The organism is Marivita sp. (genome assembly GCF_020055635.1).
Classification (GTDB): domain Bacteria; phylum Pseudomonadota; class Alphaproteobacteria; order Rhodobacterales; family Rhodobacteraceae; genus Marivita.
This window is the reverse complement of sequence record NZ_JAIPUT010000019.1, coordinates 1-54,145: the sequence shown is the minus strand read 5'-3', so window position 1 is coordinate 54,145 and position 54,145 is coordinate 1. Positions and strand designations below refer to the sequence as shown.

Annotated in this window: 60 protein-coding genes and 1 other RNA gene; 43 read left to right on the top strand and 18 right to left on the bottom strand. The window is 63.2% G+C overall.

Translation table 11 applies throughout. The features are described 5' to 3' along the window. The first annotated feature begins 298 nt into the window (after positions 1-298). On the top strand, positions 299-739 hold the full coding sequence (locus tag LCF60_RS11190; protein ID WP_292291836.1) for a PACE efflux transporter: 441 nt from the start codon (positions 299-301) through the stop codon (positions 737-739). Between the two features lie 209 nt (positions 740-948). Here the strand turns inward: LCF60_RS11190 and ffs are convergent. After that, positions 949-1,047: signal recognition particle sRNA small type (gene ffs, locus LCF60_RS11185), an RNA gene on the bottom strand. A 124-nt stretch (positions 1,048-1,171) separates the two neighbouring features. Here ffs and nudC point away from each other — a divergent pair. The 3 genes from nudC to LCF60_RS11170 are packed head-to-tail and all read left to right on the top strand — an operon-like array spanning position 1,172 to position 3,452. Next, on the top strand, positions 1,172-2,140 hold the full coding sequence (nudC, locus tag LCF60_RS11180) for an NAD(+) diphosphatase (protein WP_292291835.1): 969 nt from the start codon (positions 1,172-1,174) through the stop codon (positions 2,138-2,140). Positions 2,141-2,181: 41 nt separating this feature from the next. Then, positions 2,182-2,649 (top strand): SRPBCC family protein, encoded by a 468-nt coding sequence (locus LCF60_RS11175; RefSeq protein ID WP_292291833.1) that lies wholly within the window; start codon positions 2,182-2,184, stop codon positions 2,647-2,649. Further along, entirely contained in the window at positions 2,646-3,452 is an 807-nt protein-coding gene (locus tag LCF60_RS11170; RefSeq protein WP_292291832.1) for a DUF4198 domain-containing protein, read from the top strand. The genes LCF60_RS11175 and LCF60_RS11170 overlap by 4 nt, the downstream gene beginning before the upstream one ends. 34 nt (positions 3,453-3,486) lie before the next feature. Here LCF60_RS11170 and hemC read toward each other — a convergent pair whose 3' ends face one another. Next, a complete protein-coding gene (gene hemC, locus LCF60_RS11165; protein WP_292291830.1) occupies positions 3,487-4,437 on the bottom strand; it encodes a hydroxymethylbilane synthase in 951 nt (316 codons plus the stop codon). 100 nt (positions 4,438-4,537) lie between these two features. On the opposite strand from hemC, the gene hemE reads away from it, so the two are divergent. Further along, on the top strand, positions 4,538-5,572 hold the full coding sequence (hemE, locus tag LCF60_RS11160) for a uroporphyrinogen decarboxylase (protein ID WP_292291828.1): 1,035 nt from the start codon (positions 4,538-4,540) through the stop codon (positions 5,570-5,572). A gap of 23 nt (positions 5,573-5,595) precedes the next feature. Here the strand turns inward: hemE and LCF60_RS11155 are convergent, their stop codons facing one another. Further along, positions 5,596-6,576 (bottom strand): DMT family transporter, encoded by a 981-nt coding sequence (locus tag LCF60_RS11155; RefSeq protein ID WP_292291827.1) that lies wholly within the window; start codon positions 6,574-6,576, stop codon positions 5,596-5,598. Positions 6,577-6,720: 144 nt separating this feature from the next. On the opposite strand from LCF60_RS11155, the gene LCF60_RS11150 reads away from it, so the two are divergent. Beyond that, positions 6,721-7,656, top strand: a complete 936-nt coding sequence (locus tag LCF60_RS11150; protein WP_292291826.1) for an ABC transporter ATP-binding protein — start codon at positions 6,721-6,723, stop codon at positions 7,654-7,656. After that, complete coding sequence (locus LCF60_RS11145) at positions 7,653-8,414, top strand: ABC transporter permease (RefSeq protein ID WP_292291824.1); 762 nt, start codon at positions 7,653-7,655, stop codon at positions 8,412-8,414. The genes LCF60_RS11150 and LCF60_RS11145 overlap by 4 nt, the downstream gene beginning before the upstream one ends. 256 nt (positions 8,415-8,670) lie before the next feature. On the opposite strand, the gene LCF60_RS11140 is transcribed toward LCF60_RS11145, so the two are convergent. Further along, the gene (locus tag LCF60_RS11140; RefSeq protein WP_292291823.1) at positions 8,671-9,732 is read right to left on the bottom strand and encodes a YeeE/YedE family protein; all 1,062 of its coding nucleotides are present in this window, start codon (positions 9,730-9,732) and stop codon (positions 8,671-8,673) included. A gap of 238 nt (positions 9,733-9,970) precedes the next feature. Here LCF60_RS11140 and LCF60_RS11135 point away from each other — a divergent pair, with 238 nt between their 5' ends. The 3 genes from LCF60_RS11135 to LCF60_RS11125 all read left to right on the top strand — a co-directional run bounded on the left by LCF60_RS11135 (position 9,971) and on the right by LCF60_RS11125 (position 12,626). Continuing rightward, positions 9,971-11,203: an MFS transporter gene (locus tag LCF60_RS11135; protein ID WP_292291822.1), complete on the top strand. Its 1,233-nt coding sequence runs from the start codon at positions 9,971-9,973 to the stop codon at positions 11,201-11,203. 66 nt (positions 11,204-11,269) lie between these two features. After that, positions 11,270-12,145 carry a 50S ribosomal protein L11 methyltransferase gene (locus LCF60_RS11130; protein ID WP_292291821.1) on the top strand — a complete coding sequence of 292 codons (876 nt, stop codon included), beginning with the start codon at positions 11,270-11,272 and terminating at the stop codon, positions 12,143-12,145. A 133-nt stretch (positions 12,146-12,278) separates the two neighbouring features. Continuing rightward, positions 12,279-12,626, top strand: a complete 348-nt coding sequence (locus tag LCF60_RS11125) for a hypothetical protein (RefSeq protein ID WP_292291820.1) — start codon at positions 12,279-12,281, stop codon at positions 12,624-12,626. Positions 12,627-12,708: 82 nt separating this feature from the next. Here LCF60_RS11125 and LCF60_RS11120 read toward each other — a convergent pair whose 3' ends face one another. After that, on the bottom strand, positions 12,709-12,900 hold the full coding sequence (locus LCF60_RS11120) for a DUF1127 domain-containing protein (protein WP_292291819.1): 192 nt from the start codon (positions 12,898-12,900) through the stop codon (positions 12,709-12,711). A 315-nt stretch (positions 12,901-13,215) separates the two neighbouring features. Here LCF60_RS11120 and ruvC point away from each other — a divergent pair, with 315 nt between their 5' ends. The 16 genes from ruvC (at position 13,216) to folD (ending at position 28,747) form a co-directional block, all read left to right on the top strand. After that, positions 13,216-13,704 (top strand): crossover junction endodeoxyribonuclease RuvC, encoded by a 489-nt coding sequence (ruvC, locus tag LCF60_RS11115; RefSeq protein ID WP_292291849.1) that lies wholly within the window; start codon positions 13,216-13,218, stop codon positions 13,702-13,704. Continuing rightward, complete coding sequence (ruvA, locus tag LCF60_RS11110; protein WP_292291817.1) at positions 13,701-14,369, top strand: Holliday junction branch migration protein RuvA; 669 nt, start codon at positions 13,701-13,703, stop codon at positions 14,367-14,369. Before ruvC ends, ruvA begins: the two co-directional genes overlap by 4 nt. Positions 14,370-14,434: 65 nt before the next feature. Beyond that, entirely contained in the window at positions 14,435-15,463 is a 1,029-nt protein-coding gene (gene ruvB, locus LCF60_RS11105; RefSeq protein WP_292291816.1) for a Holliday junction branch migration DNA helicase RuvB, read from the top strand. 93 nt (positions 15,464-15,556) lie between these two features. Further along, complete coding sequence (locus LCF60_RS11100) at positions 15,557-16,195, top strand: hypothetical protein (protein WP_292291848.1); 639 nt, start codon at positions 15,557-15,559, stop codon at positions 16,193-16,195. Continuing rightward, a complete protein-coding gene (gene ybgC / locus LCF60_RS11095) occupies positions 16,195-16,584 on the top strand; it encodes a tol-pal system-associated acyl-CoA thioesterase (RefSeq protein WP_292291814.1) in 390 nt (129 codons plus the stop codon). The genes LCF60_RS11100 and ybgC overlap by 1 nt, the downstream gene beginning before the upstream one ends. A gap of 116 nt (positions 16,585-16,700) precedes the next feature. Next, positions 16,701-17,396, top strand: a complete 696-nt coding sequence (tolQ, locus tag LCF60_RS11090; protein WP_292291813.1) for a protein TolQ — start codon at positions 16,701-16,703, stop codon at positions 17,394-17,396. A 2-nt stretch (positions 17,397-17,398) separates the two neighbouring features. After that, complete coding sequence (tolR, locus tag LCF60_RS11085; RefSeq protein ID WP_292291812.1) at positions 17,399-17,866, top strand: protein TolR; 468 nt, start codon at positions 17,399-17,401, stop codon at positions 17,864-17,866. Between the two features lie 8 nt (positions 17,867-17,874). After that, on the top strand, positions 17,875-19,005 hold the full coding sequence (locus tag LCF60_RS11080; protein WP_292291811.1) for a cell envelope biogenesis protein TolA: 1,131 nt from the start codon (positions 17,875-17,877) through the stop codon (positions 19,003-19,005). Next, a complete protein-coding gene (tolB, locus tag LCF60_RS11075; protein ID WP_292291810.1) occupies positions 19,002-20,327 on the top strand; it encodes a Tol-Pal system beta propeller repeat protein TolB in 1,326 nt (441 codons plus the stop codon). Before LCF60_RS11080 ends, tolB begins: the two co-directional genes overlap by 4 nt. 136 nt (positions 20,328-20,463) lie before the next feature. Continuing rightward, the gene (gene pal / locus LCF60_RS11070; RefSeq protein WP_292291809.1) at positions 20,464-20,982 is read left to right on the top strand and encodes a peptidoglycan-associated lipoprotein Pal; all 519 of its coding nucleotides are present in this window, start codon (positions 20,464-20,466) and stop codon (positions 20,980-20,982) included. Between the two features lie 44 nt (positions 20,983-21,026). Continuing rightward, positions 21,027-21,812, top strand: a complete 786-nt coding sequence (locus LCF60_RS11065; RefSeq protein WP_363318405.1) for a tetratricopeptide repeat protein — start codon at positions 21,027-21,029, stop codon at positions 21,810-21,812. Then, complete coding sequence (tilS, locus tag LCF60_RS11060; RefSeq protein WP_292291806.1) at positions 21,809-23,158, top strand: tRNA lysidine(34) synthetase TilS; 1,350 nt, start codon at positions 21,809-21,811, stop codon at positions 23,156-23,158. Before LCF60_RS11065 ends, tilS begins: the two co-directional genes overlap by 4 nt. Positions 23,159-23,236: 78 nt before the next feature. Then, positions 23,237-25,156, top strand: coding sequence for an ATP-dependent zinc metalloprotease FtsH (gene ftsH, locus LCF60_RS11055; protein WP_292291805.1), 1,920 nt, complete (start codon positions 23,237-23,239; stop codon positions 25,154-25,156). A gap of 134 nt (positions 25,157-25,290) precedes the next feature. Next, complete coding sequence (locus LCF60_RS11050; RefSeq protein WP_292291803.1) at positions 25,291-25,887, top strand: MOSC domain-containing protein; 597 nt, start codon at positions 25,291-25,293, stop codon at positions 25,885-25,887. A 149-nt stretch (positions 25,888-26,036) separates the two neighbouring features. Then, positions 26,037-27,713 (top strand): formate--tetrahydrofolate ligase, encoded by a 1,677-nt coding sequence (locus LCF60_RS11045; protein WP_292291801.1) that lies wholly within the window; start codon positions 26,037-26,039, stop codon positions 27,711-27,713. 131 nt (positions 27,714-27,844) lie between these two features. Next, positions 27,845-28,747 (top strand): bifunctional methylenetetrahydrofolate dehydrogenase/methenyltetrahydrofolate cyclohydrolase FolD, encoded by a 903-nt coding sequence (gene folD / locus LCF60_RS11040; RefSeq protein WP_292291800.1) that lies wholly within the window; start codon positions 27,845-27,847, stop codon positions 28,745-28,747. A 27-nt stretch (positions 28,748-28,774) separates the two neighbouring features. Here the strand turns inward: folD and speB are convergent, their stop codons facing one another. The 4 genes from speB to LCF60_RS11020 are packed head-to-tail and all read right to left on the bottom strand — an operon-like array spanning position 28,775 to position 31,888. Continuing rightward, positions 28,775-29,719: an agmatinase gene (gene speB / locus LCF60_RS11035; protein WP_292291798.1), complete on the bottom strand. Its 945-nt coding sequence runs from the start codon at positions 29,717-29,719 to the stop codon at positions 28,775-28,777. Positions 29,720-29,730: 11 nt separating this feature from the next. Further along, the gene (locus LCF60_RS11030; RefSeq protein ID WP_292291797.1) at positions 29,731-30,144 is read right to left on the bottom strand and encodes a PaaI family thioesterase; all 414 of its coding nucleotides are present in this window, start codon (positions 30,142-30,144) and stop codon (positions 29,731-29,733) included. A gap of 26 nt (positions 30,145-30,170) precedes the next feature. Next, entirely contained in the window at positions 30,171-30,851 is a 681-nt protein-coding gene (pdeM, locus tag LCF60_RS11025; RefSeq protein WP_292291795.1) for a ligase-associated DNA damage response endonuclease PdeM, read from the bottom strand. A gap of 50 nt (positions 30,852-30,901) precedes the next feature. Beyond that, positions 30,902-31,888, bottom strand: coding sequence for a D-glycerate dehydrogenase (locus LCF60_RS11020; protein WP_292291794.1), 987 nt, complete (start codon positions 31,886-31,888; stop codon positions 30,902-30,904). 118 nt (positions 31,889-32,006) lie between these two features. Between LCF60_RS11020 and LCF60_RS11015 the strand changes: the two genes are divergently transcribed. Then, the gene (locus LCF60_RS11015; RefSeq protein ID WP_292291793.1) at positions 32,007-32,528 is read left to right on the top strand and encodes an SH3 domain-containing protein; all 522 of its coding nucleotides are present in this window, start codon (positions 32,007-32,009) and stop codon (positions 32,526-32,528) included. A gap of 40 nt (positions 32,529-32,568) precedes the next feature. Here the strand turns inward: LCF60_RS11015 and LCF60_RS11010 are convergent, their stop codons facing one another. From LCF60_RS11010 to LCF60_RS10995, 4 genes are all read right to left on the bottom strand, one after another. Beyond that, positions 32,569-33,633, bottom strand: a complete 1,065-nt coding sequence (locus tag LCF60_RS11010; protein ID WP_292291791.1) for a Hint domain-containing protein — start codon at positions 33,631-33,633, stop codon at positions 32,569-32,571. Between the two features lie 145 nt (positions 33,634-33,778). Beyond that, on the bottom strand, positions 33,779-34,840 hold the full coding sequence (locus LCF60_RS11005) for a YeeE/YedE family protein (protein WP_292291789.1): 1,062 nt from the start codon (positions 34,838-34,840) through the stop codon (positions 33,779-33,781). Between the two features lie 81 nt (positions 34,841-34,921). After that, on the bottom strand, positions 34,922-35,257 hold the full coding sequence (locus LCF60_RS11000; RefSeq protein WP_292268987.1) for a metalloregulator ArsR/SmtB family transcription factor: 336 nt from the start codon (positions 35,255-35,257) through the stop codon (positions 34,922-34,924). A 9-nt stretch (positions 35,258-35,266) separates the two neighbouring features. Beyond that, positions 35,267-35,626 (bottom strand): thioredoxin fold domain-containing protein, encoded by a 360-nt coding sequence (locus LCF60_RS10995; protein ID WP_292291788.1) that lies wholly within the window; start codon positions 35,624-35,626, stop codon positions 35,267-35,269. A gap of 108 nt (positions 35,627-35,734) precedes the next feature. Between LCF60_RS10995 and LCF60_RS10990 the strand changes: the two genes are divergently transcribed. The 11 genes from LCF60_RS10990 (at position 35,735) to LCF60_RS10940 (ending at position 46,067) form a co-directional block, all read left to right on the top strand. Further along, positions 35,735-36,472 (top strand): cytochrome c biogenesis CcdA family protein, encoded by a 738-nt coding sequence (locus tag LCF60_RS10990; RefSeq protein ID WP_292291787.1) that lies wholly within the window; start codon positions 35,735-35,737, stop codon positions 36,470-36,472. 43 nt (positions 36,473-36,515) lie between these two features. Next, entirely contained in the window at positions 36,516-37,094 is a 579-nt protein-coding gene (locus tag LCF60_RS10985) for a thioredoxin family protein (RefSeq protein ID WP_292291785.1), read from the top strand. Positions 37,095-37,222: 128 nt separating this feature from the next. Next, positions 37,223-37,702 (top strand): sulfur oxidation c-type cytochrome SoxX, encoded by a 480-nt coding sequence (gene soxX, locus LCF60_RS10980; RefSeq protein WP_292291784.1) that lies wholly within the window; start codon positions 37,223-37,225, stop codon positions 37,700-37,702. A gap of 31 nt (positions 37,703-37,733) precedes the next feature. Continuing rightward, entirely contained in the window at positions 37,734-38,150 is a 417-nt protein-coding gene (gene soxY / locus LCF60_RS10975; protein WP_292291783.1) for a thiosulfate oxidation carrier protein SoxY, read from the top strand. A 31-nt stretch (positions 38,151-38,181) separates the two neighbouring features. After that, on the top strand, positions 38,182-38,508 hold the full coding sequence (gene soxZ / locus LCF60_RS10970; protein WP_292291781.1) for a thiosulfate oxidation carrier complex protein SoxZ: 327 nt from the start codon (positions 38,182-38,184) through the stop codon (positions 38,506-38,508). Positions 38,509-38,567: 59 nt separating this feature from the next. Continuing rightward, positions 38,568-39,419: a sulfur oxidation c-type cytochrome SoxA gene (soxA, locus tag LCF60_RS10965; RefSeq protein ID WP_292291780.1), complete on the top strand. Its 852-nt coding sequence runs from the start codon at positions 38,568-38,570 to the stop codon at positions 39,417-39,419. A gap of 97 nt (positions 39,420-39,516) precedes the next feature. Further along, positions 39,517-41,214, top strand: a complete 1,698-nt coding sequence (gene soxB, locus LCF60_RS10960; protein WP_292291779.1) for a thiosulfohydrolase SoxB — start codon at positions 39,517-39,519, stop codon at positions 41,212-41,214. Between the two features lie 20 nt (positions 41,215-41,234). Continuing rightward, a complete protein-coding gene (gene soxC, locus LCF60_RS10955; RefSeq protein ID WP_292291778.1) occupies positions 41,235-42,509 on the top strand; it encodes a sulfite dehydrogenase in 1,275 nt (424 codons plus the stop codon). Next, complete coding sequence (locus LCF60_RS10950; RefSeq protein WP_292291777.1) at positions 42,493-43,674, top strand: c-type cytochrome; 1,182 nt, start codon at positions 42,493-42,495, stop codon at positions 43,672-43,674. Before soxC ends, LCF60_RS10950 begins: the two co-directional genes overlap by 17 nt. 378 nt (positions 43,675-44,052) lie before the next feature. Beyond that, complete coding sequence (locus tag LCF60_RS10945) at positions 44,053-44,736, top strand: c-type cytochrome (protein ID WP_292291847.1); 684 nt, start codon at positions 44,053-44,055, stop codon at positions 44,734-44,736. Between the two features lie 62 nt (positions 44,737-44,798). Beyond that, the gene (locus LCF60_RS10940; RefSeq protein WP_292291776.1) at positions 44,799-46,067 is read left to right on the top strand and encodes an NAD(P)/FAD-dependent oxidoreductase; all 1,269 of its coding nucleotides are present in this window, start codon (positions 44,799-44,801) and stop codon (positions 46,065-46,067) included. Positions 46,068-46,208: 141 nt separating this feature from the next. Here the strand turns inward: LCF60_RS10940 and LCF60_RS10935 are convergent, their stop codons facing one another. Beyond that, positions 46,209-47,414: an FAD-binding domain-containing protein gene (locus LCF60_RS10935; RefSeq protein ID WP_292291775.1), complete on the bottom strand. Its 1,206-nt coding sequence runs from the start codon at positions 47,412-47,414 to the stop codon at positions 46,209-46,211. A 146-nt stretch (positions 47,415-47,560) separates the two neighbouring features. Here LCF60_RS10935 and LCF60_RS10930 point away from each other — a divergent pair, with 146 nt between their 5' ends. The 5 genes from LCF60_RS10930 (at position 47,561) to LCF60_RS10910 (ending at position 50,889) form a co-directional block, all read left to right on the top strand. Beyond that, positions 47,561-48,190: an ATP-dependent Clp protease proteolytic subunit gene (locus LCF60_RS10930; protein WP_292291774.1), complete on the top strand. Its 630-nt coding sequence runs from the start codon at positions 47,561-47,563 to the stop codon at positions 48,188-48,190. Between the two features lie 151 nt (positions 48,191-48,341). Next, a complete protein-coding gene (clpX, locus tag LCF60_RS10925; protein ID WP_292291773.1) occupies positions 48,342-49,607 on the top strand; it encodes an ATP-dependent Clp protease ATP-binding subunit ClpX in 1,266 nt (421 codons plus the stop codon). A gap of 67 nt (positions 49,608-49,674) precedes the next feature. Beyond that, a complete protein-coding gene (locus LCF60_RS10920) occupies positions 49,675-50,043 on the top strand; it encodes a RidA family protein (protein WP_292291772.1) in 369 nt (122 codons plus the stop codon). Positions 50,044-50,108: 65 nt separating this feature from the next. Further along, on the top strand, positions 50,109-50,492 hold the full coding sequence (locus LCF60_RS10915; protein ID WP_292291770.1) for an NADH:ubiquinone oxidoreductase subunit NDUFA12: 384 nt from the start codon (positions 50,109-50,111) through the stop codon (positions 50,490-50,492). Between the two features lie 16 nt (positions 50,493-50,508). Then, positions 50,509-50,889 carry a DUF2155 domain-containing protein gene (locus LCF60_RS10910; protein WP_292291769.1) on the top strand — a complete coding sequence of 127 codons (381 nt, stop codon included), beginning with the start codon at positions 50,509-50,511 and terminating at the stop codon, positions 50,887-50,889. Here LCF60_RS10910 and aat read toward each other — a convergent pair. From aat to LCF60_RS10890, 4 genes are all read right to left on the bottom strand, one after another. Next, on the bottom strand, positions 50,853-51,488 hold the full coding sequence (aat, locus tag LCF60_RS10905; protein WP_292291768.1) for a leucyl/phenylalanyl-tRNA--protein transferase: 636 nt from the start codon (positions 51,486-51,488) through the stop codon (positions 50,853-50,855). The two genes, LCF60_RS10910 and aat, sit on opposite strands and share 37 nt — an antisense overlap. A gap of 40 nt (positions 51,489-51,528) precedes the next feature. Then, positions 51,529-52,887 (bottom strand): acetyl-CoA carboxylase biotin carboxylase subunit, encoded by a 1,359-nt coding sequence (gene accC / locus LCF60_RS10900; protein ID WP_292291766.1) that lies wholly within the window; start codon positions 52,885-52,887, stop codon positions 51,529-51,531. 13 nt (positions 52,888-52,900) lie between these two features. Next, positions 52,901-53,380: an acetyl-CoA carboxylase biotin carboxyl carrier protein gene (gene accB / locus LCF60_RS10895; RefSeq protein WP_292291764.1), complete on the bottom strand. Its 480-nt coding sequence runs from the start codon at positions 53,378-53,380 to the stop codon at positions 52,901-52,903. Positions 53,381-53,584: 204 nt separating this feature from the next. Further along, entirely contained in the window at positions 53,585-53,845 is a 261-nt protein-coding gene (locus LCF60_RS10890) for a hypothetical protein (RefSeq protein WP_292291763.1), read from the bottom strand. Positions 53,846-54,145 lie beyond the last annotated feature (300 nt).

Here is a 54,145-nt window from a genome sequence, read left to right as displayed (position 1 = left end):
CTGTGGCAGGTTTAGCAGAGTTTGGGCTGCAAACCCATGGCGGTGTCGGAAAAGCCGTGCAAGAGAGCGCCCCTATCCATCTTTGCGGATCGACCGCCTTTGGAACGCATGCCGCGACGTCCGGGGGGCCCTCTGTCATGCGTTTCCCGGGTTGTCCGGGTCCGATAAGGTGCGCGCGGATCCATGCGACCCTTGAAATCCCGTCGCCAAGGTCACATCGTCTGCCCAGGCGAGGACGACCTTGCCCGGCCACATGGTCAGCACGCGGGACGGCCCGAAAGACATTCGGAGTCCTTGCATGCGCACCACCGCAGATCGTATTCGACAGGCCGTCAGCTTCGAGCTCATCGGTGTTCTGATCGTCACACCGCTTTTTGCCTGGGCGTTCGATCATCCCATGGGGGACATGGGAGTGCTTGTCCTGCTCGGGGCCACCGTCGCGACAACCTGGAACTATGTCTTCAACCTGATCTTCGATCATGCCCTGCGGCGGTGGCGGGGCGATGTCCGAAAGACGATGTCCCTGCGGGTCGTCCACGCGGTGCTCTTCGAGGCCAGCCTGTTGCTGCTTCTCCTGCCGATCTTCGCGTGGTGGCTGGATGTGTCTGTGAAAGAAGCCCTGCTGATGGAACTGTCCTTCGCGCTCTTCTACATGGTCTACGCGTTTGTCTTCACCTGGGCCTACGACAGCCTTTTCCCACCGCAGCAAGATCACCAGGGGGCTCATGACGCGGGATGAGGCCGATGGAGGCTCGTTTGCATGTTTCAGCTCTCTGCTTGTGAGCGGGAATCCTGTCCTAGGATCGAACCAGGGCGTTTCTCATTGAGGGGGGCGAGCTTTCCAGCCAGTCCCCAATGTCCCTTTGCAACCGGGTTTGCAGCCTTGAAACGGACATAAGCCCCTGAATGCCAGAGGTTTCTTACAGGTCAGTTTCGTAGGGGAGGGTAAGGTGAGAGGCTGGACAACGACCCAAGCGGGGCTCGTTACGGCTGCTTCCTTCCGGACCTGACCGGGTTGGCGAGGCGCTCGCCCGCGCCAACCTCTCAAGCCCGAGATAGGCAAAACGAAACGGGATTGCAAGGCGCTGGAGCCGGCAAAATCCGCGTGCCGCATTGTTCTTTGCCGCGTGGCATGGCATCGCCGAAGCGAACAGCAGAAGGCCGGGACAGCATGCGCAACGCGGAAACAGTGACCTTTGGCGGCTCGGGCCTGGACCGGGCGGCAGAAATGCGGGGCGATGTCCCGGCGCTGGCCGCCGCGCTCGAGGACCCGGCGACACGCACGATCGTGTTGTGGCGCGGCAAGCCGCTGCTGTCTGGACATGGCGCGGAGAGAGTGCTGGCACGGCTGCCGCTTGACCATCCGGTGCTCCGGGATGCGCGAACCGCGCCGGTGCTTCTGGGCCGCGAAGACGGGGCAGTCCGGTTTGCACATGACATTTCCGGCTGGGAACCCGACGCGGACCTGAGCGACATCGGCGCCTTCATCGACCGCAGCGAACAGCGGCACCCGACGCTGTCCGGCGATCACGCATTTGCCGAGCTGCGCACCGTGATGACGGTTCTGGAGCCGCGCGACGCGGCCCTGGCAGCAACCGCGAAAGCGATCATCGGCTGGCACGAAACACATGGCTTCTGCGCACGCTGCGGTGCGGTGTCGGACGTGACGCAGGCGGGGTGGCAACGGGTCTGCCAGGCGTGCGGCGGCAGCCATTTCCCGCGCACGGACCCGGTGGTGATCATGCTGGTCACGCATGGCAACAAAGTGCTTCTCGGGCGGTCGCCCGGATGGCCCGAGGGCATGTATTCCTGCCTGGCGGGTTTCGTGGAGCCGGGAGAGACCATCGAGGCCGCGGTGCGTCGTGAGGTATGGGAAGAGGCGGGGGTCCGCGTGGGCGAGGTGCGCTATCTCTCCAGCCAGCCCTGGCCGTTCCCCGCGTCCCTGATGTTCGGCTGCCAGGGTATTGCGCTGACCGATGAGATCACGATCGACCCGACCGAGATCGAGGATGCCCTGTGGGTCAGCCGGGAAGAGGTGATGGACGCCTTGGCGGGACTTCGCGACGGGCTGCTTCCGGCCCGAAAGGGCGCGATTGCACATTTTTTGCTGCGCAATTGGCTTGCCGACACGCTTGATTGACGCAACTCTTGAGAAGCCGGAGCAGATGAAGGGTAAACAGGATGCAAGTGACAGCGACCGAAGATGTTGCAGCGCCAGTCGATCACGTTTTCGCCGAATTGACCGATTTCGAAGCGTTCGAGCGTCGGGCGTTGCGGCGGGGCATCGATGTGCGCCGGACCTTTCGTACGGAAATGCCGCAAATCGGTGAAGGCTGGGACGCCAAGTTCACCTTTCGTGGCAAGGAACGCACGGCGAAGATCAAGCTCGAGCTGTTCGAGGCGCCGCAGGACCTGCACTTCACCGGCGCTTCCGGCGGATTGGAGACCGTGACCCAGATCGAGCTGGTGCCGCTGTCGCCCAACCGCACGCGGGTGAACCTCGTGTTCAAGATGCAGCCGACAACCCTGTCTGCCCGTCTGCTGGTCCAGTCGTTCAAGTTGGCGCGGTCCGGCATCAACAAGAAGTTCAAGGCGCGCGTCTCCGAATATGCCCGTGACATCGAAAGCAAGGTGCCCAAATCCGCATGAAACGTTTCAAGACCCTGTCGATTCTCGTTCTCGCCTCGCTGCCCGCATCCCTTGTGGCGCACGAGTTCTGGATCGAGCCCGAGTCCTACCAGGTACAACCCGGCGACCCGCTGATCGCGCGCCTTCGCGTGGGCGAGACGTTTGCCGGTGCGGAGCAATCCTATCTTCCGCGCAATTTCGAACGCTTCGACCTGCGCTGCGATGACACTCTGTCCGAGGTGCCGGGGCGGGCCGGGGATCGCCCTGCGCTGTCTCTCGAGGCACCGGAGTCGGGGCTGTGCGTGGTGATCCACCAGACCCGCGACTATACGCTGACCTATCGCGAGTGGCAGAAATTCGTGAATTTCGTCGAGCACAAGGATTTCGCCGGTGTTCTGGAGGACCATCGATCCCGAGGACTGCCCGAGGACGATTTCCAGGAACGCTACAGCCGTTATGCCAAGAGCCTGATCGCCGTTGGGGATGGGGCCGGATCGGATACCGAAGTCGGGTTGCTGACCGAGATCGTGGCGGAGGCCAATCCCTATACCGACGCATTGCAGGACGGATTGCCGATCCGGGTCCTCTACCAGGGAGAGCCGCGCGCCGATGCGCAGGTCGAACTGTTTGCCAAATCCCCCGGCGGCGACGTGGAGGTGACCCTGCACCGCACGGATGCAGACGGTCGGGTGACGCTTCCCGTGCGCCCCGGATACGCGTATCTGGCGGATGCCGTTGTCTTGCGGCCGCTGGTTCCCGACACCGACAAGGGACCGGTCTGGGAAAGCCTGTGGGCGTCGCTGTCCTTCGCGGTGGCCGAGTAGCGCGGCCTGGCCCGGTGTCGGGTCACGTCGCAGGTTACTGCGAATGCCAGTCGAAAAATCCGGGGCCGGCGCGGTCCAGCAGCGTGGCGGCCAATGATGTCCCCATCTCTGCCCCATCCTCGATCGGTCCGCTGATTTCGTCGGCATGAGCGGTCGATCCGTCGGGGCGAAGCACTTCGCCACGCAGGTGCAATGTGCCCCCGTCAAGCTCTGCCAGACCGGCAATCGGTGTTTCGCAGGACCCGTCCAGCTTGGCCAGGAAGGCGCGTTCGGCGGCAAGTCGTTCGCCGGTTTGCCTGTCATGGATCGCAGCCAGCATGTCCGCGGCGCGGGTGTCGTCGGCGCGGCGTTCGATCCCGATGGCGCCTTGCGCAACCGCGGGCAGCATGTCGATCGTGTCGATGGCGGTTTTCGGCACCTCGGCCATTTGCAGGCGGTTGAGACCCGCCATCGCGAGGAAGGTGCAGGAGGCGACGCCGTCTTCCAGCTTTTTCAGACGCGTCTGGAGATTGCCGCGGAATTCAACCACGTTCAGATCCGGCCGCCGGTTCAGAAGTTGCGCCCGGCGACGCAAGGATGACGTCCCGACGATGGCCGCTTCGGGCAGTTGCGCGATGCTGGTGAATTCCGGCGAGATGAACGCGTCGCGCACATCTTCGCGCGGCAGGTACGTGTCCAGAAGCAGCCCGCCCGGTTGCAGCACCGGCATGTCCTTCATCGAATGGACTGCGATGTCGATGGCACCGGACAGCATGTCCTCCTCGATTTCGCGGGTGAACAGCCCCTTGCCACCGATCTCTTTCAGCGGGCGGTCGATGATCCTGTCGCCGGTCGTCTTGATGACGACGATGGTGAACGCCTCGAAAGGCAGGTCGAACGCCTCTGCCAGCCGCGCGCGGGTTTCGTTTGCCTGGGCAAGCGCCAGCGGAGACCCGCGGGTGCCGATCTTCAGGGGTTTGTCGGGTGTGGGCAATTCAAGCGTCATAAGCCCTTCTTTAGGCGCGTAAACTTGTCCTGACAACCATGCTTGTCTTGACATATTGCCGCCAAGAGTCGATCCGAAGGCAACAGAGAAGGAAAGACAAATGGCCGAGACGAAAACCATCCTGCGCGCGCTTGCGGGCGAAACCCTTCCCACTCCGCCGATCTGGATGATGCGTCAGGCAGGCCGGTATCTGCCGGAATACAAGGCGACGCGGGCGCAGGCCGGGGATTTCCTGTCCTTGTGCTACAATTCCGAACTGGCCGCCGAGGTGACGTTGCAGCCAATCCGCCGCTATGGCTTCGATGCGGCGATCCTGTTCGCCGACATCCTGCTGTTGCCGCAGGCTCTGGGCGCGGATCTGTGGTTCGTCACCGGTGAAGGCCCGCGCCTGTCGACGATCACCAAGCAGGCCGAGTTCGACAAGCTGGGTCGCGGCGAGATGATCCACGACACGCTCAACCCGATCTACGACACCATTCGCATCCTGCGGCGTGAATTGCCCGAAGAGACCACGCTGATCGGTTTCGCGGGCGCGCCCTGGACCGTGGCCACCTACATGATCGCGGGGCGGGGCACGCCCGACCAGGGCCCGGCGCATGCGCTGAAATACGAGAACCGCGCGCTGTTCGAGGCGATCATCGAGCGGCTGACGGAAAGCACCATAGACTACCTGTCGGCGCAGATCGACGCCGGGGCCGAGGTGGTCAAGATCTTCGACAGCTGGGCCGGGTCGCTTCAGGGCGAGGATTTCCATCGCTACGCGCTTTACCCCGCCCGCGTTATCACCGAGGAATTGAAGCGCCGCCATCCCGGTATTCCGGTCATCGCCTTTCCGCGCCAGGCGGGCGACAAGTATATCGGCTTTCACGCCGCCACCGGAGCCGATTGCGTGGCGGTGGATGACAGCGTCAGCCCGGAATGGGTGGCCGAGCATGTGCAGCCCGGCGGCTGTGTGCAGGGCAACCTCGCGTCAAAGCACATGGTGACGGGTGGGCAGGCGCTTGTCGACGAGACCCGCAAGGTGGTCGAAGCGCTCAGGAACGGCCCGCATATCTTCAACCTCGGCCACGGGATCACGCCGGATGCGGATCCCGAGAACGTGCAGTTGATGATCGACACGGTGCGCAGCGCCTGAGCTGTCGTGCAACGCGCCCCGGCCTAGCGTCGGGTCGCGAAATACTTGCGGGCGGGGTTCGGGCGGTTCTTCTGGCGTTCGCGCAGAAAGACGAACAGGCCAGCCCCGAGGATCATCGCACAGCCGATCCATGTCGTCAGGGCCGGCCATTCGGCAAAGAACAGCCAGCCCCAGAAGATCGCCAGCGGCAGGCCGATATATTCGAACGGCGCGATGCTGGCCGAGGGGGCCATGCGATAGGCGGCGGTGATGCAATAGGCGACGATCCCGTTGCAGATGCCCGTCAGGATGAAGAGCGGCCAGTCCTCGGCCGTGGGCCATGTCCATGCCCGCAGCAGGAAATGCAGGCTGGGCGAGTCCGGCCCCGGGTCGGCCTGCCCCTCGCCGACGATCAGGTAGAACAGGCTCGAGACCACAAGGAACATCAGCTGGTTGTAGATCGTCAGGGCCGACGCGGTGCTCTTGACCCCCAGCGCGCGCGTCATCACCGCCATCGAGGCATAGAGTGCGGCGGCGATCACCGGTAACGCATAAAGCCATGCCGGGCCGTATTCCGACCCGCTGCGCCATGGCTCCTGCATGACCAGAACGCCCATGAAGCCAAAGACAATCGCGCCAAGCCGCAAGGGTCCGACCTTTTCGCGAAGGAACAGGAAGCTGAAAAGCGTGATGAACAGCGGACCGACGTAAAACAGCGCCGTGGTCAGCCCGAGTGGCAGAACCGCCAGGGAGGCGAAAAAGGTCATGTTCGCCGCCACGAGGGTCAGCCCGCGCAGAACGTGCAGCCCCGGCTGCGAGGTGCGCAAGAGCGACAGGCCGCCTTCGAGATGCAGCATCAGGAAGGACAGGAATATCCCGATCGCCGTTCGGGTGAACACGATCTGGTGCAGCGGATAGCCGCCGGACAGGGCCTTGATCAGCAGGTCATTGACCGAAATGGCGAATACGCCGATGCAGACAAGCGTGATGCCGCGCGCGACGCTGGAGTCGGTAAGGGAAATCATGCCCTTGTCATATGCTGGCCGTCCGGAAAGATCAGGTCCAAAAACGACCCGCACAGGCGTTGCGTTCCTGTGCACGGCTTTCGGCATTGCGTCTCGACAGCCGAGGGTTAGGTAGATGCCATGTGCACTGAAGAAGGCAACCGCATGCAACCGATGGTCCAGATCAGCAATGTCCGCAAAAGCTATGCTGACGGGTTCGAGGCGCTCAAGGGCGTGTCGCTGGAAATCCGCGATGGCGAGATCCTCGCGCTTCTGGGGCCGAACGGCGCAGGCAAGACAACGCTGATTTCCGCGATTTGCGGGATCACGCAGCCGACCTCCGGTACGGTCACCGTTGGCGGGCATGACGTGGTCACGGCGTATCGCGGGGCGCGGTCGCTGGTCGGGCTGGTGCCGCAGGAGATCAACCTCGAACCGTTCGAGCGGGTGATGAACACGGTGCGCTTTTCGCGCGGGCTGTTCGGCAAACCCAAGGACGATGCGCTGCTGGAACGGATCTTGCGTCAGCTGTCCCTGTGGGACAAGCGCGACAGCCGGATCATGGAATTGTCCGGCGGCATGAAAAGGCGGGTCCTGATCGCCAAGGCGCTGGCGCATGAACCGCGCGTGCTGTTCCTCGACGAGCCGACCGCCGGTGTCGACGTGGAACTGCGCCGCGACATGTGGGATATCGTGGCCCAGCTCAAGAAGGACGGTGTGACCATCATCCTGACCACGCATTACATCGAAGAGGCCGAGGCGATCGCCGACCGGATCGGGGTGATCAACAAGGGCGAGATCCTGCTGGTCGAGGAAAAGACCGCGCTGATGACCCGGCTGGGACAGAAGGAGCTGCGGATCGAATTGCAGGACGCGATCACCGATCTTCCCGCGTCCCTGGCGGCGCGTGGCTTGCGGCTCGAGGAAAGCGGGCATGTGCTTGTCTACACCTATGACACGGCGCAGGACCGGACCGGGATCGCGACCCTGATCCGCGAGGTGAGTGATGCGGGCCTGGTGCTCCGCGATTTGCAGACCCGGCAGAATTCGCTCGAGGACATCTTTGTCGGCCTGGTCAGCGAACAGGAGGGCGCGGCATGAACTGGCAGGCCATCTGGGCGATCTACACATTCGAGATGTCGCGCTTTTTCCGGACATTGCTGCAAAGCTTCGTGTCGCCGGTGATTTCGACATCGCTTTATTTCGTGGTCTTCGGCGCAGCCATCGGCAGCCGCATCGACGAGGTCGAGGGCGTGAGCTATGGCGCGTTCATCGTGCCGGGGCTGATCATGCTGTCGGTGATGACGCAGGCGATCTCGAACGCGTCTTTCGGCATCTATTTCCCGAAATTCATCGGCACGATCTACGAATTGCTGTCGGCCCCGATCAATTTCCTCGAGATCGTCATGGGTTACGTCGGGGCGGCGGCCACCAAGGCGCTGTTCATCGGGACGGTGATCCTCGCGACCTCGGCATTGTTCGTGGACCTGACGATCCAGCATCCGCTGGCAATGGTAATCTTCATGCTGCTGACATGCCTGAGTTTCGCGTTGTTCGGGTTCATCATCGGGATCTGGGCGCAGAATTTCGAGCAGCTTCAGCTGATCCCGCTGCTCATCGTGACCCCCCTGGTGTTCCTGGGCGGGTCGTTCTACTCGATCTCGATGTTGCCGGCCGCTTGGCAGACGATCTCGTTCTTCAACCCGGTGGTCTACCTGGTGTCGGGATTCCGCTGGGCGTTCTTCGGCATCGCGGACGTGCCCATCGGGCTGAGCCTGCTGGCCATTGCCGGGTTTACGCTGCTGTGCCTCGGGATCATCTGGTGGATCTTCAAGACAGGCTGGCGAATCCGGTCCTGAGGGCCGGGGCCGCAGAGGCAGGCTGGGTCAGGATGATCAGAAGCTGACCATCGCGACGCCGGCGACCACGAAAAGACCCCCGGCCAACCGGCCGCCAACGCCAAAACGGTTTTGTTCGAAAAGACATCGAGAACAAGCATGGAAAATGCCAGTGTGAAATGTGGGGTCGAGGAAAAGTCCTGAAGGATACCATGGTTGCGGGTTCCGAAAAGACAGTACTTCCGAACCTTTGCCGAATTCACACTTTTTGCACGCCTCAGATGGCCGCCGGTTGGCCGCGTCCGCCCATCACAAGGTCCATGGTCATCCCGCCGATCCACATGCAGAAGAGCGCAAGCCAGGCGGTGCCTGCAAAGATCGACCCGCCGGTCACGCCCGCTCCGATGGCACAGCCCCCGGCGAGCATGCCGCCAAAGCCCATCAGCGCCGCACCGATCATCGCGTTGCGCATCGGCGTGGGCCCTTCGAAGCCCTGGAACTTCAGCTCCTTGGCAAAGAACGCGGCGCCGAAAGAGCCGATGACCACGCCCGGTACGAGACCGATGTCGAATTCCAGGATCGAGGAGCGGTCGAGAAAGAACATCAGCGTGTTTGCCGACGGGCCGGTGAAGGTGGCGCTTTCGATCTGGACCGGATCGAAAGCCACGAGGCTGAGCGCATAGGTGAGGGCCCAGCCCATCGCCACGGCAAACCCGACGCCCGAGGCAAACAGCAGGCGTCCCCAGCCGATCTGGTTGCGGCGCGACAGTTCGAGCGCCAGGAGCGCGGTGGCAAGGCCGAAGACCAGACCGGAGCCCTCAGGCAGGCGCAACGTGGTCAGGAGATCCATGTTGCGACCGCCAGAGGTGATCCACATGGCTGCAAGCTGGTCTCGGATCGGGGCAAGCCAGCCGGTCAGGCTCATCTGGGCCACGACGGCAAAGATCAGGCCGGAGACGACCGATCTCAGGTTGCCGGTGGCGGCCAGCACCAGCAGTCGGCCAGAGCAGCCACGTGCCAGCACCATGCCCGCGCCGAACAACAATCCGCCGATGATCGCCCCCGACCAGCTTCCTGGCACCGCCATCATGCGGGCCTCGGTGGTGTCGATCAGGCCGAACATCTGCGCCGCCTGCACCCAGACTACGGCGGTCGAGAAGGTCAGCAGCCAGACCGCCACCTTGTCCTGCATCATGCCACGGGCGAATTCGACGGTGGCCGCGCGCAGGCAGAAGCGCGAACGCTGGGCCGCGACGCCGAAGGTGATTCCGGTCAGAAGACCGAAAAGGGCCGCTGTTGGCGCTTCGCCGATCTGGTCCACGAGGGTCACGATATCCATGGCGGTCTCCGTCTGGGTTGGTCATGCATGCGCGCGGATGAATGTGTTTGCCTTGATTTGGATCAGATTTGCGGCGGCGCTTAACGGAATCGCAGGGAATAGCGGCAAGATTGGGTGGCAAGGCCCGAGGCGATGCACATTGAAAGGAGGTCACAGCAAGATCTGAAAACCTGAAAACTGTCAGGGCTTTGCAAGCCAGCCTCTCGCCAAGTGTGAAAAGCGGGCGTAAAGGAAGGCGATGAAGCGGATCGTTCCCCTGGCCGACGCCCGTGACCTGCCGATCTACCAGCGGCCTGTCACGCTCTTGTTCCTCATGGCGATTGCCATGCCCCTGTCCTTCGCGACATGGTCGGCGCTGCTCAACAATTTCGTGATCGAAGCGGCGCAGTTCGATGGGGCCGATATCGGCTGGCTGCACACGGTGCGGGAAATCCCCGGTTTCCTTGCCATAGGTGTGATCGTGGTGATCCTGTTCGTGCGGGAACAGACGCTCGCGATGATCTCGCTTGTCATGCTGGGGGTCGCAACGGCGCTGACGGCGTGGTTCCCGTCCATGGGCGGGCTGCTGTTCATCACGCTGCTCAGTTCGATCGGGTTTCACTATTACGAGACGGTGAACCAGTCGTTGCAGCTGCAATGGTTGCCCAAGGACCGCGCGCCGCAGATGTTGGGTCTTCTCGTGTCGGCCGCGTCGGCGGCGACACTGGTGGCTTATGGCGTGATCGTCGTGACATGGCGCGCCTATGACCTGAGCTACAATTCCGTCTACATGGTGTCCGGTGCGCTGACGCTGACCATCGTGGCCTATTGCCTGCTGATGATGCCGCATTTCGAAGCACCGAACCCGCAGGTCAAGAAATTCATCCTGCGCAAGCGGTACTGGCTGTATTACGCGCTGCAGTTCATGTCGGGCGCGCGCCGCCAGATATTTGTCGTTTTCGCCGCCTTCATGATGGTCGAACGGTTCGGGCTGGATGTCGACCAGATCACCAAGCTGATGTTGGTCACGCTTGTGGCGAACATGGTCCTGGCTCCGGTCCTGGGGCAGGTGGTGCACAGGTTCGGCGAACGCAACGCGATGGTGTTCGAATATGTCGGTCTGGTGATCGTCTTTGCGCTTTACGGGGGCATCTACTGGTTCGGGTGGGGCGTGATGCTGGCGACGGTGCTTTATATCGCCAACAACATCTTTTTCGCGCTGGCGCTGGCGTTGAAGACCTATTTCCAGAAGATCGCCGATCCGGGCGATATTGCGCCGACGGCGGCGGTTGCCTTCACCATCAACCACATCGCGGCGGTCTTCCTGCCTGCGGTGCTGGGCTATCTGTGGCTGATCTCGCCCGGCGCGGTGTTTGCGCTGGCGGCCTGTATGGCGCTGGTGTCGATGATGCTGGCGATGATGATCCCGCGCCACCCCGAACCGGGCAACGAGACCGTGTTCTCGGTCCTGGTGGCGACCCCGGCCGAGTGAGCTTGCGGCACGAGGGCCTTCGTGGCAGAGGTGCTGCGTTTCCCTGATCCAGAAAGCCCTGTGTCCATGACCACTTTCACCGCCTTCACAACATTGTCGGACAAGACCTCGGCCGAGGCGCTGGGCGAGGCGCTCGAGGATCTTGAACCAGAACCCTACGGCGTGGGTGTCTTCGAGATCGAAGATGGCAGCGGCATGTGGGAGGTCGGGGGCTATTTCATGGAGGCACCGGACGATGTGGGCCTGGCGCTTCTGGCGGCGGCCCACAAGGCCAAGCCCTTCGTGGTGTCCGAATTGCCCGAAACCGACTGGGTCGCCAAGGTGCGGCGCGAACTGGTGCCGGTCGCGGCAGGGCGGTTCTATGTCCATGGCAGCCACGATTCCGAGACGGTGCCCGATGGGGTGGAGCCGCTTCTGATCGAGGCGGCGATGGCCTTTGGAACCGGGCATCACGGCACGACACAGGGCTGCCTGCGGGCATTGGACCGGCTGATCGAGGCGGGTGTGGTTTGTCACAACGTGGCCGATATCGGCTGCGGCACAGCCGTTCTCGCAATGGCGGCGGCGCGGACCTGGCCCGAAACGGTGCTGGCCAGCGACATGGATCAGGTGGCGGTGGACGTGGCCGAGGCAAATGTTGCCGCGAACGATCTGGCAGGCCGGGTGGTCTGCGTCGAGGCGATGGGCTTCGATCATCCGCAACTGCGCGCGGCTGCGCCGTTCGATCTTGTCTTCGCCAATATCCTCAAACAGCCGCTAATCGACCTGGCCCCCGACATGGCCGCGCACCTTGTTCCGGGTGGATTCGCGGTCCTGTCGGGCCTGCTGAACGATCAAGGCGACGAGGTGGCAGGGGTTTATGCGCAAAATGGCATCAATACCTGGCATCGAGAGGAGATTGGTGACTGGACGACGCTGACGTTGCAAAAAAGCGCTTCTTGAAGCTGCCGCATTTACCAATTTCCGCGAATTTTCGCCTCAATTGGATAAAAAATGCCACGATTGCCCCATTCTTGCCACATTCCGCCCCTACCTCGGTCACATCCGGTGGGGGCCGGAACAAAGGCTGCTTCACATGACCCACCAACAGGACATGTTTGACCAACGGTACCGCAAGGTGCTGAAGCGCCACCGCCAGTTGTCGCGTGGCTATGTCACCAAAATTCAGAAAAACGGCGTGATCGCCCATCGCCCGATCCGGCACATGCGCGAGATGGTATCATTCTCGTCGCTGTTGCTGCCCTTCGGTATCCTGTTCGTTCTCAAGGGCTGCATCGTGACGGTGCTGGGCCGCGAAGGCTATGCCTCTCAGTTGGAGGTGCTGCGCAGCGGCGGTTTCGTCGAACAGGTCGGTGCAGTTCTCATGCAGGTGGACCCGATCACTTCGGTCATGGCCCGTCTTCTGGGCTTTGTCATCGGCTGATCCCGGGCCGTCTTGGTTCTGGACAAGAAAAAGCCGTGTCAGGGTTCCCTGGCACGGCTTTTGGCTTCAAAACCGGGTTGGTTCAGAGCGAATTGATGTCGCCCCGTGTCAGACCGATATCGTCAAGCTCGTGATCGCTCAGACGGCTCAGAGCGTTGCGGGTCTGACGGGCATCATTCCATGCGGTGAACGCAGAGATGAGCGAGGTTGCGAATGCGCCGAAGCCCTTGGGGCTTGCGGAGTAGGTCGTGCGGGTTGTGTCGAAAGCGGCCATTGCCATGTTCCTTGGAAAATAGGGGAGTGTTGATGTCTGAGGGGCATGTAGTTGCCCTATTTCGCATCCGCAATTGACCTTTATGCATAGTTTTTATGCTGTTTATGCATGGCTGACGGGCGGCCGCGCCCAGTCGGCGCAAACCGCGCGAAACCCGGGGCCCAAGGGCGCTTTTCCGACGCTCGAGGCGCGCTTGCGACAGTCCTTCGGCTGTTTCCGACACCGTGGCCCATTTGGCGCGGTTGTTTTGAATGCTTGGTGTTTGTTCGCGTTTCGTGCTAGCCGTGCTTCAAAAGCAACAAGGGCATGAGCAGCATGCGTGTTTTGGGGATTGATCCTGGCCTGCGGTTCCTTGGATGGGGCGTGATCGAGGTCGATGGCAGCCGATTGCGCCATGTCGGGAACGGCGTCTGCCTGTCCGGCACCGGAGAGCTTGCAACGCGGCTCCTGGCGCTGCATCGCGGATTGACCGAGATTTGCGAACGGTTCCGGCCGGATACCGTGGCGATCGAGAAAACCTTCGTGAACAAGGACGCGGTCGGCACCTTGAAGCTTGGCCAGGCGCGGGGGGTGGCGTTGCTGGTCCCGGCGCAGTTCGGGCTCGATATCGGGGAATATGCCCCGAACTCGGTCAAGAAGACCGTTGTTGGGGTTGGGCATGCCGACAAGCGGCAGGTCGAGCACATGGTCAAGATGCAGTTGCCCGGCGCGCAGATCAACGGGTCGGATGCGGCGGATGCGTTGGCAATCGCGATCTGCCACGCGCATCACATGACCGGGCCGGGAATGAGGATGCGGGCATGATCGGACGGGTTGCGGGACGGGTGGAATACAAGGGCGACGATCACGTGCTCGTCGATGTGCGCGGCGTCGGCTATGTGGTCTATTGCTCGGACCGCGTTCTGTCGCAGATCGGCGCACCGGGCGAGGCGGTTGCGCTGTATACCGACCTGCTCGTGCGCGAGGATATCCTTCAGCTTTTCGGCTTTCCGACGCTGGTCGAGAAGGAGTGGCATCGCCTGCTCATGTCGGTCCAGGGCGTGGGCGCGAAAGCGTCCCTGGCGATCCTTGGCGCGCTTGGTCCGGACGGGGTCAGCCGCGCCATCGCGCTGGGCGACTGGAATTCGGTCAAGGCGGCGCGGGGGATCGGCCCCAAGACGGCGCAGCGGGTCGTCAATGAGCTCAAGGACAAGGCCCCCACCGTCATGGCGATGGGTGGGGCCGCGTCGGTGGCTGCGGTCGCATCGGAGGCGGATGCGGTTCTGGAAACGGTGGTTGCCGGGCCGGGTGCCCGCGCGCCTGCGCCCTCCGCGTCGGCGCAGGCCGAGGCGATGTCGGCGCTGGGAAATCTGGGCTATGCCCCAGGAGAGGCGGCCGGCGCCGTCGCGCAGGCTGCGGGTGACGCGCCGGAGGCGGGGACGTCCGAGTTGATCCGGGCAGCGCTGAAGCTGCTGGCGCCGAAGGGGTGACGCGATGACGATGCTCATTGGCCCTTGCGGGCCGCTTCGCTTGACGGCATCCGCGGGGAACGCCCATGTCGTCTGATCCGATTGTCCGACCCGATCCGCTGCCCGAGGACCGCGACCGCGCCCTGCGACCGCAGATGCTTGACGATTTCGTCGGGCAGGCCGAGGCGCGGGCAAATCTGCGGGTTTTCATCCAGTCGGCCCGGCAGCGCGGCGAGGCGATGGACCACACGTTGTTCCACGGTCCTCCGGGGCTGGGCAAGACGACGCTGGCGCAGATCATGGCGCGGGAACTGGGGGTCGGCTTTCGCATGACCTCGGGGCCGGTTCTGGCCAAGGCCGGCGACCTGGCGGCGATCCTGACCAATCTCGAAGCGCGGGACGTGCTGTTCATTGACGAGATTCACCGGCTGAACCCGGCGGTGGAAGAGGTGCTCTATCCGGCGCTCGAGGATTACGAGCTTGACCTCGTGATCGGCGAGGGGCCGGCGGCGCGGACCGTGCGGATCGAATTGCAGCCCTTCACGCTGGTGGGGGCGACGACGCGGCTGGGCCTGTTGACCACGCCCCTGCGGGATCGGTTCGGCATTCCGACGCGGTTGAATTTCTACACCGAGGACGAATTGCACACGATCGTGTCGCGCAACGCGGTCAAGCTGGGGGTTCAGGCGGCGTCGGAAGGCGCACGCGAGATCGCGCGGCGGTCGCGTGGCACACCGCGGATCGCCGGGCGGCTGTTGCGCCGGGTGGTGGATTTCGCCGTGGTCGAGGGCGACGGGATCGTCAGCAAGGCGCTTGCCGACGGCGCGCTGACGCGGCTCGGGGTCGATGGCCTTGGGCTGGATGGCGCCGACCGGCGCTACCTGCTGCTGATCGCCGAGAACTACCAGGGCGGGCCGGTCGGGATCGAGACCCTGTCGGCGGCGCTGTCGGAGAGCCGGGATGCGCTGGAAGAGGTGATCGAGCCGTATCTGTTGCAACAGGGGCTGATCCAGCGCACGCCGCGTGGCCGGATGCTGGCCCAGAAAGGCTGGAGCCATCTCGGGCTTGCCGCGCCGAGACCGCCGGGTCAGACGGATCTGTTCGGCCCTGTCTGACCTGCCGGCCCGAGTTGCCTGGCGGAGCGCGCTGTGCCACAGGTCGTACTTGCATATTTGGAAAGAGAAGAAGCAGGGGGGCCGGGCCTCATGATGGACGTGGACGAGGTTGCAGGGTTTTTCACCCGCTCTGACGGATCCTACCTCTTTGCGCGCTGGGGGCGGCCGATCGCGCCGATCGTGTTCGGCGTCGAGGATGCCACGCTGTCGGTGGTCAAGGGCGCGTTCGAGGCGGTCTGCATGATGGCGGGTCACCAGATGACCGAGACCGACCCGGAACTGGGCACCAATGTCATGGTGTTCTTTTTTCGGGAGTGGGCCGAGTTGCTGGAGGTGCGCGACCTCGACCGCCTGGTCGACGGGTTGGGGCCGCTGGTGGAAAAGCTGTCGGCAGCAGAGGCCAACCAGTACCGGGTGTTCCGGTTCGATGCCGCGGGGGCGATCAAGGCCTGTTTCATTTTCCTGCGCATGGATGACGTTTTGTCGAAGGTTCCGGCAGAGAGCCTTGCGTTGAGCCAGGTGGTGCAGTCGATCCTTCTGTGGTCCGATCTGGCCTTCACGGAGCAGTCGCCGCTGGGCCAGCTCGAGGATGGGCGTGTCGTGTTGCGGCCCGAGATCGGGGCGCTTGTGCGCGCGGCCTATGACCCTGTCCTGCCCGAGATGGCCGACGATCCGTCTCATGCGATGCGGCTTGCGGCGCGGATGAGTATCGCCCGGGGAGGGATGACCTGATGGTTCACGAGTTTCCCGTGCGGGTCTATTATGAAGACACCGATATGGGCGGGATCGTCTATTACGCCAATTACCTGCGCTACATCGAACGGGCGCGATCCGATTGGGTGCGGTCGCTTGGCGTGGATCAGAACGCGATGCGCGAAGAGGACGGGGTCGTCTTTGTCGTGCGCCGGGTGGAGGCGGACTACGTCAAACCCGCGAAATTCGACGATGACCTGCTGGTCCGCACGGTTGTCAAGGCGGTCACCGGGGTGCGTCTGATCATGACCCAGGAGGTCAGGCGCGGCGAGGACCTTCTGTTTCAGGCCGAGGTCACCGTGGTGTGCCTGGGCGAGGCGGGCGCGCCTGCGCGCCTGCCGGCGAATATCCGCCACCGGATTCACTGACATGACGGAATACATGCGTTCTGACGCCATTGTGTTGGTGTTTCCCCTGCAATTGCGATATTGACGTTGGTAACGAGCGCCCGAGAAATGGGGCCAATTGGCTGAAGAGCAGGCAGATGGAAGCAGAGACACTTGCGCTGGCGCAGGAGATTGACTTCTCCATGTGGGGATTGTTCGCGCGCGCCACGTTGACGGTAAAGATCGTGATGTTGTTGCTCATCATCGCGTCCTTCTGGGCGTGGGCGATCATTTTCGAGAAGCTGATGGCCTATCGCAAGGCACGGTCCGAGGCGGCCGAATTCGACCGCGCGTTCTGGTCGGGAGAACCGCTGGACGAGCTTTTCGACCAGATCGGAGCCGAGCCGGACGGGCGCGCCAAGAAGGTTTTTGCCGCCGGCATGACGGAATGGCGGCGGTCGCATCGCGACGATGGCGGGTTGATCGCCGGGGCGCATGCGCGGATCGACCGGTCGATGGATGTGGCGATCCAGAAGGAAGCCGAGGATTTGCAGAAGAACCTGGCGGTCCTTGCCACGGTCGGGTCGGTGGCGCCTTTCGTGGGCCTGTTCGGCACGGTCTGGGGCATCATGCACGCCTTCGTCGAGATCGCGCAGCAGCAGAACACGTCGCTGGTTGTCGTCGCGCCGGGCATTGCCGAGGCGCTTCTGGCCACGGGGCTTGGCCTGTTGGCGGCTATCCCGGCTGTTGTGTTCTACAACAAGCTGTCGGCGGACAGTGACCGGATCCTCGCGGGCTACGAATCCTTTGCCGACGAGTTCTCGACCATCCTCAGCCGCCAGCTGGACAGCTGAGCATGGCGGGTGGCGTGATCAAATCCGGCGGTGGCGGGCGCAGGCGGCGCAAGGGCCGCGCCATGCCGATGTCGGAAATCAACGTCACGCCCTTTGTCGACGTGATGATGGTGCTTTTGATCATCTTCATGGTGGCGGCGCCGTTGCTGACGGTCGGTGTGCCGGTCGAGTTGCCCAAGACCGCGGCTTCGGCCTTGCCGTCGGAAACCGAAGAGCCGTTGACGGTGACGATTTCCGCGGGTGGCGCGGTGTCGATCCAGAATACCGAGGTGGCGCGCGAAGAGCTTGTCGGGCGCCTCCGGGCGATTGCCGCGGAACGGTCGGATGACCGGGTGTTCCTGAGGGCCGACGGTGCGGTGACCTATGACGTTGTCGCGCAGGTCATGGGCGCGCTCAATGCGGGCGGGTTCAGTTCGATCGGATTGGTGACGGACACCGGTGGCCCGGCCTTCGACGGGTCGGATGGCTGAGGCGCAGGGTGCATACGGGCCATTATATCTCGGGCGGCGCGCATGGTCTCCTGATTGTCTGGGCGCTGTTCGGCGGCATGTTCCGCAGCGATCCTCCGCAGTTGGAGATCGCTGACGTGTCGGTGATCTCGGAGGCGGAATTCGCGGCGATGATGCGGCCGCAGGTGGCTCCGCCCCCGGTCGAGGAACCCGAGGCGCTGCCGCAGCCGGAGATCGAGGACGCCGCACCCGAGCCACCGGTTCCCGAGACGCAGCCGGAACCGCGGCCCGAGCCCGCCGAACCGGAAGCCGCAGCCCCCGATCCGGTGCCGGACCCGGTTTTGCCGACCCCGGAGCCGGAGATCTCGGACGTGGCGCCGCAACCGCCAGCCCCCGAGCCCGTGCCGGATGTGGAGGCGCCGGATATCGCGTTGCGCCCCATTCCGCGCCCCGCTCCGCGTGTTGCCCCCGAGGCCGTACCGGAACCGGAGCCCGACGCCGAGGTAGCTCCGGAGGTTCAGGAGACCGTCGAGCGGTCCGAAACCCCGGATGTGACCGATGCCGAGGAGCAACAGGCCACGTCACCGGAAGCCGCGACGACGGAGATCGTGACGGAGGCCGAAGACCCCGCCCGCGCCCCGACCGCGTCGATGCGCCCGCAGGTCAGGCCGAACCGGCCCGCGCCTGAGGCAACGGCGGCCGCTCCGGAAGCCGCGACACCCGCGCCGGAAGAGCCTGCGCCGCAAGCGCCCGCGCCGACGGAGGATGCGACGGCATCGGCCATCGCGGGGGCGCTGGAGGAGGCCTTGTCGGGGTCGCCGTCCGGCACGGTGGATGGCCCACCCCTGACGGAGGCCGAAACCGACGGTTTCCGCATCGCCGTCCAGGATTGCTGGGTGGTCGATGTCGGGTCGCAGGCGGCGAACGTGACGGTGACGGTCGGCTTCGACATGGACCGGTCCGGCCAGGTGGTCGGGGCGTCCTTGCGCATGCTATCCTCGGAAGGTGGCACCGGATCGGCGGCGGAAACCGCCTTCCAGGCGGCGCGTCGTGCCATCCTGCGGTGTCAGGGCGATGGATATAATCTGCCGCCAGAGAAGTTTGACCAGTGGAAACGCGTCGAGATGACGTTCAACCCAGAGAGTATGAGGATCCGATGAAACAGTTCTTGGCGTCATTTCTGGCTGTCATGGTCCTGGCTTTGAGCGCGCCCATGACGGCGTTGGCGCAGAGCGGGCCGCTCAGGATCGAGATCACCGAAGGGGTGGTCGAACCCTTGCCCTACGCGGTGCCCAATTTCGTCGCCGAAAGCGCGGGTGCGCAGGAATTGGCGCAGCAGATCGCCCGTGTCGTGGCCGAGGATCTGACCGGAACCGGCCTGTTTCGCGAAGTGCCGCGCGAGGCGCATATCAGCCAGATCACCAGTTTCGGCAGCCCGGTGCAGTTCGCCGACTGGAAGGCGATCAACGCACAGGCCCTGATCACCGGCGCGGTGAGCCAGGAAGGCGGTCGCGTGGTGGTCAAGTTCCGCGTCTGGGATGTGTTCGCGGGCACCGAACTGGGGCAGGGCATGCAATTCGCCGGCACGCCCGAGGGCTGGCGCCGGATGGCGCACAAGGTGGCCGACCAGGTCTACAGCCGGATCACCGGAGAGAGCGGCTATTTCGACAGCCGCGTCGTCTTCGTGTCGGAAAGCGGCCCCAAAGACCAACGCTCCAAGCGCCTGGCGGTGATGGATTACGACGGGGCCAACCTGCAATACCTGACCGGCGGCAACGCGCTTGTGCTGGCGCCGCGCTTTTCCGATGACGGGCAGCGGGTGCTCTATACAAGCTACGAGACCGGGTTGCCGCGTGTCCACGTGCTCGAGGTCGGGACGGTGCAGAGCCGCATCCTTCAGGGGCAGGACGGCGTGATGAGTTTCGCGCCGCGCTTTGCGCCGAACGGCCAGACGGTGGTCTATTCGCTGACCCAGGGGTCCAACACCGACATCTGGGCGATGGACATCGCCGGTGGCGGCACGCGCCAGCTGACCAGCGCGCCGTCGATCGAAACCGCGCCCAGCTATTCGCCCGATGGCAGCCAGATCGTCTTTGAAAGCGACCGGTCGGGCACGCAGCAGCTTTACGTCATGTCCGCCAATGGTGGCGAAGCGCGGCGCATCAGTTTTGGCCAAGGACGGTATTCCACGCCCGTCTGGTCGCCGCGCGGCGACATGATCGCCTTTACCAAGCAGAATGCGGGCCGGTTCCATATCGGCGTGATGCGCACCGACGGATCCGAGGAGCGTCTGCTGACCGCGTCTTTCCTCGACGAGGGCCCGACCTGGGCACCGAACGGCCGGGTGATCATGTTCGCCCGCGAAACGCAGGGCGCGCAGGGATCGTCCTCGCTTTACACGGTCGACATCTCGGGGCGGAACCTCAAGCGGGTGCGGACACCCGAGGGCGCCTCGGATCCAAGCTGGGGGCCCTTGCAGTGATCTGCGCAGGTTCACCAGGAATGGATGCGGGCTTGCAGAATTTTCGTGCGACGGGTCTGAAGGCCCGCAGACGGCTAGGCGCAGCGGCAATGCTGTGGTAATTTCGGCGTAACACTATAAGAGAGCAGGACTTCTCATGCGACTTTCCGCGAAAATCACGATTCTGGTGGCCGGTCTGGCCCTGTCGGCCTGTACCAACGCCAATCGTTTCGACAATGGAGCGGTCGATCTGAACGCCGCCACCGGGCAGGCCGGAGGGATCGTTCCCGGCAGTGCCAGCGACCCAAGCTCGCCCGCCTATTTCCAGCAGACCGTGGGCGACCGCGTCCTGTTTGCCGTCGACCAGTCCACGCTTGGGCCGCAAGCGCAAGCGACGCTGGACGGACAGGTTCAGTGGTTGCGCACCAACGTGGATTACAACGCCGTGATCGAAGGCCATGCCGACGAACAGGGCACGCGGGCCTACAACCTCGCGCTTGGCGCGCGCCGGGCGAATGCGGTGATGGAATATCTCGTGTCGCAGGGCATCCCGTCCAACCGGTTGCGCTTTGTCAGCTACGGCAAGGAACGGCCGATTGAAATCTGCTCCGAAGAGGCGTGTTATGCCAAGAACCGGCGGGCCGTGACGATCATTTCCGCCGGACTGACAAGCTGACGGAGTTGGGAATGCGCCTGGGGGCTGTCTTACTGAGTTGTATCGTGGCCTTTGCGCCCCTCGGGGTGCAGGCGCAGGAAACGCTGGCCGATATCCGGCAGGATCTGTCGGTGCTGTTCGTCGAGATCCAGAAACTCAAGCGCGAGCTGAGCACCACCGGCGCCAGTTCGCTGGGCCTGCCCTCGGGTGCGCTGGACCGGGTCAACGCCATCGAAAGCGAACTGCAACGCCTGACCGCCAGTACCGAAGAGCTCGAGTTCCGGGTCGAGCAGGTGGCCGAGGACGGCGCCCGGCGGATCGGCGATCTTGAATTCCGGTTGTGCGAACTGGAAGACGGCTGCGATATCGGCGCGCTTGGCGACAGTTCGACGCTGGGCGGTGAAAATGCCGCTGCACCGACGCCACGCCCGCAACCGGCACCGCAGAGCAGCGGCACGGAATTGGCCGTGGGCGAGGAAACGGACTTTCGGCGAGCCGGGGAGGCGCTCGCCCAGGGTGACTTTCAATCCGCCGCGGACCAGTTTGCGGCCTTCCGCCAGACCTATCCGGGAGGACCGCTAGAGGCCCAGGCGCTGGTCGCCGAGGGCCGTTCGCTGGAAGGTCTCGGGAATCTGCGCGATGCGGCGCGGCGCTATCTCGATGCCTATGCGGGCTATCCGAATGACGCGGCAGGCCCGGAAGCGCTGTGGCGTTTGGGGGCGGCTTTGGGTGATCTGGGTAACGTCGCCGAAGCCTGCGTCACGCTCAGCGAAGTCGCCGGGCGCTATCCCGGCAGCAGCGAAGCGATCGCGCAGGCCGAGGAAGCACGCGCAAGGTTCGATTGCCCGTGACCGACACGCCGCTTGCGCAGCGGTTTGCCGACGCGATGGGGCAGCTTCTTGGCCCCGACTTTCCCTCCGACATCGGGCTTGCGGTCTCGGGCGGCGGCGACAGCATGGCGATGCTGTATCTCGCGCATAACTGGACGCGGGACTATGGCCTGCGTCTTTGGGTGGCGACCGTCGATCACGGCTTGCGCAGCGAAAGCGCGTCCGAGGCCGCTCTGGTGGCCGAGGAATGCGCCGCCCTCGGCTGGCCGCATGCCATCTTGCGCTGGCACTGGGACGGACGCGGCAACGTGCAGGATGCGGCGCGGCGGGCGCGGCTCGGGCTGATCGACCAGTGGCGGGGCAACCTGAAGCACGTGCTTTTCGCGCATACCATGGACGATCAGGCGGAAACGGTCTTGATGCGCCTTGCGCGCGGGTCGGGCGTGGACGGCCTGTCGGCGATGCGCGCCCGTCGGTTCGTCGTGCCGCATGCGGTTCAGGTGCCCTCGGTGCCGGAATCCGCGCTCACAGGTGTCGTGCCGCCACGTGAGGCCTGCATTCCGGGCTTCGAGGTGCTGCGCCCTTGTCTTGATCTGAGCCGCTCGGATCTGCGTCATTACCTTCGCGTGCTCAAGGGCAGGTGGGTCGAGGACCCGACCAACGAGGATCGCGGCTATGATCGCGTGCGCATGCGTCATTTGTTAACACTTCTGGGCGAAGAAGGGATCACGGCAGAGGGTCTGGCCGACACGGCGCGGCGGCTCGGGCGGGCGCGGGACGGGTTGCAGGCGCGGCTGGCGGACGTCGTGCGACGGATTTGTTCAGACGCGCCTCTGGGCCAGGTGCGGATCGACCGGGATGGATTCGCGGCGCTGGACGCGGAAATGCAGCTTCGTCTGCTGACATCGGCGCTGCGCTACGTGGCGTCGTCGGAATACCGGCCGCGCGCCATGTCGAGCGAGGGATTGCTGGCGCAGCTTCTGTCCGGCGGCGGCGGCACCCTGCGCGGCGCAGAGGTGCTGGTGGAAAAGGCGCATCTGCGGGTCGTGCGCGAACATGCCGCGGTGAAGACCGCACAAAGCCCGCCCGGCGTTCTGTGGGACGGGCAATGGATCCTTGCGGGCATGGACGGATCGCTGCCCGAAGACGCGCAGGTCCGGGCGCTTGGCGATGCCGGATGGCAGCAGATCGCCCCGAGGTCCGAAATGGCCGTGCCACATCGGGCGGCGTTGAGCCTGCCGGCGCTATGGGTCCGTGAAACCCTTGTGGCCTGTCCCGGGCTTGCGTTCGGGGCGGAGATGAGGGCTGACAGATACGTGCTTGGGCGGCTGGACACCGGTTTTGAGGCATTTTGTCTTTCGCATTGAACACGGCCCATGCATGTCTATGTTATAGGCCAAGAGACACGGGGCTTCCCGCCCCTGTCAGATTCAGGAGAATTTTCCTTGGGCAACGCACGAAATATCGCCTTTTGGGTCGTTCTGTTCCTTCTGATCCTTGCGCTTTTCAACATCTTCTCGGGCGGCGGCAACACGCTGCAAAGCCGCGAAATCAGCTATTCGGATTTCGTCTCGGCGGTTGAAGACAATACGGTCAGTTCGGTCACCCTCGACGGGGAACAGATCCGTTTCCGAAGCACCGATGGACAGGACTACGTCGCCATCAAGCCAGAAGACGCCACAGTGACCGATCTTCTGGTCGACAACGATGTGCCGATCCGGGCCGAACAGCAGCAGCAATCGGGCTTCCAGTCCTTCCTGCTCAGCCTGCTTCCCTTCCTTCTTTTGATCGGTGTGTGGATCTACTTCATGAACCGCATGCAGGGCGGGGGCCGTGGCGGCGCGATGGGGTTTGGCAAATCCAAGGCCAAGCTGCTGACCGAAAAGCATGGTCGCGTCACCTTCGATGACGTGGCGGGCATCGACGAGGCCAAGGAAGAGCTTGAAGAGATCGTCGAATTCCTGCGCAATCCGCAGCGGTTCTCGCGGTTGGGTGGCAAGATTCCCAAGGGCGCGCTTCTGGTGGGGCCTCCGGGCACCGGCAAGACCTTGCTGGCGCGCGCGATTGCCGGTGAAGCGGGTGTTCCGTTCTTCACGATTTCCGGGTCGGATTTCGTTGAAATGTTCGTCGGCGTCGGCGCAAGCCGTGTCCGCGACATGTTCGAACAGGCCAAGAAAAACGCGCCATGTATCGTCTTCATCGACGAAATCGACGCCGTGGGCCGGGCCCGTGGTGCCGGGTATGGCGGCGGCAATGATGAACGCGAACAGACATTGAACCAGCTGCTGGTCGAAATGGACGGGTTCGAGGCGAATGAAGGCGTGATCATCGTCGCCGCGACCAACCGTCGTGACGTGCTCGACCCTGCTCTGCTGCGCCCCGGCCGTTTCGACCGCCAGGTCACGGTTCCCAATCCCGACATCAAGGGCCGCGAGAAGATCCTTGGCGTGCATGCCCGCAAGACGCCGCTGGGTCCGGACGTCGATCTGCGCATCATTGCGCGCGGCACACCCGGTTTCTCGGGGGCCGATCTGGCAAACCTTGTCAACGAGGCCGCGCTGATGGCCGCGCGCGTCGGGCGGCGCTTCGTGACGATGGAGGATTTCGAGAACGCGAAAGACAAGGTCATGATGGGGGCCGAACGGCGCTCCATGGTGCTCACGCCCGAGCAGAAGGAAAAGACCGCCTATCACGAGGCCGGACATGCCATCGTCGGCCTGTCGCTGCCGCAATGTGATCCGGTCTACAAGGCAACGATCATCCCGCGCGGTGGTGCGCTGGGTATGGTGGTGTCGCTGCCCGAAATCGACCGCCTGAACTGGCACAAATCCGAATGTGAGGAAAAGCTGGCCATGACCATGGCGGGCAAGGCCGCCGAGATCATCAAGTATGGTGCGGACAACGTGTCCAACGGTCCGGCTGGCGACATCCAGCAAGCCTCGGCGCTGGCGCGTGCGATGGTGCTGCAATGGGGCATGTCGGACAAGGTGGGCAATATCGACTACCGCGAAGCGGCCGAGGGCTATAGCGGCAACACCGCCGGGTTCTCGGTGTCGGCCAACACCAAGGAGATGATCGAGCAGGAGGTGAAACGGTTGATCCAGGACGCCTATGACCGCGCCTTTCAGATCCTGACCGACAAGCAAGAGGAATGGGAACGCCTGGCGCAGGGCCTGCTGGAATACGAAACCCTGACCGGCGACGAGATCAAGCGTGTGATCCGCGGCGACCCGCCGCAATCGGGCGACGACGATCCGTCCGGCGAACTGCCCGACAAGCCCAGCCTCACCGCGATCCCCAAGACCAAGCCGAAATCCAAGCCGCAATCCGACGAGGGCGGACTGGAGCCGGAACCGACGGCCTGAGCGGGTCGGAAGACAACACCAACCCCGGCATCCCAAGGGTGCCGGGGTTTTTCTTTGCGCGTGAGGCACGTTCCGGGTTGTTCCTGCGGGATGGCTGGGGTTTCTTGCGGACCAGCAACACGGAGAGGGCAAGGATGCCAGCGTTGAAAGCCTCGGATTTCGCCGCACAGGTGCGCTGGATCGGGCGCGTTCCGGTGGAAGGGGATGCCATCCTCTCGGCATCGGCGGATCATCTCGACCTGGGATTCGACGGCCCCATCGGCGAACGCCATTCCGGTCGCACCCGGCCCTCTTGCAGCCGCGTGACGGCGCAGCATCCCCGGGGCACCGAGATCGCCAATGTGCGTCAACTGTCGGTGGTCTCTGCCGAAGAGCTGTCGATGATCGCGTCCGAAATCGCGCTGGACGAGATCGACCCGACCTGGCTTGGTGCGTCGCTTGTGATCGAAGGCATTCCGGAGTTCACGCTGGTCCCGCCCTCGTCGCGGTTGCAGGGCCCCGACGGGGTGACCCTGATCATCGACATGGAGAACCGGCCCTGCCACTTGCCCGCGCGGGAGATCGAAGCGGTGCATCCCGGGCGCGGCAAGGCGTTCAAGGCGGCAGCCCAAAACCGGCGTGGCGTGACGGCCTGGGTCGAACGTCCGGGCCGCCTTGCGCTGGGCGACTCACTGCGCCTGCACGTCCCCGATCAGCCGGTCTGGCGGCACCTCGACAAGGCACGCGCATAACGCCGAACACGCGCAGGTTTCCGATTGGCGTCATCCCCGCGCCAATCCCGCCGCGGATCAGCTTGGAAGTGTCGGTTTCCATGCGCCTTTACGGTGGTGCACGAAGGTATGCCTCGGGCAAATGAAGATGCGAACAGGGGAGCCCGTTCATGGCCTACAAGACAGACATCGAGATAGCGCGGGAGGCGCGCAAGCGCCCCATTCTGGAGATCGGGGAGAAAATCGGGATCGGGTCTGACGACCTGCTGCCTTATGGCCATGACAAGGCGAAGGTGAGCCAGTCGTTCATCGACTCGGTGCAGGATCGCGCCGATGGCAAGCTGATCCTGGTGACGGCGATCAACCCGACGCCTGCGGGCGAGGGCAAGACCACGACGACGGTGGGTCTGGGCGACGGTCTGAACCATATCGGCAAGAAGGCGATGGTCTGCATCCGCGAAGCGTCGCTCGGGCCGAATTTCGGCATGAAGGGCGGGGCGGCCGGGGGGGGCTATGCGCAGGTTGTGCCGATGGAGGACATGAACCTGCATTTCACCGGTGATTTCCACGCCATCACCAGTGCGCACAGCCTGCTGTCGGCGATGCTCGACAACCACATCTACTGGGGCAACGAGCAGGATATCGACATCCGCCGCGTCGTCTGGCGCCGGGTGGTCGACATGAACGACCGGGCGCTGCGCCAGATCACCTGTTCGCTGGGCGGCGTCGCCAACGGCTTTCCGCGCGAGGCGGGTTTCGACATCACCGTGGCCTCGGAGGTCATGGCGATCCTGTGCCTGGCGAACGATCTCAAGGACCTCGAAAAGCGCCTGGGCGACATGATCGTGGCCTACCGCCGCGACCGCAGCCCGGTCTTCTGCCGCGACATCAAGGCCGCGGGCGCGATGACGGTGCTGCTGAAGGACGCGATGCAGCCGAACCTCGTGCAGACGCTGGAAAACAACCCGGCCTTCGTGCATGGCGGCCCGTTCGCCAATATCGCGCATGGCTGCAACTCGGTGATCGCGACGACGACCGCGTTGAAGCTGGCGGATTACGTGGTGACCGAAGCCGGGTTCGGGGCCGACCTGGGCGCCGAGAAATTCATGAACATCAAGTGCCGCAAGGCGGGCATTGCCCCGTCGGTCGTGGTCTGCGTCGCCACGGTGCGGGCGATGAAGATGAACGGCGGCGTCGCCAAGGCCGATCTGGGGCCCGAGAATGTCGACGCGGTCAGGAAGGGCTGCCCGAACCTTGGCCGTCACATCGAGAACCTCAAATCCTTCGGCGTGCCGGTGGTGGTCGCGATCAACCACTTCGTCACCGACACCGACGCCGAGGTCGAGGCGATCAAGGCCTATGTGAAAGAGCATGGTGCCGAAGCGGTGCTGTCGCGGCATTGGGAACTGGGGTCCGAAGGCTCTGCCGACCTGGCGCGCAAGGTCGCCGAGGTGGCGGATGCGGGCCAGGCGAACTTTGCGCCGATCTACCCCGACGAGATGTCGCTGGCCGACAAGATCCAGACCATCGCCAAGCGCATCTACCGCGCCGACGAGGCGCTGATGGATCAGAAGATCCGCGACCAGCTCAAGCTCTGGGAAGACCAGGGGTACGGCCATCTGCCGGTCTGCATGGCCAAGACGCAGTATTCCTTCTCGACCGACCCGAACCTGCGTGGCGCGCCGACCGGCCATTCGGTGCCGGTGCGCGACGTGCGCCTGTCGGCCGGGGCCGGGTTTGTCGTCGTGGTCTGCGGTGAGATCATGACCATGCCGGGCCTGCCGCGCGTGCCGTCGGCCGAGACCATCCACCTGAACGACGCGGGCCAGATCGAAGGACTGTTTTGAGCGGGTGGCGGGGGGGCTCGGGCTGTGCCCGTCGGCCCCTCCCGCCATCCCGCGGACTGCATCCGACCACCGCCTGCGCGCGGCGGGCATCGGTTGCAAGGGCATATTTGGAAAGAGAAGAAGGACGGATCATGGGCGCTCGGATCATCGACGGAAAGGCCTTTGCGGCAGAGCTGCGCGGGCAGGTGGCAGACCATGTGGCGCGGCTCGGGGCCGAGCACGGGATCATTCCCGGCCTGGCGGTGGTGCTGGTCGGGGAAGACCCGGCCTCCCAGGTCTATGTGCGCTCCAAGGGCAGGATGACCGTCGAGGTGGGGATGAATTCCTACGAGCACAGGCTCGAGCCGGACACGTCAGAGGCGGATCTGCTGGCCTTGATCGCCAGGTTGAATGCCGACCCGAAAGTGCATGGCATCCTGGTGCAGCTGCCCTTGCCGGGGCATCTGGACGAGGATCTGGTGATCAACGCGATCGACCCGGCCAAGGATGTGGACGGGTTTCATGTCTCGAATGTGGGGCTGCTGGGCACCGGGCAGAAGAGCATGGTGCCCTGCACGCCGCTGGGCTGCCTGATGATGTTGCGGGCCCATCATGGCAGCCTGTCTGGCATGGAAGCGGTTGTGATCGGGCGGTCGAACATCGTGGGCAAGCCGATGGCGCAGCTCTTGCTGGGTGACAGCTGTACCGTGACCATCGCCCATTCGCGGACCAGGGACTTGCCGGACGTCGTGCGCCGCGCCGATATCGTCGTGGCGGCTGTCGGGCGTCCCGAGATGGTGCCCGGCGACTGGATCAAGCCGGGCGCGACGGTGATCGACGTGGGCATCAACCGGATCGACGCGCCTGAAAACGGCGCGGGCAAGACCCGGCTGGTGGGCGATTGCCACTACGACAGCTGTGCCGAAATCGCCGGCGCCATCACACCCGTGCCCGGCGGCGTCGGGCCGATGACCATCGCCTGCCTGCTCGCCAACACCGTGACCGCCTGTTGCCGGGCAAACAACGTCCCCGAACCGGAAGGGCTCACCGCCTGACGGAGCGCCGGGCTGGTGCCCGGCGTCCTATCTCCGGGCTTTCGGCAAGGCGCAGAGCATTTCGAACAAGAGGTTCGACGCGATCAGGGCGGTGGATCCCGTGGTGTCGAACGGCGGAGAGACCTCGACCAGATCACCGCCCACAAGGTTCAGCCCGGCACAGCCGCGGACGATTTCCAGAGCTTGCCATGTGCTGAGGCCCCCCATTTCGACGGTGCCTGTGCCGGGGGCAAAAGCCGGATCAAGACTGTCGATGTCATAGCTGAGATAGACCGGCGCATCGCCGATTTTCGCGCGAATCTCGGTCATCAGCGGGGCAAGGGACCTGTACCAGCATTGTTCCGCGGGGATCACGGTCCAGCCCTGATCCCGCGCCCAGTTCCAGTCGTCCGGCGAATAGCCCGATCCGCGGAGCCCGATCTGCCAGACCTTGTGGTTGATCAGGCAGCCTTCCTCCCAGGCGCGGCGGAAGGGGGTTCCGTGAGCTTCTTTCTCGCCGAACATCTCGTCGCTTGTGTCGGCATGGGCATCGACGTGGATCAGCGCGACCGGACCGTGCCGTTCCCTGATGGCGCGCAGGATGGGCCATGTCAGCGTGTGATCGCCGCCGAGGGTCAGGGGAATCGTGCCGTGGGCCAGGATGTCGCGATAGTGATCGGCAATAATACCGATGGTTTTCTTCAAATCGAAGGTATTCACCGCGACATCGCCGATATCGGCCACTTGCATGGAATCGAACGGAGCAGCGCCCGTGGCCATGTTGTAGGGGCGGATCATGCGGCTTTCTTCGCGAATCTGGCGCGGGCCGAGCCGCGTGCCGGGACGGTTTGACGCGCCGTGATCCATCGGAATGCCGATGAAACAGGCGTCCAGCCCTTCGGCCGTGGCCTGCGTGGGCAGGCGCATCATGGTATTGGGACCGGAAAAGCGCGGGGAGTTATTCCCGCCGAGCGGCTGATTGTACGTCGGCATTTACGCTTCCTTCACAGGTCGACCGGCATCATCGTTCCCATGAGGCAGGCAATGTGGCGCTCGACACCGTCGGTTTGGGCATAGACGTCAGAGGAGACGACGATCAGACGGCGTCCGGGTTTGATAACGCGGCCGCGCGCGATCAGCCGGTCGCCCTTCGCGGGGGCCAGCAGGTTGATCTTGATCTCGGCGGTGACGATCTCCTGCGTTACGGGGATCAGGGTCAGGGCGGCGTAGCCTGCGGCGCTGTCGCCGATGGAAAAGGTGAGGCCGGCATGGCCGAAGCCTTGCTGCTGCATCGCGCCCGGCAGGATCGGCGCGGCGATTGTCGCGGAGCCTTCGCCGGTTTCGACCAGCCGCGCACCCAGCGTGGCCATCATGGACTGGCGGTCAAAGCTGGCCTGGATGCGCGGATCTGTGGTCATGCCGAAGTCTGAGCATGACGCGCGGGTCAAGACAAGGGGGCCAATCCCGGCATCGGGATCTTGCAGGGCCGTGTTCCGGTCAGGATCGCCTGTGCGCGGGGCGACATCAGGCCTGTCAGCGCAGGGTCATGGCTGTGCAGTCCGCCGGTGAAGGCGCCATAGGCGGGAAGGATCAGGCGCGTGTCATCGAAGAGGAAACACGGTCGGGTCAGCGTGCGACCCCGCAGCGACAGGGTTGCCTTGGGGTGGTAATGGCCGGTGACCTCGCCCGGAGTCGGGGTGGCATCGGCGCTATGCTGGAAATGGAGCGGACCAACCGTCAGCCTGCGTTTGTGGGTGCCGCCCAGTTGAACCGGTCCGGGGTCGTGATTGCCTTCGATCCAGACCCAGTCAAGACCGGCCTGCAGGGTCGTCAGGCTTAGCAGGTCGGATTCGGGAAGCGTCTCGAGGAGGTTCGGGGCGTCAAAACTGTCGCCAAGGCAGATCACGCGTTTCGCGCAGGTTGTCTGCAGATCGGTTGCCAGCCGGGTGAGGGTCTCGGTTGTCTCGTATGGGGGGAGCTGGGCGCCGCCGAACCGCGCGGCGCGCGCCGATTTCCCCAAGTGCAGATCCGAGACGACAAGCAGGGTTTGGGCGGGCCAGTAAAGTCCACCGCTCGGCAGGGCCTGCAGGGTTTCGGACCGGAAGAAAAACTCAAGTTCGTTCATGATTTGTTCATGGCTCAGCCCGACGCTGAAGGCAAGGGCTTGCACAGGGGTCAGAGCATTGCTGGCACCACCTGGTCGGGCGGGCGGTGTCCGTCGGCAAAGGTCTTGACGTTGATGATGACTTTCTCGCCCATCTCGAGGCGGCCTTCGCGGGTGGCCGATCCCATATGGGGAAGCATCACGACGTTGGACATGTTGCGCAATTCGGGATTGCCGCGATGACCGTGTTCGTAGACGTCAAGCCCGGCACCGGCCAGTTCGCCTGCCTTGAGCATGCGCGTGAGGGCGTTCTCGTCGATCACCTCGCCGCGCGACGTGTTCACGATCACCGCGCTTGGTTTCAGCAGGGCCAGGCGACGCGCGTTCAAGAGGTGGAACGTGGAAGGGGTGTGCGGACAGTTGACCGATATCACGTCCATGCGCGCGACCATCTGGTCGAGGCTTTCCCAGTAGGTCGCTTCCAGCTCCGCTTCGATCTCGGGGCGCAGGCGGCGGCGGTTGTGATAGTGGATCTGCATGCCGAAGGCGCGCGCCCGTCGCGCGACGGCCTGACCGATCCGGCCCATGCCGAGGATGCCAAGGCGGCGCCCGCCAAGCCGGCCGCCGAGGAACGCGGTCGGGGCCCAGCCGGCCCAATCGCCGCTTTGCATCACGTTCAGGCCTTCCTGGATGCGGCGTGTCACACCCAGCATCAGGGCCAGCACCATGTCGGCGGTGTCTTCTGTGACGACGCCCGGTGTGTTCGAAACGAGAATCCCCCGGCTGCGCGCGGTGTCGACATCAATGTGATCGACACCCGCGCCGAAATTGGCGATAAGCCGAAGCTGGTCTCCGGCCTGTCCGATCAATCCGGCGTCGATCCGGTCGGTGAGCGTGGGCACCAGTACATCCGCCTGCTTGACGGCGGCGGTCAGTTCGGCCTGTGTCATCGGCGTGTCGGTGTCCCTGAGCTGGACATCGAACAGCTCTTTCAGGCGGGTTTCGACAGCATCGGGCAAGCGTCGCGTGACGACAACACTCAGACGTTTTGATGACATGCTTTCGCTCCCACTACTTCCCCGGCGTGTCAGGTTTTGGCAGAGTGTCGCAAAGGCGCGGCGGGCACAAGAACCTGTCGGCAAAAACAAAAAAACCAAGCAAATCGAGGCACATTACATGAGCTGGCTTTCGTTCCGGGCGCTGTCAGGCAAATTGGTGTCCGCCGTTCTTGTTGCAGCCGTCCTTCAGGCGACTCCGGGAGCGGCCGCCGAACGCGGCTCGGTCACGAATCTGCCGCTTCCCCGCTTCGTGTCGATGAAGGCCGCCGAGGGGAACGTGCGGCGCGGGCCATCCCTGTCGCACCGGATCGACTGGGTCTACAAGCGCCGCAACATGCCCTTGCAGATCACCGCGGAGCACGGGCATTGGCGGCGGGTTCAGGATCGCGATGGCGCGGGCGGCTGGGTGCATTATGCATTGCTCTCGGGCGTGCGCACGGCGCTCGTCGAGGTGGACATGCTGAACCTGCATGCGCGGCCCGATCCCTCGACGCAGGTCGTGGCGCAACTGTCGCTGGGGGTCATCGCCGAGGTCCGGCAGTGCCAGGCCGAATGGTGCGAATTGTCGGCCGGGGGCTACAAGGGGTGGGCGCGCAAGGGCGGCTACTGGGGTGTGCAGCCGCAGGACGTGTTCGAGTAGGCCCGCACGGCGGCGCTCTGCGCCCCGCCGGTGGTGTCCGTCAGGCGGCTTCGTGCAGTAGGATGACGGCCTCTGATGACGACAGGTTGCGTCTTGCATAGCTGCCATAGCCCTGCGGGTTGACGTCAACCTGTGGCAGCCGCCTGGACAGTCGGGCCCGGTCCGACGCATCGAGCGTCGACAGGGCGGCATTTGCCGGATGGAAGCTTTCGGATTCCACGCCGTTCGCAAACAGGATTTCGTGCTGCGGCAGCAGCAGATGCACATAGGTGATTTCACGCACGGTGAGATCGACCGAGACATGTACGTTGTCGATCAGGTCGCGTGCGGTGATCAGCACTTCCGGCGTGTTGAACAGATCCATGGCCACCCGGCCCTTGATGAGCATCCGGTGCTCGGGCGAGACAAGTAGGTCTTCGTCGGGCTCGTCCAGGCCGAACACGCCGGCCCGTATCCGGATCGGGCGGAGTTTGGGCATCGCGAAAAGCCGCGCGCCGCTCATCCGGCGTTGGCCCATCCACTGGATCGGCTGACTGCCGTTGTCCTTGGTCTGGACAAGGTCGCCCTCGCGCAGATCCTCGATGCATCTGGTTCCGTCCGCAGTGAGAATCCGCGTGCCCGGGGTAAAGCAGATCACCGCTCCCTGGTGTTCGGCGGTGGTCTGCGGGACCGCGTTGGCCAAGGATGTGTGCACCACCCAGAGGTCGCGGTCACGGGGCGGAACGGCGTTCAGGAACATCAGCAGCGGCGGTTTGCCGGTGCCGGAATCGACAAGCGTGACGGTGTAGGTCGTTTCGCCATCCGTCACGACAAATGTCTTGTCGGCCAAGGGATGGTCGGTGGTGTTCGCGCTTGCGCCAGTCGTCTGTTCGATGGCCGCGCCGACCAGGCGCCGTACCATACGCGCCGCACGTTTGCGTCGCTCTGCCTCGCCTTCCGCCTCGTCCAGTCGCAACAGATCGTTCGGACCGTCCACACGAACGGCTTCGCCGGTCCAGCTCCATGCCACGCCGACCGTCAGGAAATCGACCGGGGCCGCCTGGAGCGTGTCGATGCTTGTCTGCGACCAGGAGATGACGAACGTGCCTTTGAAAGCCGTTCCCATGATCCTGTGTGCCTGCTCTTGTTGTTTTGCCTGAAGGTAGCGAAGTAACGTCCCGTTTGCAGGCGAAACTTTGCCGTAGGGGCAGCCACGGCACAAAAAGCTTTGACGGCGTGATTCTTTGGCAACGGATGGTGCCGCTTCGACGCTATTCGGCCGGGTTGAACCCGACGATCAGCTGGCGCAATCCGAAGGATGCCCCGGCAAAGATCGCGAGGAAGGTGACGGGCGCGCTGAAGGCCAGCATCGAGAAGGCGCTGATGCCTTGTCCCACGGTGCAGCCCAGAGCGACCACTGCGCCTGCGCCCATCAGCGCGGCACCGAAGATCTGGCGGCGCAGTTCGCGCGGGTCTTCGCAGGCCTCCCAGCGGAAATGGCCCTTGATCAATGATCCGATGAAGGCGCCGAACCAGACCCCGGCGACGGAGCCGACCGCAAAGCTGATCGGTTGTGCAGACCCGATCATCCACCACAGGATGCTTTCGCCCAGCGGTGCCGCAAAGCTGTGAGAGACCACCGGCAGGGCCTCGAAGCCGGTGTCGGCGACCCATGATGTTCCGGCCCAGCCGCTGACGATTGCGATGCCGACGACACCGGCCCAGATGGCGGATTTGGGACTGTCGAGAAAGGCGCGCGAACTGGCGGACAGGGCGAGGATGGCGAGGCCGATGCTCATGCCGATGGCGGTGACGGGCAGGCCCGACCAATGGGCGGCTGCATGTGCGATGCCCGGTGCAATGTCACCCGGCAGAACCGCGGCCTGGGGAAAAAGCATATTGCGCAGCGGCGCCAGAGGACCGCTCAGGACGACATAGGTCGAGACGCCCATCACGAGGACGATGACAAAGCTGCGCAGGTCGCCGCCCCCCAGGCGGGCCACCGCTCCGAAGCCGCAATTCCCGGCAAGGGCCATGCCGTACCCGAACATCAGCCCGCCGATGACCGAGGCCCAGGGCAGCCAGGCGATGGACAGGTAATAGGTGGTGCCGCCATCGATAACGCCAGCGGCCATGAGGCCAAAGCTGCCGAGGACCGCGATGCCGATGGCGATGCCCCACATGCGCAGCCGCGTGTCGGACCCGCCATAAAGCAGGTCTTCGATCGCGCCGAGGGTGCAAAACCGACCCAATCGGGCAGCCAACCCCAAGAGGATGCCGCCGAACAGACCTACGGCGGCCACAAGAATGTGTTCCGGAACGCTCTCCAGCATCGTGCTGTCCTCCCAAGACAGGCTCCCGCATCAAGTATGCGGACATTGCGATGTGAGAGCAAGAAGAGAGTGGCGCCGCGGTCAGTCGTCCTTGCAGAACAGGTCGTAGACACATTCGAGCATCTTGCGCGGCTTGTCATCGGCCAGACGGTAATAGATCGTCTTGCCGTCGCGGCGCGGAATGACCAGGCCTTCAAGCCGCAGGCGCGACAATTGCTGAGACACCGCAGCCTGACGCGCGGCCAGCAGCTCTTCGAGTTCGGTCACGGATTTTTCGCCGGTGACCAGGTGGCAGAGAATCATCAGCCGTCCCTCGTGGCTGATCGCCTTGAGAAAGTTCGACGCCGTTGTCGCCTTGTCTACGATCCGGTCAAGTTCGTCTTCGTTCAGGTCGGGGCTGAGTTGTGGAAGTGCCATGCCGTGCCTCTATTTCCCGATCGCGTCGGAAGCAGCCCCGGGGGCGAACTCCGTATTCTCTGTCAGCATCTGCGTCAGCAGCGGCCAGAAGAAGTCTTCGCCGGGATACCCTTCGATGCGTGCCTGTTCCTGACCGTTTTCTATCAGGACAAAGGTCGGTGTGAAAACCACGCGCCGCGTGTACGTGACCCCGTCGGGCGGGCCTTCACGCAAATCTGCCCGGACAAGAGGCGCAAACTTTCCTTCGGCGGTCTTGGGATAGGCGGGCGCGATTTCCGCGTTCCATCTTTCGCAATAGACGCAGCCATGCTGTTCCACGATCACCAGCGACGGCTCTGCGGAGCCGGCGACAGCCGAAAGGGCGGTCATGAAGAGGGCCAGAGCCAAAGGTTTCAGAGGACGCATCTTTCACCGATTGACGACTTCGTGACAAAACACATAATCTGAATATGTGAATAATTCAAGGAATCTCCGCCGATGTTCGACATTTCTTTCGCCGGTGCGGCCCTTGCGGGGATCCTGAGCTTCTTTACGCCCTGCATCCTGCCAATGGTGCCGTTTTACCTGTGTTACATGGCCGGAATTTCAATGAACGAACTCAAGGGAGAGGCCGACGTGCCGCGCGGGATCGCGTGGAACCTGGTGTTGTCGGCCTGCCTGTTCGCGCTTGGCGTGACCACGATCTTCGTCTTGCTCGGCATGGGGGCAACAGTTGTCGGACAGGCGTTTGCCGATTACCGTGACCCCTTGCGGTATGTGGCGGCGGCGGTTCTGGCGGCGTTCGGCCTGCACTTTCTCGGGGTGGTGCGCATCCCGATTCTCTATCGCGAGGCGCGCGTCGAGGCGAAATCCGAACCGACGACATGGATCGGGGCCTACATCATGGGGCTTGCCTTCGGCTTTGGCTGGACGCCCTGCGTCGGGCCTGCGCTGGCGTCGATCCTGATGATTGCCGGCGGCATGGGCGACATCTTTCAGGGTGGAGCGCTGCTTCTGGTCTACGGCCTGGGCATGACCCTGCCATTCGTCATCGCGGCATTGTTCTCGGGGCCGTTCCTGCGCTGGACCGCGCGGAACCGCGGGCTTCTCGGTCATGCGGAAAAGGTCATGGGCGGCATGCTGATGGTGTTTGCGCTGCTGATCGTCACCGATAGTGTGAACTTGATCGCGGATGCGATGCTGCGCTGGTTTCCGAATTGGTCATCGCTTGGATGACGACACCCTTTGATGACGACACCCTTTAGGAGGAGGATGGACGATGAGACATGTACTTGGTGGCGCGCTGGCGCTTCTGATGGCACTTCCGGTCGCGGCAGCGGAACTGGGAGATGACGGTCTGCACAAGCAGCCGTGGATGCGGGACACGTTCAAGGATCTGCGCGAAGACCTGGGCGAGGCCAATGCCGAAGGCAAACGCCTGGTTCTGTTTTTCGAACAGCGCGGCTGCATCTATTGCTCCAAGATGCACGAAGAGGTGTTCTCGGACCCCGAGGTCAGTGCGTATATCGCCGAGAACTATTTCGTGGTTCAGTTGAACCTGCATGGCGACATCGAAGTCACCGATTTCGACGGCCAGGTCCTGTCGGAAAAAGACATGGCGCGAAAGTGGCGCGTGATGTTCACGCCGAGCGTCGTTTTCCTGCCCGAAGAGGTGCCCGAGGGGCAGAATGCGCTGGAAGCGTCGGTTGCGGTCATGCCGGGGGCGTTCGCCAAGGGAACGTCTCTGGACATGTTCACATGGGTTGAGGAAAAGCGTTATCTTCTTGATGACGGGGAAGATTTTCAGCGCTATCACGCGCGGATGATCCAGGAACGGAACGACGGAAACACCGACTAGGCGTGCGACATTCATACTCAATTATTCACTTCTGTGAATTTGTTGTTGCATGAATCAAGCTCAGTGGCCTACGGTATACAGAGCCATATGTCAGCCCGGTCAACGTACCGGGCGGTAAGGGAGGGACAATGAAGCTAACAGGTATATCTGCCGCAATCGTGCTTTGCGCGACCGCAGCCATCGCCAACCCGGTCACCCCGGGTGAGGTGCAATTCGACGAATACGGCGCGATTCCGGCCTCGCTTTCGGGTGCCGAAGGGGACGCCGCCAATGGCGCCAAGCTCATGGTCAACCGGGGCAAGGGCAATTGCGTTGCCTGCCACGCGGTGACCGCGCTGAATGACGCGCCGTTCCATGGCGAGGTCGGCCCGACTCTGGACGGCATCGCCGAATACCGCACGGCCGAAGAGCTGCGCGGCATCATCGCCAATGCCAAGATGACCTTCGAAGGCACGGTGATGCCGGCCTTTTACAAGACAAGCGGATTCATCCGGCCCGGCGACGGCTACACCGGCAAGGGTGCAAAGGAAGAAGACCTGACGCCCATTCTCACGGCGCAGGAAATTGAAGATGTGGTGGCGTTTCTGATGACGCTGAAAGACAGCTGAACCGCCCCGTCACTGAGTTAGGAGACACGATATGGATTTCACGAGACGCGAAACCCTGGCACTGGGTGGGGCAGCTGCGCTGACCTTCGTACTGCCGTTCCGCGCCAATGCTGCGGTTGACGATGTGATCGGCGAATTCACCGGTGGAGCGGCGATTGCCGACGCCGGTGTCGAACTGACCGCACCGGAGATCGCGGAAAACGGCAACACCGTTCCGATCGAAGTGTCCGCACCGGGCGCATCCGCCATCATGGTGCTGGCAGCCGGCAACCCGACGCCCGGCGTCGCGACCTTCAACTTTGGCCCGCTCGCGGCATCCCAGTCCGCAAGCACCCGCATCCGTCTTGCCGGCACGCAGGACGTGATCGCGATTGCCAAGCTGGCGGACGGCAGCTTTGCACGCAGCGCCAAGACCGTGAAGGTCACCATCGGCGGCTGCGGCGGCTAACGGTCAACATTCAGATTTCAGGAGAAACAACATGGCATCCGGTGTAAAACCCCGCGTCAAGGTTCCAGGGTCCGCTTCGGCAGGCGAAGGAATCGTCATCAAGACGCTCATCAGCCACCCGATGGAATCGGGCCAGCGCAAGGACAGCGACGGCAACCCGATTCCGCGGTCGATCATCAACCGCTTCACATGCGACTTCAACGGCCAGAACGTTGTCGACGTGAAGATGGAGCCGGCGATCTCGACCAACCCGTATTTCGAATTCGAGGCCACGGTGCCCGAAGCCGGTGAGTTCAAGTTCACCTGGTACGACGATGACGGGTCCGTCTACGAAGACGCAAAAGCAATCACGGTCTGAGCAAAAAGCTCCTCCCTGTCCCGGTTCACGGGGCAGGGGTGATTTTGGGAGGGAACAGAATGAAATACAAGGCAATGACCGCGTTAGCCGCGCTGGCCATCTCGGCCCCGGTGCTTTTCGCTGGTGGTGCGGATGACGACACGCTTGCGATTGACGGTCAGGAAATGATCACCAAGACCGCAGCACCCGCGCATATGGAAGGCACCGGAGTCGACCCGATCATGTCGGGCTGGCACTTCCGCGAGGATGACACGCAGTCCATGCAGGCCGACACCTTCGACAATCCGGGCATGATCTTTGTGGATCAGGCGATGGATGCATGGAACACCGTCGAAGGCAGCGCCGACAAATCCTGCGCATCCTGCCACGAAGGTCCCGAGTCGATGGAAGGTGTTCGCGCCGTCTATCCCAAGTGGAACGAAGAGGCCGGCGAAGTCCGCACTCTGGCCATGCAGATCAACGACTGCCGCACCAACCAGATGGGCGCTGAGGCGTATAAGTACGACAGTGCACCAATGGCTGCGATGGAAGCGCTGATCTCGGTGCAGTCACGTGGCATGCCGGTGAATGTCGCCATCGACGGCCCGGTCGCGGAAACGTGGGAGCAGGGCAAAGAGCTTTATTACACCCGCACGGGTCAGCTTGAACTGTCCTGCGCGAATTGCCACGAAGACAATTACGGCAATTACATCCGCGCCGACCACCTGAGCCAGGGCCAGATCAACGGCTTCCCGACATACCGTCTGAAGAACGCCAAGCTGAACACTGTTCACGGTCGTTTCAAGGGCTGCGTTCGTGACACACGCGCTGAAACCTACGCGCCGGGTTCGCCCGAGTTCGTGGCGCTCGAGCTTTATGTGGCATCGCGCGGCAATGGCCTTTCGGTCGAAGGCCCGTCGGTCCGCAACTAAACCAATCAACCCCGCGCTTTCATTGGCGTGGGGTTTTTGACTAACAACTCATTCACACATGCGAATGTGTGACCGGAAATCCAAGAAGGCCCCTCCCATGATTTCACGTCGCGATTTCCTTCAGGTGTCGATGGCAGCGTCCGCGATTGTCGGCGCGTCCGGTTTCGGCAACTGGTCCCGGCTGGCAGCGCAGCAGGCGCTGACGCAGGACCAGCTTTTGCAGTTCGACACCTTTGGCAATGTCTCGCTGATCCATGTCACCGACATTCACGCGCAGCTCAAGCCGATCTATTTCCGTGAACCGTCGGTGAATATCGGGGTGGGCGAAAACCGTGGTGCCGTGCCGCACGTGACCGGGGCCGATTTCCGCAAGCTCTACGGCATCGATGACGGAAGCCCTTCCCATTACGCACTCAGCTCCGGCGATTTCTCCTCCCTCGCCAAGGCCTATGGGCGTGTAGGAGGACTGGATCGCGTGGCCACCGTGGTCAACGCGATCCGGGCCGACCGCCCCGATGCGCTGCTGCTCGATGGCGGTGACACGTGGCACGGGTCATACACCTGTCATCACACCGAAGGGCAGGACATGGTCAACGTGATGAACGGTCTCAAGCCGGACGCGATGACCTTCCACTGGGAATTCACACTCGGCTCCGCCCGCGTGCAGGAAATCGTCGAGGGTCTGCCCTTTGCCGCGCTGGGTCAGAACATCTTCGACGCCGAGTGGGACGAACCGGCCGAACTGTTCCCGCCGTACAAGTTTTTCGAACGCGGTGGTGTCAAGATCGCCGTGATCGGTCAGGCCTTCCCCTACATGCCGATCGCCAATCCCGGCTGGATGTTCCCTGAATACTCCTTTGGCATCCGCGACGAAAACATGCAGGCCATGGTTGACGAAGTGCGCGCGCAGGGTGCCGAATGCGTTGTCTGCCTGAGCCACAATGGCTTTGACGTGGACAAGAGCATGGCCAGCAAGGTCACCGGCATCGACGTGATCCTGTCGGGCCACACCCATGACGCGCTGCCTGAACCAGTGCTGGTGGGCGAGACGATCATCGTCGCCTCCGGCTCCAACGGCAAGTTCGTCAGCCGCGTCGATCTGGACATTCAGAACGGCCGCATGATGGGCTTCCGCCACAAGCTGATCCCGATCTTCTCGGACGTGATCGAACCCGATGCTGAAATGACCGCGCTGATCGACGAACAGCGCGCGCCCTTCAAAGCCGAACTGGAAGAGGTGATCGGCCAGACCGACAGCCTTCTGTATCGCCGGGGCAACTTCAACGGCACCTGGGATGACCTGATCTGTGATGCGCTTCTGAGCGAACGCGAGGCCGACATCGCCATGTCGCCCGGCGTGCGCTGGGGGCCAAGCCTGATCCCCGGTGACGACATCACCCGCGAGGATATCTGGAACGTCACGTCGATGAGTTATGGCAAGGCGTACCGGTCTGAAATGACGGGCGAATTCATCAAGGTCATCCTCGAAGACGTGGCCGACAACATCTTCAACCCCGATCCCTACTACCAGCAGGGCGGCGACATGGTGCGCATCGGGGGCATGGGCTACCGCATCGACGTGCGCAAACCGCAGGGCGAACGGATCACCGACATGGTGCTGCTCAAGACCGGCGAAGCCATTGATCCGGCGAAGAATTATGTCGTCGCCGGCTGGGCGTCGGTCAATGAAGGCACCGAAGGTCCGCAAATCTGGGACGTGGTCGAAGCGCATATCAAGAAGCTTGGCACCGTCAGCCTTAAACCCAATGACAGCGTCACCGTTGTGGGCGCGTAACTTCAACCGGAGTGTGAGATATGTCTGATATGCTCAAACCCTCCCGCCGCGCGTTCCTGCGGGGCTCTGCCGCGGCTGCGGCAGGGCTGACCGCTGCGGGCGCTGCGCGGGCGAATGAACCCGATCCGCTGATCACCGAGGTGCAGGACTGGGCGATGTCCTTTGGCGATGGCGTGGACGCCACGCCTTACGGTCTGCCGATCCAGTACGAAAGCGACGTGGTGCGGCGCAACGTGGAATGGCTCACCGCCGATACCACCAGCTCGATCAACTTCACACCGATCCACGCGCTGGACGGCACGATCACGCCGCAGGGCTGCGCGTTCGAGCGTCACCACTCGGGGGCCATCGAGCTGCGCAAGGAAGATTACCGCCTGATGATCAACGGTCTGGTCGATACACCACTGGTTTTCACCTATGCCGATCTCGAACGCTTCCCTCGCGAGAACCACGTCTATTTCTGTGAATGTGCCGCCAATACCGGCATGGAATGGGCCGGCGCACAGCTGAACGGTGCGCAGTTCACCCACGGCATGATCCATAACATGGAATATACCGGCGTGTCGCTGCGTACGCTTCTGGGTGAAGCCGGGCTCAAGGCGGCGGGCGATCTGTCGGACAAATGGGTCTATGTCGAAGGCGCGGATGCGTCCTCGAACGGGCGGTCGATCCCGATGGACAAGGCGCTGGACGATGTCCTGGTCGCGTTCAAGGCCAATGGCGAAGCGCTGCGCAAGGAACATGGCTATCCGGTGCGTCTTGTCGTGCCCGGCTGGGAAGGCAATTTGTGGGTCAAGTGGATCCGTCGCATCGAAGTCACGGCAAACGCGGTCGAAAGCCGCGAGGAAACGTCGAAATACACCGACACGCTGGAAGACGGCACAAGCCGCAAGTGGACATGGGTGATGGACGCGAAATCCGTCGTCACCTCGCCCAGCCCGCAATCGCCGATCACCCACGGCGCAGGTCCGCTGGTCATCACCGGGCTGGCCTGGTCGGGCCACGGCGCGATCACCCGCGTGGACGTGTCCAAGGACGGTGGCAAGACATGGGAAACCGCGCGTCTGGCCAAGCCGGGCGAGAAGATGGCGCTGACGCGCTTCTATCTCGACACCGAATGGAACGGCGAGGACATGCTGCTCCAGTCGCGGGCAATGGACGAAACCGGGTATGTGCAACCGACCAAGGCGCAACTGCGCGAGGTCCGTGGCGAGAACTCGATCTACCACAACAACTGTATCCAGACGTGGCACGTCAAACCCAACGGGGAGGCCGAAAATGTCGAAGTCTCTTAATCTTTTCGGCGGCACCGCGCTTGGCACGATTGCCGTGCTGACCATGGCCGTCAATTTCGCCGACCGCAATATCGCTGGTTTCCCCGACAACCCCGCCGTGATGACGGCCATCGCTCCGCCGGTCCTGTCCGGCGGGCTTGTCGGCGCGGCCAACGCCTCGACCGGAGCCGGCGAGGGCACGTTCGGGCTTGGCCGTCCGGCCCTGCCGGAAGAAATCGCGGCCTGGGATGTCGATGTCAGCCCCGATGGCACCGGTCTGCCGGTCGGGTCCGGGTCGGTCGAAGACGGCGAGATGGTCTTTTCCGAGAACTGCGCGGTCTGTCACGGTGAATTCGCCGAAGGCGTCGGCAATTGGCCGGAACTGGCAGGCGGTGACGGAACCCTCGCAAATGACGATCCGGTCAAGACCGTGGGCAGTTACTGGCCTTACCTGTCGACCGCGTGGGACTACATCCATCGTTCGATGCCATATGGCAGCGCGCAAACCCTGAGCGATGACGATGTTTATGCCATCGTCGCCTATATCCTGTATTCGAACTTCCTCGTCGAAGACGATTTCGTGCTGAGCAACGAGAACTTCCTCGAGGTCGAGATGCCCAACGCCAACGGGTTCATCGTCGATGATCGCGCCGAGTCCGAATATCCCATGTGGCGCACCGAGCCCTGCATGGAAAACTGCAAGGACAGCGTCGAAATCACCATGCGAGCGTCGGTTCTCAACGTCACTCCGGAAGACGAGGCAGCCGAGACGGCGGAAGAGGTGATCGAAGCGGCGGCTGTCGCCTCAGAGACCGAAGCGGAACCCGAAGTTGCCGCTGCCGTGGCCGAGGCGGAGCCTGCCGCCGACGCGGTGGACCCTGCGCTGGTCGCCGCTGGCGAGAAGGTGTTCGGCAAGTGCAAGGCCTGTCACCAGGTCGGTGACGGCGCGAAAAACCGCGTGGGTCCGATACTCAACGGGATCGTCGGCGCGGATATCGCCTCTGTGGACGGCTTCAAGTACTCCAAGACGCTGGAAGGCATGGATGGCGCATGGACTGCTGATTCGCTGGCGGCATTCCTCGAGGATCCGCGCGGTTTCGCCAAGGGAACCAAGATGAGTTTCGCGGGACTGAAGTCGGCAGAAGATATCGCGGCAGTAACCGCCTATCTGGCCTCCTTCGAATAAAACACGCCGGCACGGCGGAACAAAAGCTCGCCGTGCCGCTGCCTTTGGGGCATTCTGCCATGACGTGCCGAGGATTATTGGGACAAGACATTTGGGATGAACAGGTCAGGCATATTCGGTTTGGTTGTTGGAGGCACGGCGCTCATGCTGGGCGCCGCCTACGGCTGGACCGCGCGAGACCACCGCGCCCAGGAACTCGTCGCACTGACCGACCGGCTCACGCAGCTCGAAAAGCGTAATTCCTCACTGCAAGAACAGGCTTCCCGCTCTGCCGATCTGCACGCCAGACTTTCGGAACTGGAAACCGCCCTGGCGGCGGCGCTCCGGGACGCCGAATCCGCGAGGCAGGCGGCGCTGGTCGAGACACCCGCTGCCGAAATGGCCCGGCCCGCGCCGGAACCCGTGGTTGCGGATGCCGCCGCGCTTGATTTCGGCGACCCGGAAAAAGGCCGGGAGGTGTTCGCGCAATGCACGTCCTGCCACCAGATCGGCCAGGGCGCCGAAGATCGGATCGGCCCGCATCTGAACGGCATTTTCGGCCGCCGCGCAGGCGCGCATGAGGGGTTCCGGTACTCCGATGACATGAAGATGATGGGCGCCGACGGCCTTACCTGGGAATTGGCAAATCTCGATGCCTATCTCGAGAACCCCAAGGCGCTGGTGTCGCGGACGCGGATGAATTTCGCCGGTCTGAAAGACCCGCAGGACCGGTCGGATATCCTCGCCTATCTGCGCCAGTTCTCGGCCAGCCCGCAGAACATCCCCGAAGCCGCCCCCACCGCACAGCCGCGCGAGGTCGACCTCTCGCCCGAAGTTTTGGCGATAGTGGGTGACACGGATTACGGCGAATACCTGGCCAGCGAATGCAAGACCTGCCACCAGCAGGACGGTTCTGACAAGGGCATTCCCGCGATCACGAACTGGCCGACCGAGGATTTCGTCGTGGCGATGCATGCCTACAAGAGACAGATCAGGCCGCACCCGGTGATGCAGATGATGGCATCCCGGTTGTCCGACGAAGAGATCGCCGCGCTGGCGGCGTATTTTGCGCAAGGTGAGTAAGGGTCCGAAAGAGACTGCGGCGTCACAGAACGGAACATGAGTTCCAAAGGGAGGAAAACACCATGAAACTCAACAGACGTGCCTTTGTTGGCACAGGGATGGCGGCAGCATCGACGCTTGGCGCGCCGATGGTCCACGCGGCTTCTCACGGCATTCCCAAGGTGGTTGTCGTCGGCGGCGGCGCAGGCGGGGCGACTGCCGCCCGCTATATCGCCAAGGACAGCGCCGGCGAGATCGACGTCACGCTGATCGAACCTACGCGCAGCTATTATACCTGCTTCTTTTCCAACCTCTATATCGGCGGGTTCTGGGATCTCGAAAACCTGTCGCATTCCTACGGCAAGCTGGCATCTGACTACGGGATCAACGTGGTGCATGACTGGGCGACGGGGGTCGATCGCGACGCCAAGACGGTGGCGCTGGCGGGGGGCGGTTCGGTGCCTTACGACCGGCTGATCCTCAGCCCGGGCATCGACTTTGTCGACGGATCGGTGCCCGGCTGGGACGTCTCGGCCCAGAACGCGATGCCGCATGCTTACAAGGGCGGCAGCCAGACCGAACTGCTCAAGGCGCAGATCATGGCGATGCCGGAAGGCGGCACCTACGTGATGGTGGCCCCGCCCAACCCGTATCGATGCCCGCCCGGACCCTATGAACGGATCTCGATGGTCGCGCATGTGCTCAAGGCCAACAACCCGACGGCCAAGATCATCATCGCCGACCCGAAGGCGAATTTCTCGAAACAGGGTCTGTTCGAGGAAGGCTGGCAGAAACATTATTCCGGCATGATCACCCGGATCGGCCCGGATTTCGGCGGCGAGAATGTCACCGTCGATCCTGCGGCGATGACGGTCGACGTGGACGGCGAAGTGATCAACGCCGATGTCGTCAACGTGATCCCGGCGCAGAAGGCGGGCCTGATTTGCGAAGCCGCGGGCCTGACCGATGGCAATTGGGCCCCGGTGGACGGGCACAGCATGGTGTCGCGTCTGGATGAGAACATCCACATCCTGGGCGACGCGACCAACCAGGGCGACATGCCAAAATCCGGGTTTTCGGCGAATTCGCAGGCCAAGGTGGCGGCGATGGCGGTGCGCGGCGCGTTGACCGGCAGCCGGGTGTTTCCGGCGAAATATTCCAACACCTGCTGGTCGCTGATCGCGACCGATGACGGGGTCAAGGTCGGCGCGGCCTACGAGCCGAACGACGAAAAGATCGCCAGCGTGTCGAGTTTCGTCAGCCAGACCGGCGAAGACGTGGCCATGCGCAAGGCGACCTACGAGGAAAGCATCGGTTGGTACGAGGGCATCACGACGGACATGTTCGGCTGATCCTGCGGGTTTCGCATTTGGGAAAGGCCGGGCATTGTCCCGGCCTTTTTCGTCTTGGCAATGTATCGGATCGCTGCGCGATCCGACCGATTGGGGGGCTGGCCCCCCAAACCCCCCAGCATATTTGGAAAGAGAAGAAGATCAGACGGTGTGCAAGCCCTTCATCGCGCCGAGGAGGTCGGGGATTTTCTTCTTGAATTTGAAGAACCCTGCCGTGGCATGGGGCCAGGCGCGGCGGTCGAATTCGCGCAGCGGGCGGATCACCGGCAGCGCGCGGATTTCGTTCAGAACCGACACCGCGGGGCCGACCGGGGCATGGGGCGTGACGATCTGTTCGGCACCGGCGCTGCGCGCCCAATCTTCGATCCGCGCGGCGGAGGTCAGATCGGTGGTCAGCGGTCCGAGGGAGGCGGACCAGCGCGATGTGCAGTCTTGCAGGAGCGCGGATTTGAACGTCCTGACCTGCGGCGCGACCTGCAGTGGGCTGATCCGGCCGGTCGCGTCGAGCGTGGCCGTCGCCAGCGGTTTCAATCCCCGTTCGAAAAGCCATCCCGGGCTGAGATCGTCCTCGTGCAACAGCAGGACGGACGGTTTCGCCGGATCGAACCTGTCGCCGACCGGCGCCTCGATGCGCGGCGGATGCGGCGGGCCGTCCAGGGGCTCGGGATTTGCGGCCAGTTGATGCAGCGGTGAAAAGCGCCCTTCGGTGTATTTCGAGATATTGGAGGCTCGCGCCACGTAGTTCTTTCCCGGCGTCTGCAGCCCGGCGACCCAGCGCCAGCTGAGCGTGTTGGAGGCCGGATCGCCGTCCAGCAGGTGGCGCAGGAAAAAATCCGCGCCCAGTTCCCAGGGCAGGCGCAGTGTGAAGATCCAGATCGACGCGAACCACATGCGGGCGTGGTTGTGCAGGTAGCCGGTCTCGACCAGTTCGCGCGCCCAGTCATCGAAGCCGTCGATGCCAGTCTCGCCCTTGCAGGCGGCTTCCCATTCGGCGCGCAGGCCCGACCCGGTCTGCACCTGGTCCCAGGCGCGGGCCAGCCCCTGCCGGTAGCCGGCCCACACGGAGGGGCGCATTTCCAGCCAGCCTTTCCAGTAGGTGCGCCAGAACACTTCCTGGACGAATTTTTCCGAACTGCCGAGGGCGTGTCGGCCGAGAACAGCCTCGAGCACCTCGGGTTCGGTGATCAGGCGATGCCGGATATACGGCGAGAGGGTCGAGACCGCAGTGTGTCGGCCGGGGCCGCGATCGTAGTTGCGTTGCGTGGCGTAGGCCCGCGCGGCCACGGGCAGGAAGGCGGACAGCTTTTCAAGCGCGGCGGTGCGATGGGGCGGGAATGTCTCGGGCATTTGATGCGAGCTAACGTCGCGCCGCGCCGGGTCAAGTCAACATGCTGTACCGCTTCCCCTTGCAGCCCCCAGAGCCCGACACTAGTCTCAGGGCAACTCGCAACCAAGCTCCCCTTCGGGCGGGCGCATCATCCAGGCAGGCACAGATGAAAGATCCGATTGACACGTACATGAACAATCTTGTTCCCATGGTGGTCGAGCAGACCAGCCGCGGCGAACGGGCCTACGACATTTTTTCCCGCCTGCTGAAAGAGCGGATCATCTTCCTCAACGGCCCTGTGCATGACGGCATGTCCTCGTTGATCGTGGCGCAGCTTCTGCATCTCGAGGCGGAAAACCCGTCCAAGGAAATCAGCATGTACATCAACAGCCCCGGTGGTGTGGTAACCAGCGGTCTGTCGATCTACGACACGATGCAATACATCAAGCCGAAGGTCAGCACGCTGGTCATCGGGCAGGCCGCGTCGATGGGATCGCTGCTGCTGACCGCCGGTGCGGCGGGCATGCGGTTTTCGCTTCCCAACAGCCGCGTGATGGTGCACCAGCCCTCTGGCGGCTATCAGGGCCAGGCAACGGACATCATGATCCACGCGCAGGAAACGCAGAAGCTCAAGCAGCGCCTGAACGAAATCTACGTCAAGCACACGGGCCAGACGCTCAAGAAAGTCGAGCAGGCGCTGGAGCGCGACAATTTCATGTCTCCGGAAGAGGCGAAAGACTGGGGACTGATCGACGAAATCGTCGAGAACCGGACCAAGGGAACAGAAGAAGACTAAATCGTGATTGGGTCACGCCGTCTCTATTGTGTTTTTGACGTTGTGACCCAAGTTTTGCTGTCCTAAGGTCTATGGAAGAAAACGTGACACACGCTAAGGGTTAGCGTTTGCGAAATTTACAGCCCTGAAGTGAGTCAGGAAAGGTTAAGACATGGCGACGAATTCTGGCGGCGACAGCAAGAACACTCTCTACTGCAGCTTCTGCGGCAAGAGCCAACACGAAGTCCGAAAGCTGATCGCCGGTCCGACCGTCTTCATATGTGACGAATGTGTCGAACTGTGCATGGACATCATCCGCGAAGAGACCAAGGGCGGTGGCCTGAAGTCGACCGACGGGGTGCCGACCCCGCGCGAGATTTGCGATGTGCTGGACGATTACGTGATCGGGCAGGCGGTGGCCAAGCGGGTGCTGTCGGTGGCCGTGCACAACCACTACAAGCGTCTGAACCATTCGCAGAAATCGTCTGACATCGAACTGGCGAAGTCCAACATCCTGCTCATCGGGCCGACCGGCTGCGGCAAGACACTTTTGGCCCAGACGCTGGCGCGGATCCTGGATGTGCCCTTCACGATGGCGGATGCGACCACGCTGACCGAAGCCGGTTACGTGGGCGAGGATGTCGAGAACATCATCCTCAAGCTGCTGCAATCGTCGGAATACAATGTCGAACGCGCGCAGCGCGGCATCGTCTATATCGACGAGGTCGACAAGATCACCCGCAAATCGGAAAACCCGTCGATCACCCGAGACGTGTCGGGCGAAGGTGTGCAGCAGGCGTTGCTCAAGCTGATGGAAGGCACGGTTGCGTCGGTGCCGCCGCAGGGCGGGCGCAAGCATCCGCAGCAGGAATTCCTGCAGGTGGACACGACCAATATCCTTTTCATCTGCGGCGGGGCCTTTGCGGGTCTGGACCGGATCATCAAGCAGCGTGGCAAGGGCTCGGCGATGGGCTTTGGCGCGGATGTGCGCGACGACAGCGAACAGGGCATCGGCGAGACGTTCAAGTCGCTCGAGCCGGAAGACCTTCTGAAGTTCGGCCTGATCCCGGAATTCGTCGGTCGTCTGCCGGTGATCGCAACGCTGGAAGACCTCGACGAAGACGCGCTGATCATCATCCTGACCCAGCCGAAGAACGCGCTGGTCAAGCAATACCAGCGCCTGTTCGAGCTGGAAGATACCACGCTGACCTTCACCGATGACGCGCTGAGCGCCATCGCGAAACGGGCGATCCAGCGCAAGACGGGCGCACGCGGTCTGCGGTCCATCCTCGAGGACATCCTGCTCGACACAATGTTCGAGCTTCCGGGCATGGACGAGGTGGTCGAAGTGGTCGTCAACGAAGAGGCGGTCACCTCCGAGGCCAAGCCACTGATGATCTACGCGGACCAGAAGAAAGAGCCTGCCGAAGCGGGCTGATTTCTCGGGCGGTTTAACGGTGTGAAGGTGGGCAGTTTGCCCGCCTTTCTTTTTGGGAACAGAGCACATGACCATCACACGCATTTCGTCAGGCAGCCCGTTCGAGGCCAGGATCGGCTATTGCCGCGCCGTTGTGGCCGGGGGCTTTGTCCATGTCGCGGGCACCGTCGGGCAGGGCGATACCGTGGCCGACCAGTGCCAAAGCGCGCTGGACGTGATCGCGGGGGCGCTGGAAAAGGCCGGCGCGTCAATGGCCGACGTGGTCCGCGTGACCTATTACCTGCCGGACCGGCATGAATTCGAAGCCTGCCACGACCTCCTCGCGCGGACCTTCGGCGACAACCCGCCCGCGGCAACGATGATCGAATGCGGTCTGATCGACCCCAAGTACCGGATCGAGATCGAAGTGACCGCGCTGGCCCCCACTGCGTCATAGCTGCGCTGGACCTTGGCCTGCAATACGCCCTATAAAGCGCTGAACCAAACCCCGAGGAGTCGTCCATGGGCATTCTGAATACCCTCCTTCGCGCTGTCACCTGGTGGAACGGGCAGACACTTGGCACACAGTTCTATACGTGGCGCAAAGGCGAAAAAGTCGGAGAGGACACCCAGGGCAACGTCTTCTACCAGTCGAACGGCGGCAAGAAGCGCTGGGTGATCTACAACGGCGAGGCGGAAGCAAGCCGTGTCGATCCCGATTGGCATGGCTGGCTGCACCATACGTTCAAGCAATCTCCGGCGGACCGTCCGCTGCCCAAGAAGGCGTGGGAAAAGCCGCACCAGGAAAACCTGACCGGTACGGCACTGGCCTATGCTCCGGCGGGGTCGATCCGGCGTCCGCAGCCCGCGGAACGGCAGGATTACGAGGCCTGGAGCCCCGAGTGACGGCAGGGTTTTTGCGATGAAGGGCCGCGTGATGATGGCACGGGTCATGGCCTGTCTGGCAGCCCTGTTCCTGGCATCCGCCGGGGCAGCGCAACTTGCCACGTCTAATGGCACGGGCGTGACCGTTCGCGCCTTGGACAAGCTGACCGGCAAGGTCGAGGATCTGGAGATCGACGCGCGGCAATCGGCCTCGATGGGTCGGATCACCATCACCGCGAACGAATGCCGTTATCCCGAGGCGAACGCGGCCGGCGAAGCCTATGCCTCGCTCACGATCAGCGAAGTGGGCAAGGACGCCCCGGTCTATCAAGGCTGGATGATCGCATCGTCGCCCGCGCTGAACCCGATGGACCACCCGCGTTACGACGTCTGGGTGTTGCGCTGCACCACATCCTGACCTGAAGCGGCAAGCGGGGCACTGTTGAAATCGGCCCGCAGCGCCAAGGCGCTGGCCAATTGCGCCCGATACTCGGTTCGGGTGATCTCGACCGCGCCTAGGGACGCCAGGTGATCGGTGAGGAACTGGGTGTCGAACAGCACGAACCCGGTCCGGCGCAGCAGATCGACCAGCCAGGCCAAGGCGATCTTCGAAGCGTCCCGCTCTCTCGAGAACATGCTCTCGCCGCAGAAGGCGCCGCCGATGCTCACGCCGTATATGCCGCCGACCAGACGATCCTGCATCCACACTTCCAGGGAATGGGCTTCACCGCGTTTGTGCAATTCCTGGTAAAGCGCGCGGATGTCCTGGTTGATCCAGGTCTCCGCGCGATCCGCGCAAGCCTCGATCACCTCGGCGAAGGCGGTGTTGCGGGTCACGCGGTAGGCATCGCGGCGCAAGGTCTTGGCCAGGCTGCGCGAGATGTGAAACCCGTCCAGCGGAAACACGCCGCGTTTGCGCGGATCGACCCAGAACAACTCCGGATCGTTCCGATGCTCCGCCATCGGGAACACGCCCGCGCGATAGGCTTGCAGCAAGAGTTCAGGTGTGACGATCATGCCGCATCGCCACCGGCCTCAGCACTCGGCGTGCGGGCAATTATCTCTGCGGGTTTGCATAGGTGCGCTCCAGCCAGTCCTCGAGCCAATGGATATTGTAGGTGCCGTTGCGCACATCCGGATCGTCAAGCAGATCGCGGAAGAGGGGCACGGTACTGTCCACCCCGTCCACGATCAACTCTCCAAGCGCCCGCGACATCCGCGCCAGGGCTTCGTCCCGGTCGCGGCCATGCACGATCAGCTTGCCGATCAGGCTGTCGTAATAGGGAGGGATCATATAGCCATCGTAAAGCGCGCTGTCCATCCGAACGCCCAGGCCGCCAGGCACGTGATACTGCGTGATCCGACCAGGGGACGGCGAGAAATTCGGCAACTTTTCCGCATTGATCCGCGCCTCGATCGAATGGCCGTTGATGACCAGATCGTCCTGCTCGAACGACAGGGGCAGGCCAGATGCCACGCGAATCTGTTCGCGCACCAGGTCGACCCCGAAGATCGCCTCGGTCACCGGGTGCTCGACCTGCAGGCGGGTGTTCATCTCGATGAAATAGAATTCGCCGTTCTCGTACAGGAACTCGATGGTGCCGGCGCCCGCATAGTTGATCTTGGCCACGGCATCGGCGCAGATCTTTCCGATCCGGGCGCGTTCCTCTGCGGTGATGCTGGGGCCGGGCGCCTCTTCCAGAACCTTCTGGTGGCGGCGTTGCAAGGAACAGTCCCGCTCGCCCAGATGGACCGCCTTGCCCTTGCCGTCGCCAAAGACCTGCACCTCGATATGGCGCGGCGTGGTGAGGTATTTCTCGATATAGACCTCGTCATTGCCGAAGGCGGCCTTGGCCTCGGACCGCGCGGTCTGGAATGCGCGTTCCATGTCGGCAGCCGTCTGAGCCACCTTCATGCCGCGACCACCCCCGCCGGCGGTCGCCTTGACGATGACCGGGTATCCGATCTGGTCGCCCACGGCCTTGGCCTCGGCGAGATCGGCCACACCACCGTCCGATCCGGGCACGCAGGGCACACCCAGCGCCTTGATCGTGTCCTTGGCGGTGATCTTGTCGCCCATGATGCGGATATGTTCCGCAGTCGGGCCGATGAAGGTCAGCGCGTGGTCCTCGACGATCTGGACGAAGCGCGCGTTTTCCGAGAGGAACCCGTAGCCCGGATGGATCGCCTGTGCGCCCGTCACTTCGCAGGCCGAGATGATGGCGGGTATGGACAGGTAGCTTTCGGCCGAAGACGGTGGGCCGATGCAGATGGCCTCGTCGGCCATGCGGACATGCATCGCGTCCGCATCCGCGGTCGAGTGGACGGCAACACTGGCCACGCCCATCTCGCGGCAGGCTCGGATCACGCGAAGGGCGATTTCGCCCCGGTTGGCAATCAGGATCTTGTCAAACATGCCTGTGCCCCGGTTATTCGAGGATGACGAGGGGGGCGCCGTATTCGACAGGTGCGCCGTCCTCGACCAGAATGCGTTTCACCGTGCCGCTGCGCGGCGCCGGGATGTGGTTCATCGTCTTCATCGCCTCGACGATAAGCAGGGTATCGCCTTCGTTGATCTGCTGGCCAACCGAAATGAACGAGGGCGCGCCAGGTTCCGCCTGCATGTAGACAGTACCGACCATCGGTGACGTGACCGCGCCGGGATGCGCTGCCGGGTCCTCGGGCGCGGCTGAAGCCGCCGGGGCCTGCGCCGCCGTTGCGGTCGGCGCGGCGATCGGGGCAGGGGCGGCGGCCGGTGCCATCTGCATGATGCGGCTGACGCGCACGTTCAGGCTGTCATCTTCGCCATATTCGCGTTTGACCTGAAGTTCTGTCAGGTCGTTCTCCCGCAGGAGCTTTGCCAGCGCTTCGATGAATGCCACATCCGCGTCATGCTTGGTCTCGGTCATGCTGTCCCTCGCCCGGTACTATCTCTTGGCCATGCTGTGGCCTCGTCGTCGCATGGACCGAGGCTCCACTGTTTCAACGGGTAACCCCCGCGTTGCACGTCTTTCCTTGCACCGATTGAAGAGCAGGAGCAAGGGGAAGAGAATGATCAATATCGCATTCAGGCGCAAGTGAACAGCTTTGCAGGTCGCCGGGACCGATCGTCGTCAGAAGGGCGTTTCGGATGCATCCTGTTGTTCGTCGGCACGCATTCGGGCCTGTTCGGTCAGGATGGCCTTGATCTGAAGCTGCACCGCCGTCGGGGGCGCGGTTGGTGCAACTGCCCTGTCATCGGTGGGCAAAGGCGTCTGATCCGCATTCGGCGAGGCCGGGACCGACGGGATGAACGCTTTCGCCCGGCCAATTGCTTCGGTCGGCCGGATCACGTGTGACGCGGTGTTCGGCAGCTTGGACTGTATAAACGGCATGTCATGCTCCGTCCTTTTCGGAGCCCCCACATCCGGATCATATCGCCTTGATGCCGCCTTTGCAGCCACAGAGTGTCGAAAAGGTTAATCAAATCGGAAACAGAAAAGGCGGCCCGAGAGCCGCCTTGATTGTTCGCAATTTCCGAAAGATCACGCCTTGTTCATCCGGTTTTCGATGAGGTCATCGACGACGGACGGGTCGGCGAGGGTCGAGGTGTCGCCCAATGCGCCGAAGTCGTTTTCGGCGATCTTGCGCAGGATGCGGCGCATGATCTTGCCCGAGCGGGTCTTGGGCAGGCC

Excerpts from the sequence above, each read along its gene's own strand:
- soxB (WP_292291779.1), top strand. The coding sequence starts at position 39,517 with ATGATTTCACGTCGCGATTTCCTTCAGGTGTCGATGGCAGCGTCCGCG.
- ruvA (WP_292291817.1), top strand. The coding sequence starts at position 13,701 with ATGATCGGACGGGTTGCGGGACGGGTGGAATACAAGGGCGACGATCAC.
- soxC (WP_292291778.1), top strand. The coding sequence starts at position 41,235 with ATGTCTGATATGCTCAAACCCTCCCGCCGCGCGTTCCTGCGGGGCTCT.
- LCF60_RS11145 (WP_292291824.1), top strand. The coding sequence starts at position 7,653 with ATGAACTGGCAGGCCATCTGGGCGATCTACACATTCGAGATGTCGCGC.
- speB (WP_292291798.1), bottom strand. The coding sequence starts at position 29,719 with ATGCCGACGTACAATCAGCCGCTCGGCGGGAATAACTCCCCGCGCTTT.
- clpX (WP_292291773.1), top strand. The coding sequence starts at position 48,342 with ATGGCGACGAATTCTGGCGGCGACAGCAAGAACACTCTCTACTGCAGC.
- LCF60_RS11045 (WP_292291801.1), top strand. The coding sequence starts at position 26,037 with ATGGCCTACAAGACAGACATCGAGATAGCGCGGGAGGCGCGCAAGCGC.
- ruvB (WP_292291816.1), top strand. The coding sequence starts at position 14,435 with ATGTCGTCTGATCCGATTGTCCGACCCGATCCGCTGCCCGAGGACCGC.
- LCF60_RS11050 (WP_292291803.1), top strand. The coding sequence starts at position 25,291 with ATGCCAGCGTTGAAAGCCTCGGATTTCGCCGCACAGGTGCGCTGGATC.
- LCF60_RS11000 (WP_292268987.1), bottom strand. The coding sequence starts at position 35,257 with ATGGCACTTCCACAACTCAGCCCCGACCTGAACGAAGACGAACTTGAC.
- soxZ (WP_292291781.1), top strand. The coding sequence starts at position 38,182 with ATGGCATCCGGTGTAAAACCCCGCGTCAAGGTTCCAGGGTCCGCTTCG.
- LCF60_RS11030 (WP_292291797.1), bottom strand. The coding sequence starts at position 30,144 with ATGACCACAGATCCGCGCATCCAGGCCAGCTTTGACCGCCAGTCCATG.
- folD (WP_292291800.1), top strand. The coding sequence starts at position 27,845 with ATGGGCGCTCGGATCATCGACGGAAAGGCCTTTGCGGCAGAGCTGCGC.
- LCF60_RS11125 (WP_292291820.1), top strand. The coding sequence starts at position 12,279 with ATGACCCACCAACAGGACATGTTTGACCAACGGTACCGCAAGGTGCTG.
- LCF60_RS11135 (WP_292291822.1), top strand. The coding sequence starts at position 9,971 with ATGAAGCGGATCGTTCCCCTGGCCGACGCCCGTGACCTGCCGATCTAC.
- pdeM (WP_292291795.1), bottom strand. The coding sequence starts at position 30,851 with ATGAACGAACTTGAGTTTTTCTTCCGGTCCGAAACCCTGCAGGCCCTG.
- hemC (WP_292291830.1), bottom strand. The coding sequence starts at position 4,437 with ATGACGCTTGAATTGCCCACACCCGACAAACCCCTGAAGATCGGCACC.
- ruvC (WP_292291849.1), top strand. The coding sequence starts at position 13,216 with ATGCGTGTTTTGGGGATTGATCCTGGCCTGCGGTTCCTTGGATGGGGC.
- hemE (WP_292291828.1), top strand. The coding sequence starts at position 4,538 with ATGGCCGAGACGAAAACCATCCTGCGCGCGCTTGCGGGCGAAACCCTT.
- LCF60_RS10890 (WP_292291763.1), bottom strand. The coding sequence starts at position 53,845 with ATGCCGTTTATACAGTCCAAGCTGCCGAACACCGCGTCACACGTGATC.
- soxY (WP_292291783.1), top strand. The coding sequence starts at position 37,734 with ATGGATTTCACGAGACGCGAAACCCTGGCACTGGGTGGGGCAGCTGCG.
- LCF60_RS11100 (WP_292291848.1), top strand. The coding sequence starts at position 15,557 with ATGGACGTGGACGAGGTTGCAGGGTTTTTCACCCGCTCTGACGGATCC.
- aat (WP_292291768.1), bottom strand. The coding sequence starts at position 51,488 with ATGATCGTCACACCTGAACTCTTGCTGCAAGCCTATCGCGCGGGCGTG.
- LCF60_RS10920 (WP_292291772.1), top strand. The coding sequence starts at position 49,675 with ATGACCATCACACGCATTTCGTCAGGCAGCCCGTTCGAGGCCAGGATC.
- LCF60_RS11130 (WP_292291821.1), top strand. The coding sequence starts at position 11,270 with ATGACCACTTTCACCGCCTTCACAACATTGTCGGACAAGACCTCGGCC.
- LCF60_RS10940 (WP_292291776.1), top strand. The coding sequence starts at position 44,799 with ATGAAACTCAACAGACGTGCCTTTGTTGGCACAGGGATGGCGGCAGCA.
- LCF60_RS10945 (WP_292291847.1), top strand. The coding sequence starts at position 44,053 with ATGGCCCGGCCCGCGCCGGAACCCGTGGTTGCGGATGCCGCCGCGCTT.
- nudC (WP_292291835.1), top strand. The coding sequence starts at position 1,172 with ATGCGCAACGCGGAAACAGTGACCTTTGGCGGCTCGGGCCTGGACCGG.
- LCF60_RS10995 (WP_292291788.1), bottom strand. The coding sequence starts at position 35,626 with ATGACCGCCCTTTCGGCTGTCGCCGGCTCCGCAGAGCCGTCGCTGGTG.
- LCF60_RS11010 (WP_292291791.1), bottom strand. The coding sequence starts at position 33,633 with ATGGGAACGGCTTTCAAAGGCACGTTCGTCATCTCCTGGTCGCAGACA.
- LCF60_RS10910 (WP_292291769.1), top strand. The coding sequence starts at position 50,509 with ATGAAGGGCCGCGTGATGATGGCACGGGTCATGGCCTGTCTGGCAGCC.
- LCF60_RS11020 (WP_292291794.1), bottom strand. The coding sequence starts at position 31,888 with ATGTCATCAAAACGTCTGAGTGTTGTCGTCACGCGACGCTTGCCCGAT.
- LCF60_RS10930 (WP_292291774.1), top strand. The coding sequence starts at position 47,561 with ATGAAAGATCCGATTGACACGTACATGAACAATCTTGTTCCCATGGTG.
- LCF60_RS10915 (WP_292291770.1), top strand. The coding sequence starts at position 50,109 with ATGGGCATTCTGAATACCCTCCTTCGCGCTGTCACCTGGTGGAACGGG.
- tolQ (WP_292291813.1), top strand. The coding sequence starts at position 16,701 with ATGGAAGCAGAGACACTTGCGCTGGCGCAGGAGATTGACTTCTCCATG.
- accB (WP_292291764.1), bottom strand. The coding sequence starts at position 53,380 with ATGACCGAGACCAAGCATGACGCGGATGTGGCATTCATCGAAGCGCTG.
- LCF60_RS11120 (WP_292291819.1), bottom strand. The coding sequence starts at position 12,900 with ATGGCCGCTTTCGACACAACCCGCACGACCTACTCCGCAAGCCCCAAG.
- LCF60_RS10990 (WP_292291787.1), top strand. The coding sequence starts at position 35,735 with ATGTTCGACATTTCTTTCGCCGGTGCGGCCCTTGCGGGGATCCTGAGC.
- soxA (WP_292291780.1), top strand. The coding sequence starts at position 38,568 with ATGAAATACAAGGCAATGACCGCGTTAGCCGCGCTGGCCATCTCGGCC.
- tolB (WP_292291810.1), top strand. The coding sequence starts at position 19,002 with ATGAAACAGTTCTTGGCGTCATTTCTGGCTGTCATGGTCCTGGCTTTG.
- ybgC (WP_292291814.1), top strand. The coding sequence starts at position 16,195 with ATGGTTCACGAGTTTCCCGTGCGGGTCTATTATGAAGACACCGATATG.
- soxX (WP_292291784.1), top strand. The coding sequence starts at position 37,223 with ATGAAGCTAACAGGTATATCTGCCGCAATCGTGCTTTGCGCGACCGCA.
- LCF60_RS10985 (WP_292291785.1), top strand. The coding sequence starts at position 36,516 with ATGAGACATGTACTTGGTGGCGCGCTGGCGCTTCTGATGGCACTTCCG.
- LCF60_RS11015 (WP_292291793.1), top strand. The coding sequence starts at position 32,007 with ATGAGCTGGCTTTCGTTCCGGGCGCTGTCAGGCAAATTGGTGTCCGCC.
- LCF60_RS11170 (WP_292291832.1), top strand. The coding sequence starts at position 2,646 with ATGAAACGTTTCAAGACCCTGTCGATTCTCGTTCTCGCCTCGCTGCCC.
- LCF60_RS10935 (WP_292291775.1), bottom strand. The coding sequence starts at position 47,414 with ATGCCCGAGACATTCCCGCCCCATCGCACCGCCGCGCTTGAAAAGCTG.
- LCF60_RS11155 (WP_292291827.1), bottom strand. The coding sequence starts at position 6,576 with ATGATTTCCCTTACCGACTCCAGCGTCGCGCGCGGCATCACGCTTGTC.
- LCF60_RS11005 (WP_292291789.1), bottom strand. The coding sequence starts at position 34,840 with ATGCTGGAGAGCGTTCCGGAACACATTCTTGTGGCCGCCGTAGGTCTG.
- pal (WP_292291809.1), top strand. The coding sequence starts at position 20,464 with ATGCGACTTTCCGCGAAAATCACGATTCTGGTGGCCGGTCTGGCCCTG.
- LCF60_RS11140 (WP_292291823.1), bottom strand. The coding sequence starts at position 9,732 with ATGGATATCGTGACCCTCGTGGACCAGATCGGCGAAGCGCCAACAGCG.
- LCF60_RS10950 (WP_292291777.1), top strand. The coding sequence starts at position 42,493 with ATGTCGAAGTCTCTTAATCTTTTCGGCGGCACCGCGCTTGGCACGATT.
- LCF60_RS11175 (WP_292291833.1), top strand. The coding sequence starts at position 2,182 with ATGCAAGTGACAGCGACCGAAGATGTTGCAGCGCCAGTCGATCACGTT.
- accC (WP_292291766.1), bottom strand. The coding sequence starts at position 52,887 with ATGTTTGACAAGATCCTGATTGCCAACCGGGGCGAAATCGCCCTTCGC.
- LCF60_RS11190 (WP_292291836.1), top strand. The coding sequence starts at position 299 with ATGCGCACCACCGCAGATCGTATTCGACAGGCCGTCAGCTTCGAGCTC.
- LCF60_RS11150 (WP_292291826.1), top strand. The coding sequence starts at position 6,721 with ATGCAACCGATGGTCCAGATCAGCAATGTCCGCAAAAGCTATGCTGAC.
- tolR (WP_292291812.1), top strand. The coding sequence starts at position 17,399 with ATGGCGGGTGGCGTGATCAAATCCGGCGGTGGCGGGCGCAGGCGGCGC.